Source organism: Streptomyces sp. NPDC002276 (assembly GCF_053891435.1).
Genome location: NZ_JBSFCQ010000012.1, coordinates 171,910 through 227,661 on the forward strand (window position 1 = coordinate 171,910; position 55,752 = coordinate 227,661).

The window sequence follows — 55,752 nt, forward strand, 5'->3', positions numbered from 1 at the left end:
GCGCGCTCCGGCAGTTCATCGGCAGTCGGGCTTGCCCATAGAAACCGATCGGTTTACTGTGGTCGACATGAGGAAACCGATCGGTTTCCATCTTGCGTCGGGTGCTCCACGGCATCCCCTCACCCCGGAGATCTCCATGACCGACATCGAAGGTTCCGTCGTCCTCGTCACCGGCGGCAGCCGTGGCATCGGCCGCGCACTGGTGGAGGCCCTGTACGAGCGGGGTGCCAAGAAGGTGTACGCCACCGCCCGCGACCCGAAGACCATCACCCACCCGGACGCCGTACCGCTGGCACTGGAGGTCAGCGACCCCGCCTCCGTCGCGGCGGCGGCCGAGCAGGCCCAGGACGTCACGATCCTGATCAACAACGCGGGCGCGGCCGTGAACGCGAACTTCCTGGACTCGCCGATCGAGGACATCCGCCGCGAGTTCGAGACCAACTTCTACGGCCCGCTGCTGGTCACCCGCGCCTTCGTGCCGATCATCGAGCGCAACGGCGGCGGTCACATCCTGAACTTCCACTCCGTGCTGTCCTGGGTCGGCATCGCCGGCTCCTACAGCGCCTCCAAGGCCGCCTTCTGGTCGCAGACCAACTCCCTGCGCCTGGACCTGAAGCCGCGCGGCATCGAGGTCACCGGACTGCACGTCGGCTACGTCGACACGGACATGGCCGCACATGTCGACGGGCCCAAGTCCACTCCCGAGAGCGTGGCGGCCCAGGCCCTCGACGGCATCGAGGCCGGCGCCTTCGAGGTGCTGGCCGACGACCTCACCCGGCAGGTCAAGGCAGGCCTGTCCGCGGAAGGCGGCGCGCTCTACCCGCAGTTGACCGCCGTCTAGTTCAGATCGGCAGCAACCGCCCGACCAGCGCGCTGAGTTGCTTCGCGTTCCGGCACTCGTGCATCTCGACCAGTTCCGCGTAGCCGGGCGCGGCCGAGTCGCCGGTGCCCCACTGGGAGCGCTGCTCGGGGTTCAACCAGTAGACACGGCGGGCCCGTTGGGCGATCTGCCGGACGGCCGGAAGATTCGGGTCGCTCATGTTGGTGCGGGCGTCACCGAGCACGAACACGGTCGTGCGCGGACCGACCGCGTCGCCGTAGCGCTCGGCGAACTCGCCCAGGGCGACGCCGTAGTCGCTGCTTCCGTGCCAGCCGGTGAGGGTGGCCTCGGCGCGGATGCGGGCGCCGAGCCCCTCGGGGTCGGCGCTGCCGTGCGCGAGCAGCCCGGTCACCTCGTCGAGGCGGTTGACGAAGGCGAACACACGGACCTTGCTGAACTGGTCGTGCAGCGCCTGCACCAGCAGCATCGTGAAGTCGGAGAAGCCGGACACCGAGCCCGACACATCGCACAGCAGCACCAGTTCGGGCCGGACCGGCCGACGCCTGCGCAGCACCGGCCGCATCGGCACCCCGCCCGTGGACAGCGAACCGCGCAGGGTGCGCCGCAGATCGATCGTGCCCCGGGAAGCGCGGCGCCGACGGGCGGCGAGACGGGTGGCCAGCTTCCGGGCCAGCGGCTGAACAGCCCTGCGCAGCTCGGCCAGTTGGGCCCGGCCCGCGAACAGGAAGTCGACGCGGTCGGCCGTCGGCGCCACCGCCCGGCGGGCGATCTCGTCCCGGCCGCGCCGCTCGGCGACCCGGCGCCGCGCCTCCGCGGCGACCTGCCGCCGGAAACCCTCGATGCGCTGCCGGATCTCGTCGTCCAGCAGCCGGTCGGTGAACCCGGCGTCGCCGCCCCGCTCCCGGATGCTCGTCCGCACCCGGGCCAGCAGCGTCTGCGGGCGCAGCCACTCCAGGGTCTGGTGCGACGACCAGCCGTCCGTGGTGGGGGAGTTGCCGTAGCCGCCGAAACCGTCGACGGCCTCCGCCGCCAACTGCCCCATCAACGCCCGGTCGTTGGCGGCCAGCGCCGCCGCGAGCCGGTCGCGCAGGTCGTCCCGGCCGGTGGGCTCGCCCCGCGGTGCTCCGATGCCGCGCGGGAAGTAGAGGTCGAAGACCGGGTCGAACACCGGGCGTTGGGATGTGCCGTGCAGCAGCGTCGCGGCCAGTCCCTCACGCAGCAGCTCGCGGTCCGCGAACCCCAGCGCCTCCATCGCCAGCGCCGCGTCCACGGTCTCGCCGGTCCCGATCCGCAGACCGTGCGCGCGCAGCGCCGCGACCAGGCCCGTCAGCCGCTCGGCGACACCGGTGACCTCGGTGGCGGTCACACCGCGTCCAGGTCGAGCTTCGCCGCCGCCCTGAGGATGTCGTCCTGATGCTTGAGGAGCACGCCCAGGGTGTCCCGTACGACCGTCTCGTCGAGCGTGTCGGCGCCGAGGGCCAGGAGGGTGCGGGCCCAGTCGATGGTCTCGGCCACCGACGGCACCTTCCGCAGCTCCATCCCCCGCAGCGCCCCGACCACCCGGACCACCGACTCGGCCAGCGCCTCACTGAGCCCCGGCACCTTCAGCCGTACGATCCGGCGCTCCAACTCCTCGTCGGGGAAGCCGATATGGAGAAACAGACAACGGCGGCGCAGTGCCTCGGAGAGCTCACGGCTCGCGTTCGATGTGAGGACCACGAAGGGGCGGTGGGTCGCGGTGATGGTCCCCAACTCCGGGACGGTGACCTGGAAGTCGCTGAGCACCTCCAGCAGCAGGCCCTCCACCTCGACGTCCGCCTTGTCGGTCTCGTCGATCAGCAGGACCTTCGGGGCGTCGCCCCGGATCGCCGTAAGCAACGGACGGGGGAGCAGGAACTCCTCGCTGAAGATGTCGGTGCGGGTCTCGTCCCAGCTCTCGTCGCGGCCCGCGCTGATGCGCAGCAGCTGCTTGGCGTGGTTCCACTCGTACAGCGCGCGGGACTCGTCGACGCCCTCGTAGCACTGGAGCCGGACCAGTTCCGCCCCGGCGACCTCGGCGACGGCCTTGGCCAGCTCCGTCTTGCCGACGCCGGCCGGGCCCTCGACGAGGAGCGGCTTGCCGAGGCGGTCGGCGAGGAAGACGGTCGTGGCGACGGCGGGCGAGGCCAGATAGCCGGTCTCGGCGAGGCGCGCGGCGACTTCGTCGACGGAACGGAACACGGGGCCTCCGGCGGATCACGGGTGGTGTGTTGGTGCGCGGCATGTCCAAGCGCTTGCTCACCTTCACTGTCACCCGGGAGCGGGCCTTCGCGCAAGCGGGTACACCGATCGGTTTCCTCTTGGCTTGCGGCGCGGTAACCTCGCAGTATGGCCACGACAGACAAGGCGTCCCCCCGAGACCGGCTGCTCGACGCTGCGGCCGAGCTCTTCTACCGCGACGGCGTCTCCATCGGCGTCGAGGCGCTGTGCCGGTCCGCCGGAGTCTCGAAACGGTCGATGTACCAGCTCTTCGACAGCAAGGACCAGGTCCTCGCCGCGAGCCTGGAACGCCGTGCCCCCGGCTACGCGGCGCGGCTGATGCCCGGCCCGGACGACGCGAGCACGCCACGCGAACGCATCCTGTACGTCTTCGAGCAGGCGGAGAAGGCGTCGACCGAGCCCGCGTACATGGGCTGCCCCTTCCTTGCCGCGCTGGTCGAGCTGAAGGACCCCGAGCACCCGGCGAGCGTGGTCGCCCGCGCCGCGAAGGAGTCGTTGCAGGACGCCTTCCGTGCCCAGGCCGAGCTGGGCGGCGCACACGATCCCGCCCTGCTGGCCCGCCAGTTGATGCTGGTCTTCGACGGCGCGAGTGCCCGCGCCGGTGCCAAGGTGGAGACGCTGGAGGGGCTGACGACGGAGACCGTGACGATCCTGCTGGACGCGGCGGGCGTGAAGTAGACGTGCGGCAGGGGCAGCCACCGTAGCGACTGCCCCGAAACCGAATTCAAGAGAACCGAACCGGAACACCCCTTGTGCTCACGCCGCCAATCCCACCGACTCCACCGCCGGAGTCCGCAGCACCCGCCGTGCCGTAAGCAGACTCGTCCCCAGTGTCACCGTCGCCGCCACCGCGACGACCGCCAGCCAGATCCCGAGCCCCTGGTGCGGCAGCGCCGAGTCAGTCCGGACCATGGTGAACGGGATGATCCCCGCCAGCGCGGCCACCGTGCCGGACAGGACTCCGGTCACCGTGAGGATCGCCGTCTCGGTGCCCACCGTGCGCAGCACCTGCCCCGGAGTCGCGCCCGCCAGGCGCTGTCCGCCGAACTCCCGGGCGCGGTAAGTCGTCGCCGCGTAGAGGGAGTTGACGAGCATCACGCAGACGAAGACCGCGATGATGCCGACGACCGTGAAGTTGAGCGTCTCCAGGTTCTTCGCGTCCACCGACTTCGTCAGCCCCGAGGCCTTCACCGCGTCGCTCTCCACCGCCTGCATGTAGAGCGTCGCCGTGGACACCGCCGTGAACAGGATCAGCGACATCAGGATCCCGGCCAGCTGGTCGGCCCGCTCGCGGAGATTGCGGACGGCCAACCAGCCGCTCGCGCCCGCCAGTTCGAGGTGGTCGAGCAGCGACTTCAGCAGCCGGGGCGCCAGTAGAGCCAGTCCCACCGAGAGCAGGATCGCCCCGTAGGCCGGTGCCGCCATCAGCGCCGCGTCCGTCGCGGAGAACGCGAAGGTCGACGACACCGACGCCACACCCGCGACCAGCGCGCCGTACGCGAGCAACGTCCTTGCCCGGCCCGGCTGTTGGCGTCCGCGCGTCGCCCGTCGTACGGCCAGGAACGCGGCGCCCGCCGAGGCGAGCAGGGTGATGCCGAGGCCGGACTGGAGGGCGTAGGGACCGAAGGAGTAGTCGACGGACCGTGCCACCTGGCCGCTGTCCTGGAACACCCCGAGCAGCGCCCGTCCGCCGAGCATCGCCGGACCGACGGCGAGGACCGCGCCCAGCAGGGCGACGGCCACCGCCTCACCCACGACCATCCGCTTGAGCTGCGCCGGGGTCGCCCCCGAGCAGCGCAGCGTCTCCAACTCCCTTGTGCGTTGCCGCACGTTGACGGTCAGCGTCGAGGCCACGGCGAAAAACACCAGCAGGGTGCCGTAACCGCCGACGACACTCGCCGACGTGGACAGCGTCTCGGCGCTGACCGGGTCGATGCCGTGCTGTGCCGCCGTGTCGTGCAGCGAGTCGAACGTCATGATGATCGCCGCGCCGAGGAACGCGGCCAGCAGTGTCGCCAGGAACCGGCCCGGCCGCCGCCGGATCGAACGCATCGCCAGTACGAACATCGCTCACACCCCCACCGTCACGTCGTCGCCCAGGTGCGCCAGCCGCTCGGCGACCGCGTCGACGGTCGGCGCGTGCATCCGGCCGGCGAGCCTGCCATCCGCGAGGAACACCACCGAGTCGGCGTACGAGGCCGCGACCGGGTCGTGCGTCACCATCACCACGGTCCGCCCGTGCACCCGCACCGCCTCCCGCAACAGCAGCAGCACGTCCCGCGCGCTGCGCGTGTCCAGGGCGCCGGTCGGCTCGTCCGCGAAGATCACCCGGGGCTCGGTGACCAGCGCGCGGGCGATCGCGACCCGCTGCCGCTGACCGCCGGAGAGCTGGTCGGGGCGGTGGCCGAGCCGGTCCCCGAGACCGACCGCCGTCAGCACCTCCCGGACCCGCTCCCGGTCGACGCGCCGGCCGGCCAGCTTCAGCGGCAGCACGGTGTTCTGCGCCACGGTGAGCGTGTCGAGGAGGTTGTACTGCTGGAACACGAACCCGATCCGCCCCCGCCGGAACCTCGTCAGCTCCGCCTCGCTCCCGCCCGTCAGCTCCGCGCCGTCCACCATCACGATCCCGCTGTCCGGCCGGTCGAGCCCCGCCGCGCACTGCAACAGCGTCGACTTGCCGGACCCCGAAGGCCCCATCACCGCGGTGAACGTGCCGCGCTCCAGGCTCAGCGTGACCCCGTCCAGCGCGGTCACCGCGCTGTCGTCGTGGCCGTAGGTCCTGCTGACCTTGACCAGCCGCAGCGCCTCAGCGGCGGGTCCCTTGTCGTGCGTCCGTCGTGCGGTGCGAAACATCGCCATCACCCTCCGTGCGGCACGCCCTGTGCCTCGCCGACGACGCTACGGAGCGCGCGCAGTACGCACATTGGGCGCAGAACCCGTATCGAGGGGTGTACTCAGCGACACCCCCGGGGTCGGGTGAGCGGGACCTGGTGTGACAGGGCTGTGACCGGAGGTATGGCTTCCGCCACGGCGGTTCCGGGCCGATCTCGATCGACTCCGCGGATGCCGAGAAGCGCGTACGACACCGTCCTGGTCACGGTGGTGGGGCTCCTCGTCGGGTCCGTCATCTGGACGGTCTCAGCAGTGGCCTACGACGATCCCGCCGCCGGACGGTCGACGTCGGGCCAGATCTGCCCGGAGGAGGGCATCCGGGTCACCGCCGGACCGGTGGACCCCGCGCTGGGCCTGCGCGCCATGGACCTCACCCTGGTGAACCGCGGCACCCGCGCCTACCGCGTCGAGGGCTACCCCGAGATCCGGCTGTTCGACCGGGACCAGCAGCGCGTCACCGGCGTGACGGTGGTCCACGGCAGCGGCGGCATCGCCACGGTGACCGGATGCGACGACCCGCCGAGCCCGGTGACGCCGGCACCCGGCGAGACCGCCTCCGCCGGCCTGCTGTGGCGCAACACGGCCACCGGCCTCGACGGCTCGGCCTCCGTGCCGTGTCTGACGGTCGCGGCGCGACCCGGTTCGCCGCCGCTCCTCCTGACGCCGGCCGGCGGCCTCGACCTCGGGACCACCGGCAGACTCGGCGTCGGACCGTGGCGCACCACCGGAGGCACCCGATGATGGACCAGGGCATCCCCGTCGACCGCTTCCCACAACGCGTCCTGCGCCGCCCGCCCGGACACCGGCGGGCCGACGCCGTCGCGTGCGCGCTGCTCGTCGGCCTCGACGTCCTCTGCCGCGTCGAGGCCGTGACCGTCGCCCTGGCGATCGCCTGCCGCCTCTGGATCACGGCCGCCGCCCAACTCGTGGTCCTCACCTCTGCGGCGGTCTTCGTCGCCTCCCTCGCCACCTACTGGAACCCCTGACCGACGCCCGTACGGGTCACCAGAACGAGCCGACCCGGGGGCCCACCGGATGCAATGGTGAGGTGACCGCGCCCCCGGACGACTGCCTCGCCCGCAACGAGTGGATCTGCGGCGAGTATCTGAGCACCCGCCGCCACATCCTCCTCGACGCGGTCGGCCAGCACCTCCAGCTCACCGCGATCTCGGTGCTCATCGGCCTGGCCGTCGCCCTGCCCCTCGCGGTCGTGGCCCGCCGCTGGGGCTGGGCCGCGGGACCCGTGCTCGCCGTGACGACGATCCTCTACACGATCCCGTCCCTGGCGATGTTCTCGCTCCTGCTTCCCGTCTACGGGCTCTCGGCCACCCTCGTCGTCGCCGGACTGGTCCTCTACTCCCTTACCCTGCTCGTCCGCAACATCCTCGCGGGCCTGCGCGCCGTACCCGAGGAGACCCGACAGGCCGCACGCGGCATGGGCTACGGCCCGATCCGCCTCCTCCTCACCGTGGAACTGCCCCTCGCCCTCCCCGCCGCGATGGCCGGCCTGCGCATCGCCACCGTCTCGGCGGTCTCGCTGGTCACGGTCGGCGCGATCGTCGGCTTCGGCGGACTCGGCAACCTCATCTACGCGGGCATGAACACCTACTTCAAGGCACAGGTGCTCACCGCGTCCGTGCTGTGCGTGGTGATCGCGATCGTCGCCGACCTGCTCCTGCTGCTCGTGCAACGGCTCATCACCCCCTGGACGAGGGCGGTGCGCGGATGAACACCCTGACCGACGCCTGGCACTGGCTCACCGACTCCGCCCACTGGTCGGGCGACGACGGCATCTGGCACCGGCTCGCGCAACACCTCGTCCTCACGGTCGTCTGCCTGGTCATCAGCTGCCTGATCGCGCTCCCGGTCGCCCTCGTCCTCGGCCACCTCGGCAAGGGCGGCGCGCTCGCCGTCAACATCTCCAACATCGGCCGCGCGGTGCCCACCTTCGCCGTCCTGGTCCTGCTGCTCCTCACCCCGATCGGCGACTGGGGCGAGGGACCGACGGTCGTCGCCCTCGTCCTGTTCGCCGTACCGCCGCTGCTCACCAACGCGTACGTCGGCATGCGCGAGGTCGACCGCGATGTGGTGCGGGCCGCGCGCGGCATGGGGATGACAGGCCGTCAGATGCTGTTCCGCGTCGAACTTCCGCTCTCGCTGCCGCTGTTGATGAACGGCGTACGGATCGCCGCCGTCCAACTCGTCGCGACCGCCACCATCGCCGCACTGGCGGGCGGCGGCGGACTCGGCCGCATCATCACCGCCGGCTTCAACCTCGCCAACACCGCGCAGGTGGTCGCCGGAGCCGTCCTCGTCGCCGTGTTCGCACTGCTCGTCGAGGGCGTCTTCGAGGTCGCCGAGCGACTGTCGCCCCGCTGGGCGAGGGGAGCGCGATGAGGCGGCACACGGTCGCGGCCGTACTGCTCCTGGCGGCCACCGGCTGCTCGACCGGACCCTCCCTGGAGAACCAGAGCGCCGTCACCGCACCACCCGGCGACAGTCACCACCTCACCATCGGCTCGGCCGGATTCACCGAGAGCGACCTGCTCGCCCAGATGTACTCGCTGCTCCTGAAGCAGGCCGGATACAAGACGTCCCTGCTCACCGTCGCCAACCGCGAACTCTACGAACCCGCCCTGGAATCAGGGCAGATCGACGTCGTACCCGAGTACGCGGCCACCTTCGCCGACTGGCTCAACGCCAAGACCAACGGACCCGACGCCCCGGCCGTCGGCTCACCCGACCTCGTCACCACCATGAAGGCACTGCGCCGACTCGCCACACCCCGGGGCCTCACGGTCCTCGACCCCGGGAAGGCCGTCGACCAGAACGCCTTCGCCGTGGCCCGCTCCTACGCCCGCGAGCACCACCTCAAGACCCTCAGTGACCTCGGCGCCTCGGGACTCGAGGTGCGGCTCGCGGCGGGCGACGAATGCGTCCAACGGCCGTACTGTGAACCGGGGTTGAAGAAGACCTACGGCATCGACATCACCGCTGTCGACCCGAAGGGCGTCGGCACGACCCAGGCCAAGAGCGCGGTGCGGAGCGGTCAGGACCAGATGGTGCTGACCACGACCACCGACGCCACCCTCGACGACTTCGGCCTCGTCCTCCTCGCCGACGACAAGCACCTCCAGAACGCCGACTACGTCGTCCCGGTCGTCAACCGCTCCCGTGCGGGGAGTCCCGGAGTGACCAAGGCGCTGGGGAAGCTCAACGACGTCCTCACCACGGCCGACCTGGCATCGATGAATCAACAGGTCGACAGCTGGCGGCGGTTGGCGCAGGACGTGGCTCGGACGTATCTGAAGGACAAGGGTCTGTTGAGGTGAGGTTCGGGCCGTTGTCAGTGGCGGGTTGTAGCTTTCGGGCATGGGCGTATACCTGGTTGATGTCGGTGCGGAGGAATGGCTGAGTGAGGACATCGGGGAAGGGGGGATGGGCGCGATCGCCAAGGGGCTCGACGCGGAACTGGTCCGGCGCGGGCTGCCGCCGTACACGGCCGTGCCCGAGCGGGACTCCGGGTCGGCGTTCGAGGAGAAGCTGAGCCCGTCCATGTTCGGGTTCGACGCCCTGTGCCGCAGCCAACTGACGTCGGCGGAGCGTGACTTGATCGGCGACTGGTCGGTGCTGGTGCCGGTCTCGCTCGACGAGGAGATACGGCTGCCGATCAGCTCCGCGTACACGGACGAGACGGTGATCGCGGGCGCACCGCAGATCCTCGCCCTCGCCGAGCGGCTGGCCGCGGCCCTGGAACTGCCCGTCGAGATACCGGAGGTGACCGAAAACCTCGCGCTCACGTTCTGGTTCCTGGAGGGCGAGGCGGAGGAGTTCGCCGCCGCCCGGCCGGGGCGGTGGGCCGAGGACCTGGACACCGCCTTCTACGTGGCCCTGTACCTGCGCGCGGCCCAGCACTCCCTGCGGCGAGGCTGCCCCCTCACCTTCAGCTGAGCCGCCGGGCGACCCTCACGCGTCCGCCACCGAGTCGAAGTCCACCTGCCCGCGCGGCACTCCGAGGGCATCCGCGTCCACGGACCGCCGCAACGCCTCGTGCAGCTTCGCCGGAGTGAGGACACCGAGGAAGCGCGCACCGTCCAGCACGGCGACCCACCCGGCGTCGTGCTGGAGCATCACACCGAACGCCTGCTTCAGCGGGGCGCCCACCGGCACCCACGCGTTCATCCGGTGCGCGCGTTCCCCGACCGTGCCGCCGGCCGTCAGCTCGTCGGCCTTGACCCACCCCTGTAGTTCACCCCGCGCGTCGAGGACCACGGCCCACCGCGCGCCGTCGACCCGCAGCCGCTCGGCCGCCGACTGCGCGGGCTCGTCCACCCGGGCGACCGGCGGCTGCTCCAGGTCGTCGGGCTCGATCGCGGTGACCGACAGCCGTTTCAGACCCCGGTCCGCGCCGACGAACGACGCGACGTACGGCGTCGCCGGCTTGCCGAGCACCGCACCCGGGGTGTCGTACTGCTCGATCCGCCCCTGCCCGTACACGGCGATACGGTCACCGAGCCGTACCGCCTCCTCGATGTCGTGCGTCACCAGCAGCACCGTCTTGCGCACAGTGGCCTGCATCCGCAGGAACTCGTCCTGCAACTGCTCCCGCACCACGGGGTCGACGGCACCGAACGGCTCGTCCATCAGCAGCACCGGCGGATCGGCGGCCAGCGCCCGCGCCACCCCGACCCGCTGCCGCTGCCCGCCCGACAACTGCTCCGGATAGCGTGATCCGTAGGTCTTCGGGTCGAGCCCCACCAGATCGAGCAGTTCGGCGGCCCGCGCCCGCGCCTTGGCCCGCTTCCAGCCGACCAGGGACGGCACGGTCGCCGTGTTGTCGAGCACCGTGCGGTGCGGGAAGAGGCCCACCTGCTGGATGACGTATCCGATACGGCGGCGCAGCTGCACCGGGTCGACGGAGGCGATGTCCTCGCCGTTCACGAGGATCCGGCCGGAGGTCGGCTCGATCAGCCGGTTGACCATCATCATGGTCGTCGTCTTGCCGCAGCCGGACGGGCCCACGAGCGTGACGAGTTCACCCTCGGACACCTCGAAGGAGAGCCCGTCCACGGCCGTCGTACCGTCCGGATACCGCTTGCTGACCTGCTCGAACCGGATCATGACCTCACGCTAACGGCGCCGGTCCGACACCGCCCATCAGCGGGGGCCTACTGGCTGGTGAGGTCCTCGTTCCGGTTTTGAAATGTTTCAAATTCTGTGCTGTCCAGGAGGTGGACACACATCTATAACCCCACTATTTTCGACCAACGAGCCGACTGAACCGATACAACTCCACCGCTCGGCGGGCCGAAGGGACAGGGCATGAACGACGGAGTCGCCGTTTCCGGCACCACGGTGTCGGGCCTCACGGTGGAGCACCGCACCGACCCGCTCGGCGTGGACGCGGAGCACCCGAGGTTCGGGTGGCGCACGACGTCCGACGCGCGTGGCCGCCGCCAGACCGCCTACCGCATCCAGGTCGCCTCCTCACCCGCGCAGCCGACCGACGACCGGGCCGACGTCTGGGACACCGGTCGCGTCGACTCGGCGGACTCGGTCGCGATCCGCTACGCGGGTCCCGAACTCCACCCTTCGACCCGCTACCACTGGACGGTGACGGTGTGGGACGAGAACGGCGGGGCCACCTCCGCCACCGCCCACTTCGAGACCGGTCTTCTCAGCACCGACGGAGTCACCGGCTGGGACGGCGCGCGGTGGATCGGCATGGCCGGCAAGCGCCCGAACAGCGCGGGCGCGCCCCTCCTGCGCCGCCAGACCGCGCTGACCGGCGAGCGGGTGAGCGAGGCCCGGCTGTATGTGTCCGCACTCGGTGTGTACGAGGCCCATGTCAACGGCCGACGGGTCGCGGTGCCGCACGGCGACGGCACGACCGACGAACTCCTGACCCCCGGCTGGACCAACTACGAGACCACGGTCGACTACTTCACCTACGACGTCACCGACCTGCTGACGGACCCGTCACAGGACCCGTCGCGCGACCCGTCGCAGGTCACCCTCGCTGCCGTGCTCGGCAACGGCTGGTACAACAGCCGCATCTCCGAGGGCAGCCCCTACTACGCGGTCGACGGCAACTCCCTTGCCCTGAAGGCGAAACTGCTCATCCGCTACGCCGACGGCTCGACCCAGACGATCGTCACCGCACCCGACGAGGACTGGCGAGCCACCGACACCGGCCCCTACCGCGCCGACGACATCTACGACGGCCAGACCTACGACGCCCGCCAGGAACTCCCGGGCTGGACGGCCAACGGCTACGACACCAGCACCTGGTCCGCCGTCGAGGAGGTCAACTACCCCTTCCCCGAAGCCCGGTTGGTGGCCCATTCCGGTGAGAGCGCCCGCCTGGTGCCGAGTTGGGACCGCGAGCCGTGCTCGGTCACCGTCTGCACCGGTGTGACCGACCAGGAGGGCAGCGCGAACGGCAGGGGCCGGATCGTCGTCGACCCCGCCCGCACGGTCACCGACCCCGCCCTGGCGGCGACCGCCTCCGTCACCCTGCGCCCCGGCGACACCGCCGTCATCGACCTCGGCCAGAACCTCGTCGGCGTGCCCCGCTACACCGTGCGCGGCCCGGCGGGCGCCCAAGTCGTCTGCGCACCGGGGGAGTTCCTCAACGACGACAGCGCGGGCGCCGACGGACCAATCGGCTCCGTCTACCGCGCCAACCTGCGCACCGCCCGCGCCACCAGCACCTACATCCTCAGGGGCGACCCGGCCGGCGAGACCCACCAGGACTCGCTGACCTTCTACGGCTTCCGCTACGTCTCGGTCACCACGACCGACACGGTCACCCTCACCGGACTCACGGGCCGGGTCGCCACCTCCGCCCTCCGTGACATCGGCACGGTCACCACCGACGACACCGACGTCAACCAGCTGATCAGCAACGTCCGTTGGGGCCAGCGCGGCAACTACCTCTGGATCCCCACCGACTGCCCCCAGCGCGACGAACGCCTCGGCTGGACCGGCGACACCCAGCTCTTCGCCAACACCGGCCTCTACAACGCCGATTCGGTCACCTTCCTCAGCCACTTCCAGGACACCCTGATCGACTCACAGCGCCGCTACGGCGCGGACGGCGCCCAGTTCCCGTGGGTCGCCCCCAGCCACCGCTTCAGCTATCCGGTTCCGGCGAGCGGCTGGGCGGACTGCGGAGTGATCGTGCCGTGGACGGTGTGGCAGATGACCGGCGACACCACGATCATCGACCGCAGTTGGGCGGCGATGACCACGTACGTCGACTGGATTCGCGAGCACACCGGCTACGACTACGCCGGCCGGGGCGCGGTCTTCGGGGACTGGCTCGCCTTCCAGATCACCAGCACCCAGCTCATCAGCGACGCCTACTACGGCTACAGCGCCCGCCTGATGGCCGACATGGCCCACGCCACCGGCCGCACCGCCGAAGCCGCCGCCCACGAGGAACTCTTCACTCGCGTCAAGCGCGCCTTCATCACCAAGTACCTTGCCACCAACCCCGGTTCGGGCCGCATCACCGTCCGCTCCAGCCTCGGCGAACCACCGCCGTACACACCCGGCAACAGCGCGGGCAAGACCGAGGACGACACCCAGACCGCCCTGCTCTGGACCCTCAAACTCGGCTTCTACGACACGGAGGAGCAGCGCCGCCAACTGGTCGCCCTGCTAGCCGACAACATCGGCAACAGCGAGGCCTACAAGGCGGCCCACCCCGACAGCACCCGCGTCCAGTACGCCGAGAACACCCTCTCCGTGGGCTTCCTCGGCGTGAACGTCATCGCGCCCGTCCTCACCGACGAGGGCCGCGTCGACCTGGCGTACCGCCTCCTCCACCAGAACGCGATGCCGTCCTGGCTCTACTCGGTGGCGAACGGCGCCACCACCGTCTGGGAGCGCTGGAACTCGTACTCCAAGGAGGACGGCTTCGGCCCGGTCGACATGAACTCCTTCAACCACTACTCCTACGGCGCGATCGTGGAGTGGATGTACGAGAGCATGGCCGGCATCGCCAAGGACCCGGCCCACCCGGGCTTCCGCCACTTCTTCCTCCGGCCGCACCTCGACCCCACGGGGAGGATCACCCGGGTGACCGGATCGCACCTCTCGCCCTACGGCGAGATCGTCAGCGAATGGGCAGTGAGGGAAAGGGAGTTGACGTACAGGGTGGCCGTCCCCGCCAACAGCACGGCGACCCTGCGTATCCCCACCGCCGACCCGGCCACCGTCCGCGAGCACGGGACACCCCTGTCGGAGACACCGGGCGTCGAGTTCCTCGGCTTCACGGACGGCACCGCCTCCTTCGAACTCCCCTCAGGGCGCTACGAGTTGACCTCCGCGCTCGCCTGATCGCGCACGAGCACCACCTCCAGGGTGCGCGGACCATGCACCCCCTCGACGCGGTCCAACTCGATGTCACTGGTCGCCGACGGACCGGAGATCCACGTCAACGGGCGGGTGGGGTCCAGGCGTTGGAGAGCTTGGGGCACCGAGGAAACGACCTGCTCCGGCACCCGTACGACACAGATGTGATGGTCGGGGACGAGCGTGATCCGACGGCGGCCCTGGTCCGGGCCGCCGTCCAGGACGATGGTGCCGGTCTCGGCGGCGGCCACCGCGCACGCCGTGACCACACTGTCGACCCGGTCCAACTCGTACGGGGTGTTCTCGGCCCGGTCCGCGATCCGCTCGACGTCGGCCGCCGCGAGCCAGGAGGGCTCCAGACCCGGCGGTACGACGACCGTCCTGGAACCCCGGCCGGCGAGCAACCCGGCGATCGTGGCGCCGAGTTCGGCCTCCGTGCACCGGTGCACGAGGGCCCGATAGTCGGCCAGGTTCTCGGCCAACAAGTCAACCGTCTCCTCGACGGTCCGCTCCCCGTGCTCCCGCAGATAGTCCCGCCGAACCGCCTGCTCGTACGGCGTGTCGTCCTCGGGCACATCCGCGAGCGCGCGCTGCACGCGGCCCAGGATCCGTTCCCTGCTGCTCACTTGGCACCGTCCTTTCCACCGTGCGTGCGCTGCCACCAGTCGCGGAACGGCTCCGCGGGCACGGCCGGCAGCTCCCGGGTACCGCTCCACGCCTTGCCGGGGCCGGGAAGTGACCGGGGATGGAAACGGCGGGTGCGGGAGGCCAGCCGCTGACCGGCGCGCAGGGCGCCCGGGCGCGCGAACGTCCAGCGCGCCGCCCGCATGGCTGCCCGCTCAGCGGCATGCCCCTTCGCGGGGCGCAGGACCACCTTGTTGCCCTCACGGGTCACCGGCCCGCCCTCCACCACCCTCTCCCGCAGATGCACCAGCACCTCGGGGATGTCGATGGCGACCGGGCACACCTCGTAGCAGGCTCCGCACAGCGACGAGGCGTACGGCAGCGAGGCGTCGATCTCGCTTGCCGTGCCCCGGAGTTGGGGGCTGAGGATCGCGCCGATCGGGCCCGGGTAGACCGAACCGTAGGCATGGCCGCCGGCCCGCTCGTACACCGGGCAGACGTTGAGACAGGCCGAGCACCGGATACAGCGCAGGGCCTGGCGGCCGACCTCGTCGGCGAGGGTGTCGCTGCGGCCGTTGTCGAGCAGGACCAGATGGAAGACGCGCGGGCCGTCGCCTTCGGTCGTCCCCGTCCACGTGCTGGTGTACGGGTTCATGCGCTCGGCGGTCGAGGAGCGCGGGAGGGTCTGAAGGAACACCTCCAGGTCCTGCCAGGTGGGCACGATCTTCTCGATGCCCACGACCGAGATCAGCGTCTCGGGGAGGGTGAGGCACATCCGGCCGTTGCCCTCGGACTCGACGACGACGAGCGTGCCGGTGTCGGCGACCATGAAGTTGGCGCCGGAGACACCGACCTTGGCGCGCAGGAACTTCTCGCGGAGGTGCAGGCGGGCGGCCTCGGCGAGTTCCGCGGGCGTGTCCGTCAGACCCTCCGGTGCGGGGCGGCCCCACTCGCTCATCTCGCGGGTGAAGATCTCCCGGATCTCGCCGCGGTTGCGGTGGATCGCGGGGACCAGGATGTGCGAGGGCCGGTCCTTGCCCAACTGGACGATCAACTCGGCGAGATCGGTCTCATAGGCGCGGATGCCTTCCGCCTCCAAGGCCTCGTTGAGCCCGATCTCCTGCGTGGCCATCGACTTGACCTTGACGACCTCCGACTCGCCCGTCTCCTGCACCAGTTGGACGACGATCCGGTTGGCCTCCGCCGCGTCGGCGGCCCAGTGGACGACGCCCCCGGCCGCCGTCACCGACTCCTCCAACCGCACCAGATAGCGGTCGAGATGGCGGAGCGTGTGGTCCTTGATCTGCTTGCCGGCCTCGCGCAGTTCGGCCCAGTCCGACACCTCGGCGACGGCCTTGGCGCGTTTGGCGCGGATCGTGTGGGTGGCGTGCCGCAGATTTCCGCGCAGGGTCTGGTTGTTGACCGCCTCGTGCGCGGCCACAGGGAAGGCCGGGAACGCCGGGTGGGCGGGCGGGGGAAACGCAGGCATACCGACGAACGTGCCGCTCATGAGCGTGAGTCCTCTTCGCTGGAGGCTTCCGTGGCGGCCAGGATCTCGGCGATGTGCACGGGCCGCATATCGGTGTGGAGCCGGGCCATCGTGCCCCCGATGTGCATCAGACAGGAGTTGTCCGCGGCGCACAGCACGTCGGCGCCCGTCGACCGGGCGTTGCGCACCTTGTCGGCGCCCATCGCCGCCGAGACATCGGCGTTCTTCACGGCGAACGTCCCGCCGAAGCCGCAGCACTCGTCGGCTCCGGGCAGTTCGACCAACTCCAGCCCCTTGACGGCCTGGAGGAGCCTGAGCGGCCGGTCACCGAGTCCCAGACTGCGCAGCCCGTGGCAGGTGGGGTGATAGGTCACCTTGTGCGGGTAGCAGGCGCCCACATCCGTCACCCCGAGCACGTCCACGAGGAACTCGGTCAGTTCGTACGTCTTCGGCACGACCGGCGCCAGCGTGGCCGCGAGGGTGTCACCGCGCCCCTCCGCCCGGGCCCTTTCCCCCATCCGGGGATACAGTTCCCGCACCATCGCCCCGCACGACCCGGACGGCGTGACGATCGCCTCGTACTCCCCGAAGACATCGGAGAAATGCCGGGCGAGCGGTTCGGCCTCGTGGCGGTAACCGGTGTTGTAGTGCGCCTGTCCGCAGCAGGTCTGCGCCATCGGGAAGTCGACCTCGACGCCCAGTCTGGTCAGCAGTTTCACCACGGCGCGCCCGGTGTCCGGATACAGCGTGTCGTTGACGCAAGTCAGGAACAGGGCGACACGCATCGCGGCTCCTTAGTGGTCGATCATCGGATGGATGCAGCGTAGTCGGAGGTCACCGTCTGGGGGAGCCCCCGGCTCGGCGCGCACGGCGAGCCGGAGGCCATTGTCCTGGGATCCCCGGTTCACCGAGCGGCGAGCCGGGCCTCCGCGGCCCGCCAGCGGGCGGTGTCGCCCTGCGGTTCGTACCGGGTCGACGGCTGGGTACGGGCAAGCAGCCCCCGCATCCCGGCCAGGTCACCGACCAGCCCGTGGGCCCGCGACTGAACGAGCACATTGCCCAGGGCCGCCGCCTCCGTGGGCCCGGCCACCACCGGCAACCCGCAGGCGTCGGCGGTCAGTTGGCACAGCAGCGCGTTGCGCGTACCGCCCCCGACGATGTGCACGACGTCGACCGGATGATCGGCGAGGACCTGGGCGTCGTCGACCGCCCGCCGATGGGCGAGCGCGAGCGAGTCGAGGATGCAGCGCGTGATCTCGGCCCGGGACTCCGGCACCGGCTGCCCGGACCCACGGCACGCGTCCGCGATCCGCTCCGGCATCCGCCCGGGCGCCAGAAACACCGAGTCACCCGCGTCGACCACCGACCGCAGCGCCGGCACCCTGGCCGCCCCGCGCAGCAGCTCGCCCAACTCCGGCTCGCCCCAGGCCCGTACACACTCCTGAAGCAGCCACAGCCCCATGATGTTGCGCAGATAGCGGACCGTGCCGTCGAGCCCCAGTTCGTTGGTGAAGTTGGCGGCCCGACTCGCCTCACTGAGCACGGGCGCGTCGAGTTCCAGCCCGGCCAGGGACCAAGTCCCGGTACAGATATAGGCGAACCGCTCCTCGACGGCCGGAACAGCGGCCACAGCGGAAGCCGTGTCGTGCGACCCCACCGCCGTCACCGCCACCGGCCCCCGAAGCCCCGTCTCCTCCAGCACCTCGGCCCGCAGCACCCCCGCCGGATCCCCCGGCTGCCGCAGCGGCGCGAACAGCCCGAGGGCGATACCGAGCCGCGAGGCGATGTCGTACGACCAGTCGCGCGTCCGGGGATCGACGAGTTGGGTCGTGGAGGCATTGGTCAGCTCGGTGCCCTGCTCCCCGGTGAGCCAGTACGACAGCAGATCGGGGATGAGCAACAACCGCTCGGCGTGCGCCAGTTGAGCCGAGTCACGGGCCGCCGTCAGCTGGTACAGGGTGTTGAAGGGCGCGTACTGCAACCCGGTCGACGCGTACAACTCACCCGCAGGCACGGTCGCCCACACCTTCTCGGCGACCCCCTCCGTGCGGGCGTCCCGGTAGTGCACGGGGTTGCCCAGCAGGGCCCCGTCCGCGTCCAACAAGCCGTAGTCCACGGCCCAGCTGTCGATGCCGACGGAATCGACAGCCGGACCCGCCGCCCGGAGCCCGTCGAGGACCCCCGCGTAGAGCGCGAGGATGTCCCAGCGCAGCCCCTCCGGAGTCCGGACGGGCCGATTGGGAAAACGGTGGGCCTCCGCCAACTCCAGGGAGTCCGGCCCGACACGGCCGACCATGACCCGCCCACTGGACGCGCCGAGATCGACCGCGGCGTACGCCTTCACGTCGGCGCTCACCGAAGGAAGGCTGCCGCAACGCCGGCGTCGACCGGGACATGCAGTCCGGTGGTGTGCGTCAAGTCCCCACCCGTGAGGGCGAAGACGGCGTTGGCGACATGCTCCGGCAGCACCTCCCGCTTGAGGATGGTGCGTTGGGCGTAGAACTCGCCGAGCTTCTCCTCCTCGATCCCGTACGTCGCCGCCCGCTGCGCACCCCAACCACCCGCGAAGATGCCCGAGCCACGCACGACACCGTCCGGGTTGATGCCATTGACCCGGATCCCGTGCTCACCCAACTCGGCTGCCAGCAGCCGTACTTGGTGTGCCTGATCGGCCTTTGTGGCGGAGTAGGCGATGTTGTTGGGCCCGGCGAACACGGCGTTCTTGGACGCGATGTAGAGGATGTCGCCCCCGAGCCCCTGCGCGATCATCGCCCGCGCGGCCTCACGCGAGACGAGGAACGACCCACGGGCCATGATGTCGTGCTGGAGGTCCCAGTCCCGCGCCGAAGTCTCCAACAGGGGCTTGGAGATGGAGATCCCCGCGTTGTTGACGACGAGATCGACACCGCCGAAGGCGAGCAGGGCGGCTTTGAAGGCGTCGACGATCTGCCCTTCGTCCGTCACGTCAACGGTGACGGCAACGGCCTTGTCGGGCCCACCCAACTCCTCCGAAACGGCCTGCGCGCTCTCGGAGTTGAGATCCGCGACGACAACACAAGCTCCCTCGTCAACCAGCCGCCGAGCGATCGCCTTCCCGATCCCACTCCCCGCCCCCGTGACGAGCGCGACCCGAGTGGCGAGCGGCTTGGGCTTCGGCATCCGCTGCAACTTGGCCTCTTCCAGGGCCCAGTACTCGATGCGGAACTTCTCCGACTCCTCGATCGGCGCGTACGACGACACGGCCTCGGCCCCGCGCATCACGTTGATGGCGTTGACGTAGAACTCGCCGGCCACGCGCGCGGTCTGCTTGTCCTTGCCGAAGGAGAACATACCCACGCCCGGGACCAGCACGATCGCCGGATCGGCGCCACGCATGGCAGGCGAGTCGGGCACGGCATGCCGCCGGTAGTAGGCGGCGTACTCCTCGCGATAGACGGCGTGCAGCTCCTTCAGCCGCGCGATCGCCTCGTCCAGCGGAGCGTTGGGCGGCAGATCGAGAACGAGCGGCCTGACCTTGGTCCGCAGAAAGTGGTCGGGGCACGAGGTACCGAGCGCGGCGAGCCGGGGATGCTCGGCCCGCGCCAGAAAATCAAGAACAACATCGGAGTCGGTGAAGTGCCCCACCTGCGGCCGGTCTTGAGAGGCCACGGCACGAACATACGGCGCGATCGCGGCGGCCCGCTCCCGCCGCTCACCGTCGCCGAGCGGACCGTACCCCTCGACGACGGGCCCGAATGGCTCGGGCCTCCCGCGCTCGACGAGGAACGCCTCGGCGGTACGGATGATGTGCAACGAGTTCCGCTCGCACTCCTCCGAACTCGCACCCCAAGCGGTGATCCCATGCCCCCCGAGCACACACCCGATGGCCTGCGGATTGGCCTCCTTGACGGCCGCGATGTCCAGCCCCAGCTGAAACCCGGGCCGCCGCCAAGGCACCCACACGACCGTGTCCCCGAAACACTCGGCGGTCAGCTTCTCCCCGTCGGCGGCGCAAGCGAGCGCGATCCCGGAATCGGGATGCAGATGATCGACATGAGCCGCGTCCACGAGCCCGTGCATGGCGGTATCGATGGAGGGCGCCGCACCCCCCTTCCCGTGCAGGCAGTAGTCGAACGCGGCGACCATCTCGTCCTCGCGGTCCACCCCCGGGTAGACGTCGACGAGCGCGCGCATCCGGTCCAGCCGCAACACGGCGAGCCCCGCCTCGGTGAGTGTCCCAAGATCACCCCCGGACCCCTTCACCCACATCAACTCGACATCACCCCCGGTGACGGGGTCCGTGTCCACACCCTTGGCGGACGCGTTCCCGCCGGCGTAGTTGGTGTTACGAGGATCAGCGCCAAGCCGATGAGAACGGGCGATGAGGTCGGCGGCTTCGTGGTGCGGTGCCATGAACTCGGGTCCTTACATGAGAGAGGGGACTTTCAGGGGCGCGGGGAACTGCGCGACCAGCCACAACGGACCCGCACCCGCAAACAACGAACTCCCGGCAGACGCTTAGGCGCCCCAACCGGCCTGCTGCCCCCCAACCCGCTCAGCAACAATCCGCTCCTGCCACCCACTAGCCCGATAAGCCACGATCGGGTCAGGGGCAAGCCCCTGCTCCTCCCGCAACTCCCGAAGCAACGGCCGCACATCCGTGTTGTACGCGTCCATCACCACGGCATTGGCTTCCAGCACATCCCCAGCCCGCTGCGCGGCACCCAACGCATCCCGATCCACGAGCAACGCCTTCGCCGTGGCTTCCTGCACGTTCATCACCGACCGAATGATCGCCGGAATCTTCGCCTCGATGTTGTGGCACTGATCGAGCATGAACGCCACATCGGCCGTGAACCCTCCACCCCGAATCACCTCGTACATGATCCGGAACAACTGGAAGGGATCCGCCGCCCCCACCATCAGATCGTCGTCCGCATAGAACCGCGAGTTGAAGTCGAACGCCCCGAGCTTCCCCTCCCGGAGCAGTGTCGCCACGATGAACTCGATGTTCGTGCCGGGTGCGTGATGCCCGGTGTCGACCACGACCTGCGCCTTCGGCCCGAGCTTCAGACAGTGCGCATACGCCGTCCCCCAGTCAGGAACATCGGTCGCATAGAACGCCGGCTCGAAGAACTTGTACTCCAGCAGCATCCGCTGCCCGTCCCCGAGCCGCGCGTACACCGCCGCGAGCGCCTCCGCCAGCCGATCCTGGCGCGCGCTCAGATCGTCCTGCCCGGGATAGTTCGTACCGTCCGCGAACCACAGCTTCAGGTCGGCGGACCCCGTCGCGTCCATGATGTCGACGCACTCCAGCAGATGGTCCAGCGCCTTGCGCCGCACCGCCGCGTCGGGATGGCAGACGCTGCCGAGCCGGTAGTCGTCGTCCTGGAACGTGTTGGAGTTGATCGCGCCGAGCTTCAGCCCGTGGTCGTCCGCGAACTTGGCCAGCGCCCCGAAGTCGTCCACCCGGTCCCAGGGAATGTGCAGGGCCACCGTCGGCGCCACGCCGGTGAACTCGTGGACCTTGGCCGCGTCCTCCAGTTTCTCCTGCGGGGTACGCGGCACCCCTTCCTGGGCGAACACCTTGAACCGGGTCCCCGAGTTCCCGTACGCCCACGACGGCGTCTCGACTGCCTGGGTCCTGAGCGCGGCCTTCACCGCGGCGAGATCGGTCACTTGTGGGCTCCTGTGACATGCGACGAAACGATGTATGTATGAAACGATTCAGAGAGCGAAGTTATGAGCCTCCCGAAGGGGTGTCAAGCCCTACGGCCAAGCCTGTGCTCCGTGACTCCAATGTGACCTTTGGCTATCGAAAGTTTTTCGATGCGGACCCATTGACGTGACAAGGCTGGCGAGCCTAACGTCCCGGCAACCAAGTTGAAACCTTTCACGACGTCGTGACGGCTCACCGCCGACGTCGTCGAGGAGCCCCTCATGACCCACCCGTCAGACGCGGGTCCGGCCCCGGTGCTCGCGCTCAAGGGCATCTCCAAGTCCTTCGGCGCGGTACGCGCCCTGCGGGACGTGTCCCTCGAACTGTTCCCCGGTGAGGTGCACGCACTCGCCGGTGAGAACGGCGCGGGCAAGTCCACTCTCATCAAGACCCTCGCCGGTGTGCACCGGCCCGACGCCGGCCAGGTGCTGCTCGACGGCGAACCCGTCCTCTTCCACGGCCCCGGCGACGCCCGCGACGCGGGAATCGCCGTGATCTACCAGGAACCGACCCTTTTCCCCGACCTGTCGATCGCCGAGAACATCTTCATGGGCCGCCAGCCCCGCCGTGCGCTGGGCCGTATCGACCACAAGGCCACCCACGCGGCGACCGCCGACCTGATGAAGCGGCTGGGCGTCGAGCTGGACCCCGAGCGTCCGGCGCGCGGCCTGTCCATCGCCGACCAGCAGATCGTGGAGATCGCCAAGGCGCTCTCCTTCGACGCCCGCGTCCTCATCATGGACGAGCCGACGGCCGCCCTCACCGGCAGCGAGGTGGCCCGCCTCTTCGGCGTCGTCCGCACCCTGCGCGAACAGGGCGCCGCCGTCCTCTTCATCTCGCACCGCCTGGAGGAGATCTTCCAGATCTGCCAGCAGGTCACCACCCTCCGCGACGGCGCGTGGATCTCCAGCGAGCCGGTCGAGGGCATGACCGAGGACGATCTCGTACGACGCATGGTGGGCCGCGATCTCGACGAGCTGTATCCGAAGCAGGACGTCGAACCGGGCGAAGTCGCCCTCAGCGTCAAGCGGTTGACCCGCGAGGGCGTCTTCACCGATGTTTCTTTCGATGTACGGCGCGGAGAAATCGTCGGTCTCGCCGGGCTCGTCGGCGCCGGCCGTACCGAGGTGGCGCGAGCCGTCTTCGGCATCGACCGGTGGGACGCCGGCGGGGTCGAGGTCGACGGCAAGTCGCTGACGAACGGCGCCCCTTCGACCGCGATGGCCGCGGGCCTCGCCCTGGTCCCCGAGGACCGGCGGGCCCAGGGCCTGGTGATGGACATGTCGATCGAGCGCAACATCGGTCTGACCGGCCTGCGTACGACGGTCAGGGCCGGTCTCGTCGACCGGGGCGCCGAGCGCAGCCGTTCGCTCGACTGGGCGGTGAAGCTGCACGTGAAGTACGCGCGGATCGGCGACACCGTCAACACCCTCTCCGGCGGCAACCAGCAGAAGGTCGTCCTCGCCAAGTGGCTCGCCACCGGGCCCAAGGTACTGATCGTCGACGAGCCGACCCGTGGCATCGATGTCGGGACCAAGGCCGAAGTACACCGGCTGCTCAGCGAGTTGGCCGCCGACGGCGTCGCCGTTCTGATGATCTCCTCCGATCTGCCCGAGATCCTCGGCATGGCCGACCGCGTGCTGGTGATGCACGAGGGCCGGCTCACCGCGGAGATCCCCCGTTCCGAAGCCACCGAGGAATCCGTGATGGCCGCAGCCACCGGGAGGACCGCCGCATGAGCCCGGCCTTCATGACGATCGAGTCCTTCGGGAGGGCCGCCGTATGACGGTCACCGCGCCCAACCCCGCGCCCGCCGCCGAGGCCCCCGAGTCGAGCGGCACCCGGCTGGTCGACCGGGTCTTCAAGATGCGCGAACTCGCCATCCTGGCCGTCTTCCTGGTGATGATCGGCATCACCCAGGCGGGCAACAGCGAGTTCCTGTCCGAGCAGGGCATCAAGGACCTGCTCCTCAACGCGACCATCCTCGTCCTGGTCGCCACCGGCCAGTCACTGGTCGTCATCACCCGCAACGTCGACCTGTCGGTCGGCTCGACCCTCGGCATCACCGCCTTCGCTACCGGCGACTACCTCCACAGCGGCGGCAACGCTGTCATCGCGATCCTGCTGGCAGTGCTCCTCGGTGTCGGACTCGGCCTGGTCAACGGGCTGTTGGTGAGTCTCGGGCAGGTGCCCGCCCTGGTCGTCACGCTCGGCACGCTCTACATCATCCGGGGCGTCGACTCCATCTGGGTCGGCTCCCGGCAGATCACGGCCGCCGATCTCCCGGGCGGATTCGTGGACTTCGGCTCCGGCGGCCTGTCGGCGGTGCCCTGGCTGGCACTGATCGCGCTCGCCGTACTGATCGTCACCGCCTACTACCTCAAACACTTCGGCAGCGGACGGGAGTTGTACGCCCTGGGCTCCAACCCCGAGGCCGCGCGGCTCGCCGGGATCCCCGTCCGCAAGCGGATCCTCGCCGCGTACACCTTCTGCGGCGGGCTCGCCGGACTCGCCGGCGCGATGTACCTGGCCCGCTTCGGCAATGTCGACTCCGGCACCGGTACCGGCTACGAACTCACCGTAGTGAGTGCGGTGGTTGTCGGTGGCGTGGTCTTCACCGGCGGCTCCGGCAGCGTCTACGGCGCGGCCCTCGGCGCCCTTCTGCTGACCTCCATCAACAGTGTGCTGCCCGCCCTCGGCGTCAGCTCCGTCTGGGTGCTCGCGATCAACGGCATCCTGCTCATCCTCGCCATCGCCGTCGACCGGATCGTCGCCCTGCGCGTGGCCACCGCACTGAAGAAGAGGAACGCCCGCCATGCCTGAGTCGTTGACGCGCGCGATCCGCTGGGACACGGTCGTCGGCGCCCTCCTCGTCGTCCTGCTGCTGTTCTCCTTCACCTCCGTGGACGGCTTCGGCAACGCGCTGAACCTGTCGTTCCTGATCGGCAACACCCTGCCCATCGCCCTGATCGCGCTCCCGATGACCCTGTTGGTCGTCGCCGGCGAGATCGATCTGTCGGTGGCCTCCACGGCCGGTCTGTCGGGCGCGGTGATGGGCAAGCTGTGGAACGACGGCATGGCGATCGAGACGATCATCCCGATCTGCCTGCTCCTTGGCCTGGTCTGCGGACTGGTCAACGGGCTGCTCGTCACCCGGCTCGGACTGCCCTCCCTCGCCGTCACGATCGGCACGCTGGCCGCGTACCGGGGTATCGCGCAGATCGTGCTCGGTTCCGACGCGGTCACCGATTTCCCCACGCAGTACCTGGACTTCGCGGCGGGACGGCTCGGCGACACGTTCCTTCCGCGGGCCTTCCTGCCCTTCCTGGTGCTGCTCGCCATCGCCGTCGTAGCCCTCCATGCCACGCCGTTCGGGCGGTCGTTGTTCGCGATCGGGGCGAACGAGGAGGCGGCGCGGTTCGCCGGTATCCGGGTCAAGCGGCAGAAGTTGATCCTGTTCACGGTGACCGGGTTGATGGCCTCACTCACCGGGATCTTCTGGGCGCTGCACTACGCCAGCGCTCGCTATGACAACGCGACCGGGCTCGAACTGTCCGTGGTGGCCGCGGTGTTGCTCGGTGGGATCGACTTCGACGGCGGGAAGGGGACGTTGGGAGGCGCGATCGCGGGTGTCTTTCTGCTCGGGGCGTTGCAGAACGTGATGAGCCTTCTCAATGTTTCCGCGCAGTCGCAGATCGTCGTGACCGGTGTGTTGCTTGTTGTTTCGGTGCTTGGGCCTCGGGTAGCTCGGCAAGTTGCTGTTGCCAGGGCCGCGGCTCGTTCCACTGGATAGGTCGTATTGCGTCTGCGGGCCCGTTGTGGCTGGTCGCGCAGTTCCCCGCGCCCCTGGAGGGGCGCTTCCGCTCACCCTCGTATCAAAGGACCCCATGCCATGCGCAAAGCATCCCTTCGTCGTGCCTGTGCGGCGCTCGTCGCCGTCACTTCTCTCACGCTCGTCGCCACCGCCTGCGGTGGTACCACCAAGAAGGACGTGAAGGACGAGAACACCGGGGCGGCCGTCACCGGCGGCAAGGCGGACCCGAACGCCGCGCTCAAGAAGGGGCTCACCGTCGGGTTCCTGCCCAAGCAGGTCAACAACCCGTACTTCACCACGTCCGACAAGGGCGGCGAGAAGGCCCTCACCGAACTGGGCGAGAAGTACAAGGAGGTGGGCCCGAGCAGCGCCACCGACACGGCGGGACAGGTGAGTTACGTCAACACGCTCACCCAGCAGCAGGTGAACGCGATCGCCGTCTCCGCGCAGGACCCGGGCGCCCTGTGCACCGCGCTCAAGCAGGCGATGAGCAACAAGATCAAGGTCGTCACCTACGACTCCGACACCAACCCCGAGTGCCGCAACGCCTTCGTCTCGCAGGCCAGCGCCGAGGACCTCGGCCGCACCCAGGTGCAGTTGCTCGCGCAGCAGATCGGCTACAAGGGCGAGATCGCGATCCTGTCCGCCGCGCAGACCGCGACGAACCAGAACACCTGGATCGGCTTCATGAAGGACGAGTTGAAGGACCCCAAGTACAAGGACATCAAGCTGGTCAAGGTCGCCTACGGCAACGACGACGCCCAGCAGTCCTTCCAGCAGACCCAGGGCCTTCTCCAGGAGTACCCGGACCTGAAGGGGATCATCTCCCCGACCACCGTCGGCATCAAGGCGGCCGCCCAGTACCTGGCCGGCTCCAAGTACAAGGGCAAGGTCAAGCTGACCGGCCTCGGCACCCCCAACGACATGCGCAAGTACGTCAAGAACGGCACCGTCGACGGCTTCGAGCTGTGGGACCCGGCGAAGCTCGGCGCGCTGGCCGCGCAGACGGCGGTGGCGCTGGTGTCCGGGCAGATCACCGGCAAGGAGGGCGAGACCTTCAAGGCCGGCGGGACCTCGTACACCATCGGCAAGGACGGCGTGATCAACCTCGGCAAGCCGACCGTCTTCGACGCGAAGAACATCGACCAGTTCAACTTCTAGTCCCCGAAGTCCCTTTAGTCCAAGGGGTGTTGATGCAACGCGTGTGCTTTCTGCTGAAGGTCAGGGCGGACCGCCTCGACGAGTACCGTGAGAGGCACGCCGCCGTGTGGCCCGAGATGCTCGACGCGCTCTCGGCCACCGGCTGGCACAACTACTCGCTCTTCCTGCGCGAAGACGGCCTCCTGGTCGGCTACTTGGAGACCGAGGACTTCGCCGCCGCCCAGGCCGGTATGGAAGCCACCGACATCAACTCCCGCTGGCAGGCGGAGATGGCGCCGTTCTTCGAGTCCCTGGACGGCGCCCGTCCCGACGAAGCGATGAAGCCCCTCACCGAGGTCTTCCACCTCGCGTGATCCCCCCACAGGAGCCGCCCACATGAGAAGACGCGCCGTGCTCACCACCGCCATACTCGCGGCCGTGGCAACACCGGGCATCGCACGGGCGGCCGACCCCGGCCCGTCCGTCACCAAGAAGAGCACCACCCAACTCGACGCCCAGGCCGTCTACTTCGTCTCGTACGACGGCCTGGTCAACAACAACTCGTTCCAGAAGAACGGGCTGTTGACCTACAAGGGCTATCAGTACGCGGCCTGGTACACGTCCACCAAGTACGCCGTCGTCGCCCGGCGAGTTCTCGGCAGTACCACCTGGTCGACCATCACCCTCTCCCATCAGCTCAAGAGCGACGACTCCCACAACGTCATCTCCATGGGCGTGTCCAAGGTCGACGGCCGGCTCCACCTCAACATGGACTCCCACAGCGACGGCTTCTTCTACGTCAAGTCCGTCGCCGGTCTCCTCGACAACCCGGCGTCCACCGCCTGGACTTCGGCCGTTCTCGGCGCCGTAGGGACCTCGCTGGACGGTGTCGCCCTCACCTCGCAGTTCACCTACCCCCAGTTCATCGCCACACCCGAGGGCAAGTTGCAGCTCAGCTATCGGGTCGGGATCTCCGGGAACGGACGCAACGCCCTCGCGGAGTACGACGGTTCGGCCTGGACCGCACTGGGGGAGTGGAGCGCCTCGACCGGTACCTACACCAGCACGCACGGCTCCAGCACCGCCCGCAACATGTACCTCCACGGCATCGACTACGACGTCAACGGCCGACTGCACGCCTTCTTCACCTGGCGCGAGCAGTCCGCCGCCGTGATGTGCAACAGCGGCGGCATCACCAACCACGACACCGGCTACGTCTACTCGACCGACCAAGGCCGCAGTTGGCGCAACGACGCCGGAACTGTCGTAGGAACAACGGGTAGTTCGGACACCGTGGCCGTCACGGACGGCGGGCTCGTCGTCGACTCCCTCAACCCCGACCACTCCCTGATGAACCAGGAGAGCCAGGCCACCGACTCCGCGGGGCTCCCGCACGCGATCATCAGCTACGTCCCCGGCCGCTTCGGCCAGTGCACCACCAACTACGTCACCGACCGCACGACCAACGGCCGCGCCTTCCACGTCCGCAAGAACTCCGCCGGGACCTGGCAGAAGACCGAGATCCCGATCGCCCTGAACTCCAGCCAGCGCACCAGGCTGGTCCTGGACAAGTACGACAACGCCTACGCGGTCCTGCCCTACGGCCGTATCGCCGCCGCCTCGAAGGCCTCCGGGTACTCCGACTGGACGCTGCTGTACGACGCGAGCGACCTGAACGCGTTCGGCGAGGTCGTCGTCGACGAGTTGCGGGTGAAGGCCGACAACGTGCTGTCGGTCATGTACCAGGAGAAGTCGAGCGGTACGACCCCCTCGGCGCTTCACGTCGTCGACTTCGCCCTGCCCGCGTGACCGGGGCGGCCGCCGGAGTCGGCAAAGGTCATGACGGTAATGTGAAGGCTCTCCCGCCGCCCCACATCACCCTGGAGGTCTCCGCCTGATGGCCCAGCCGGTGGGTATCAAGGACGTCGCCCGTGCCGCCGGAGTCTCCGTCGGCACGGTCTCGAACGTCATCAACCGCCCGGACACCGTCGCCACGGAGACCCGGGCCCGGGTGCTGTCCGCGATCGACCGCCTCGGGTATGTGCGGAGCGAGTCGGCTCGTCAGCTGCGCGCGGGGCGCAGCCGGATCATGGGGCTGCTCGTCCTCGACATGGGCAACCCCTTCTTCGTGGACGTCGCTCGTGGCGCCGAGCGGGCCGCGCGCGAGTCGGGGCTCGGGGTGATGGTCTGCAACAGCGCGCAGAGCCCCGGCGAGGAGGCCGAGTATCTGTCGCTCTTCGCCGAACAGCGGGTGCGGGGCGTGCTGTTGACCCCGGCCGACGCGACCGGACGCAACATCGAGTCGTTCCGCCGGCACGGCATTCCCTTCGTGCTCGTCGACCGTGTCGCCGAGGGCACCACCGAGTGCTCGGTCTCCGTGGACGACGTCGCCGGCGGCGCGCTCGCCGTGCGGCACCTGATCGACGCCGGTCACCGTTCCATCGCTTACGTCAGCGGCCCGCCCGGCTTCAACCAGGTGCGGGACCGCCGTACGGGCGCCAAGAACGCGCTCGCGGAGGCCGGTCTCGACCCGGGCACGCTGCGCGAGCTGCCCACCGACCGGCTCGACGTGGCGTCGGGGCGTGATGCGGGCGCCCGGCTGCTCGGCCTCGCCGACCGGCCCACCGCCGTCTTCTGCGCCAACGACCTGCTCGCCCTCGGTGTGCTCCAGGCCGTGTTCGCGGCCGGGGTCGGCGTCCCGGACGACCTCGCGATCGTCGGCTACGACGACATCGAGTTCGCCGCGGCGGCCGCCGTACCGCTCACCTCGGTCCGGCAGCCCGCCGTCACCATGGGTGCCCTGGCCGCCGAACTGCTCCTGGAGGAGACCGAGGCGGAGACGGACCCGACGGCCCGCCCGCACGAGCACCGGCGGGTCGTGCTCCAGCCGGAACTGGTGGTGCGCCGCTCCAGCCTCGCCGCCCGCTGATCGGCCGGTCAGTAGGATTTCATGATCCAGGGGGTCGGATATCGGACGCACATGTGCTGGACTATGACGCGGCCCGTCATTCGTCCGTACCAGGAGTCCCGTTGTCCGTCAGCTACCGCCAACCCGGCGTCGTCCTCACCGACCGCCGCTTCACCGTGCCCCTCGACCACGAGGACCCCACGGGCGAGACCATCGAGCTCTACGCCCGTGAGGTCGTCGCGAGTGACAAGGCGGACCGGAAGGACCTGCCGTGGCTGCTCTATCTCCAGGGCGGACCCGGATTCGGGGCGAATCGTTTCGTCGGCAGGCAGGCCTGGCTCGACCGCGCGCTCGACGAGTACCGCGTGCTCCTTCTCGACCAGCGCGGCACCGGCCACTCCACCCCGCTCAACCGCCAGACCCTCCCGCTGCGCGGCGGCCCCGCCGAGCAGGCCGAGCACCTCACGCACTTCCGCGCCGACTCGATCGTCCGGGACTGCGAGACCATCCGCCCGGCCCTCACCGGCGGCGCGCCCTGGACCGTCCTCGGCCAGAGCTTCGGCGGCTTCTGCGCGGTGAACTACCTGTCCACCGCCCCGGAAGGCGTGCGCACCGCGCTCCTCACCGGCGGCCTGCCGTCCCTCGACGCGCACGCCGACGACATCTACCGGGCCGCATACCCGCGCATCGAGCGCAAGGTCGCCGCCCACTACGACCGCTACCCGCAGGACGTGGAGCGTGCCCGCCGCATCGCCGAGTACCTGCTGAGCCACGAGCCGGTCCTCCCGAACGGCTACCGGCTCACCGCCGAGGCCTTCCAAACCCTCGGCATCATGCTCGGCGGCAGCGACGGCAGCCACCGCCTCCACTTCCTCCTCGAAAACGCCTTCGTCCGCACCCCGCAGGGCCACGAACTCTCCGACGCCTTCCAGGAAGAGGTCCAGAACTCCCTGTCGTACGCCGGACACCCCCTCTACGCCCTCGTCCACGAGGCGTGCTACGCCCAGGACGCCCGCCCCACCGCCTGGTCGGCCGAACGCGTCCGCGGCGAGTTCCCGCAGTTCGACGCGGCCAAGACCCTCGCGGGCGACGGCCCCCTCCTCTTCACCGGCGAGACCATGCACCCCTGGATGTTCGACTGCGACCCTGCGCTGCGCCCGCTCCGCGAGACCGCCGAACTCCTTGCCGCCCGCACCGACTGGCAGCCGCTCTACGACCCGGCGCGCCTCGCCGCCAACGAGGTCCCGGTCGCCGCCGCCGTCTACCACGACGACATGTACGTCGACGCGACCCACTCGCTCCGGACCGCCCGCTCCATCCGGGGCCTGCGCACCTGGGTGACCGACGAGTTCGAGCACGACGGCGTACGGGCCGGTGGCACGCGGGTCCTGGACCGGCTGCTGGCCCTCACCCGCGACGAGGTCTGAGTCCGCCGACGGGAGGCGGGCCCGGCGACGAGATGTGACTCGGGAATTTCCGGCATAAGGTTCATTTCGATGAATACCAAGTCACTCCGCCGGGCCCGCCCGGCCGCCCTGGTCCTCGCCGTCGTCGCGGCGAGCACGGTCGCGCTGGTCTCCTGCGGCGACGACAACAACAGCTCCGGCAGCGGCTCGGGGACCCCGACCCCGGACAAGGCCTCCTTCTCCGGCATGACACCGTCGGCCCTGAAGTCGGCCGCGTCCTCGGCGGTCGCGTCGGCCCAGGCCAGGGCCTCCGCCGCCGCGTCCTCCGCCTCGGCCGCCGCGTCCTCCTTCGAGGCCTCCGTGTCGGCCGAGGTCGCCCGCGCGAGCAAGGACGCCCAGAACGAACTCAAGAACGTCACGGGCCAGGGCAACGCGACGTCGGAGGTCGCCATGACCGGCAAACCGCGCGCCCAGACCGGCGGGCTGCTCGCGGTCGTCGTCAACATCACCAACAAGACCGACAAGAAGGCGTCCTACGCCGTCCAGGTCGACTTCCTCGACTCCTCGGGGAAGGTGGTGGAGACGCGCTACGTCGGCGCCGAGAACCTCGCCCCCGGTGCGAAGGCCCAGCCGGTCGCCATCAGCACCAAGCCGCCGGAGCCGGTGCTGACCCCCAAGTTGGCCAAGGCACAGCGCTATTGAGCACGTTCGTCGGCAACGGGCGCTTCAGCGCTCGGAGTTGAGCGCGTCCACCGCCCCGCCCGCGTCCCCGATCGTCGCGTAGTCCACGGCGACGAAGTTCACCGGCCGACCGCGTTCCCGCTCGCAGCGGTGGACGCGGTCGAGCACGAATGGGCGGGCGTTGACCTCACCCGCGTCCAGACGGCTGCCGCCGTCGATGGTGATGAAGTGGTTGAGCAGGAACAGCCGTTTGTCGGTGCCACCGCGATGCGGTACGCAACTCATCGCGTCCGGCGTGCGGAACGCGAACGGCGTCTCCATGCCGTAGTCGTAGAAGTTGCGGTACCAGGGCGCCGGACCGTCGGCCTGCTCGGCGAAGACGACGAGTCGGCGTCCGCTGTCGATCAGGTCGCCCAGGGTCGGCCACGGCTCCGCGGGATCGGGGTCGGGGGTGTGCACGAGGTCACTCAACCCGGCCTGCGCGAAGGCCTGTTGGGTGTCCTCGCCGCTGATCGCGTCCTGCACGATCAGGGTGATCACCTCGGTCGGGTGGGCGCGCATCCAGTCACCGATCTCGCGCAGCGCGGGCACCAGCGCGATCGCCCCCGCCCGGCACACCGAGTGGCACAGCCACAGCCCCTCGCGCGGCGGGTTGACCTTGTTGACGGCCGCGGCGACGAACTTCCGCTGTTCCGGGGTGAAGTCGGACTCGGAGAGCCGCGCGGTGATCTCGTCCGGGCGCTCCCACCGGTAGGTGTCGATCTGTAGGGCGCGCACCCCGTCGTCCAACTGGGCGGTGATTCCCGGGTCTTGGAGCGGGCCGATGAACCGGTCGACGGTGGTGGACATCGCGTTGTGCGAGGTGAGGTAGGCGACCTCGTCGTAGGACCGGTCGCACAGCTCCGCGCTGCCCTCGCAGGTGCGGGACGCGGTGGGCGTGACGGCGTACGGGATCAGCAGGACGCCCGTGACGGCGGCGCCGCCCGCGGCCAGGACCAGCCACCGGAGGCGGGGGAGGGCGGGGCCGTGCGGCCGGACCTGGAGGGCCCAGCCCACGCCGGTCAGCAGGGCACCGGCCAGGACGGGGACCAGGGCGGTCGTCAGGGCGGTGGCCGTGAGCCGGTCCAGGGCGGTGCGCTGTACGTCGTCGACCAGCCGGGCCAGGCTCGGCGGCCAGGAACCCGGCGGATCGATCACCCGCCCGCCGCTGGCCAGCCGGAAGAGGACGGCGACGAGCCCGGCGAGTACTCCACCGGCCGCGAGCGACCAGCCGAGAGGGAGGAGTCGGCGGCCCGTCGGCGCCGAGCCGCCGCCGATCCACAGCACCGCGAGCGCGATGACGAGGAGCGCCGAGGACAAGGCTTCCGTGAGGCCGAGGCCGACCGCCGTGTAGGCGCGGGCGCGGTGGAGCGGGGCCAGGTCGAGGGTGTCCGTGAAGTTCCAGGTGCCGCCATCCACGCTCGCCCGCAGCCGGTCGGCGGCCGCACGGGTGCGGTCCGACACGGCGGCGGGGGCCACGGTGGCGAGCGCGGTCGCGACATCGCCGTCCCGCAGCGCGGCCTCGACCGCCGGGCGCAGGGCGTCCCGGTCCGCGACGGGCAGTCCGCTCACCAGCGTCCCGGCCGCCTGCTCCGCCTGTGCCTCGGTCAGCGGGAGCGAGGGCAGCCCGTTCGGGATGTGCCCCGCGGTCACGGCTCCCAGTGCGGTGGAGAGGTCCGCGGAGAAGCGGTCGAAGTCCGGCTCGGGCCGGTTCTGGACCGAGGCGACGAGATCGCCGAAGTAGATCTGGGCGAGGTCGTTGAGGTTGGCCAGCACCGGCCGCAGATCGACCTTGAGGACCAGGGAGTCGCGCTCGCCGCCGAGATAGCCCACTACGGCGTTGATCTGCTGCTGGGTGAGATCGCGGACCGTCTCCGGCGGCAGCACCAGCTTGAGGTTGGAGGTGACCTGGGCCTCCGGCACGGGCAGCCGGGCGAGCAGCCCCCGGGTGACCGCGGCGGTCCGCGGATCCACCAGCACCTGGCTGTAGAGCCGGTCGTAGGCCTTCTGCTCGTCGAGCGCGGACCGGTAGAAACCCGGTGAGACCACGGTGGAGCGGGCCGTGGCCGCGAGGGTGAGGACCGCCGTCGCGAGGACGGCCAGGACCAGAGCCGCGACACGCGGCAGTCTGCGGGACGCGATGCCGACCGGGTCCATGATTCCCCATCGTCGTCCCGCCCCACTCGCCCCGCAAACGGACACGGGACGCCGAAAATGACATGCCTGTGGAGGGGGCGGACGTGTTGGGTGGACGGTATGGACGACACGGAACTCCTGGCGGACCGCTTCGAGGAACACCGGGGCCGGCTGCGCGCGGTGGCCTACCGCATGCTCGGCTCGCTGCCCGAGGCGGAGGACGCCGTCCAGGAGACCTGGCTGAAGCTGAGCCGGACCGACGCGGACGACATCAGGAACCTCGGCGGCTGGCTCACCACGGTCGTCGGCCGGGTCTGCCTCGACCTGCTGCGCACCCGCACCGCGCGCCGCGAGGACCCCATCGACGAGACCTTCGTCCCGGACCCGCTGCTCAGACCCCTGACGGACCTGGACCCCGAGGAGGAAGTGCTCCAGGCCGACTCGGTGGGCCTCGCCCTCCTCGTCGTCCTGGAGACCCTGGAGCCCGCCGAACGGCTCGCGTTCGTGCTGCACGACCTGTTCGCGGTGCCCTTCGACGACATCGCCCCGATCGTGGAACGCAGCTCCGCCGCGACCCGCCAACTGGCCAGCAGGGCCCGCCGCAGAGTCCAGGGCGCCGCCCCTTCCACCGACCCGGACCTCGGGCGGCAGCGCGAGATCGTCGAGGCGTTCCTCGCCGCCGCACGCGAGGGCGACTTCGACGCCCTCGTCGCACTTCTGCACCCGGACGTGGCACTGCGCGCCGACTCCGGCGCCCTGGTCCGGGGCGCGGCGGCCTCCAAGGCGCTGCGCGGAGCACGCCCGATCGCCGAACAGGCCCTGATGTTCGCCCCGTTCGCCCGCCTCGCCCAACTCGCCCTGGTCAACGGCACGGTGGGCGTCGTCAACGCAACCGAAGGACAGCTCCTCTCCGTCATGGGCGTCACGATCGCCGACGGCCTGATCACCGGGATGTACATCCTGTCCGACCCGGACCGGCTGGCCCGCCTCGACATCGGCGGCCCGGCAAAGTGATGCCCGTCAGGGGTGATGCCTGTCAGGGGTGAGTGACCGCCTCGTGCAGGGATGCGAGCAGGTCCCCCGCGCCCGCGTGGCCGAAGGCGTCCGGTGGCGGGCCGAACAGGCCCAGTTCCGTGCGGAGTTCGAGACCGGCGCCGTACGCCATCGGAGTGCCCCACAGTGGGGCCACGCCCCGGCGCAGTTCCCGCCGCCCGAGCAGCACGGTCCGCTCGTCGAGTACCCGGACACCGTCCAGCTCGCCGCCCCGGGCGAGGAGCGCGTAGAAGCGGGCCATCGAACGGGCCGTCACATGGGCTCCCACGGCAGGGAGTTGAGCCCGGCGGAAGGCGGCGGAGTTCCACAGGGCGGGCGCGTCGGGAGCCAATAGGCCGCGAGGAGCCCCGCCATGTGCTCCGGGTCCAGCAACTCCTCGGTCGCGACGGGCTGTTGGACGCCCGGCAGCCGTGCCTGGTCGGAGAAGATCTCGGCGACCGTGATCCGTTCCTTGCCCGCGGCGGCGAACTCCGGCCAGTAGCGCGCCGCCGGAGCGTCCAGGCTCAGCAGGCCGCGCTCGACCGGCAGCACACACGCGGTCGTCAGGCCCTTGGCTCCGGAGAACACGAGTTGCGGCGTGTCCGCCCGCCAGGGGCGCTCTGTCGCGGGGTCGGTCACTCCGGCCCACAGGTCCACGACGGGTCCGCCGTTCCGGTACGCGGCGAAGACGTCCGCGACCTTCTCGAAGCCCGCTGCCGTGCGGTCCTGGACGTCCATCACGCCCCCTGTGCGGACAGCAGGGCGAGAGCCGCCTGTCTGGCGTCCTCGGCGGCCCGGCCCTCCGGGTCGTGGTGGTCGGCCACGACCGTGGCGCTCTCCAGAAGGATCAGCAACTGCCGTCCCAGGAGGGCGGGTTCGGGGGCGCCCGCCCGTTCGGCGATGCCGGTGACCAGCGCGCGGTAGGGGCCAGATGGCGTTCCGCCAGGGTGCTGGCGGGCGGAGTGTGGCGCTGCGTCGCCGCGTTGACGATCGCGCGGCCCCGGAAGCCGGGTTGCCGGTACCAGGCTCCCAACACCTCGAAGAGCGCGGTGAGTTGGGCGGCCGGGTCGGGGCCCGCCGTCTCCACCGCCTCCGTCAGCCAGTGCACCACCCGGTCGCTCCGCGCCTCAAGTACCGCCTCGACCAGGCCGTCCTTCGAGCCGAAGTGGCGGTACAGCGTCGCCTTGGAAGCGCCGACTGCCCGGCACGGCTCGGCCACACCGACGCCGTCCAGGGTGTGGGCGTCGGATCAGTAGGCTGGAGGCCATGGAAGATCACATAGCGGACCTGACCGATCTGCGTGGTGACTGCGAGCGGTGTTTCGGGCTGTGCTGTGTCGCGCTGCCCTTCACCGCCGCGACGGACTTCGCGATCGACAAGGCCGCGGGGACACCGTGCCCGAACCTCCGGGGTGATCACCGCTGCGGAATCCACGCGAAACTCCGGCGGACCGGCTTCACCGGCTGCACGGTCTACGACTGCTTCGGCGCCGGGCAGAAAGTCTCGCAGGTCACCTTCGGCGGGCGGGACTGGCGCACGGTTCCTCAGGCGGAGTCCCGCCGGATGTTCGATGTCTTCCCCGTCGTACGGCAGCTGCATGAACTGCTGTGGTACCTGACCGAGGCGCTCACCCTGCCGGCCGCGCTGCCGGTCCACGCCGAGTTGCGCGAGGCGCTGCGCGCGACCGACGCGCTCACACGCGGCACGGCCGAAGAGCTCGGCGCGCTCGATGTGGGCGCCCACCGGCAGGCGGTCAATGTGCTGCTGCTGCGGACCAGTGAGCTGATGCGGGCCGGGGCGAAGGGGAAGAAGAAGGACCGGCGCGGTGCCGATCTCATGGGCGCCCGGCTCAAGGGTGCCGATCTCAGCCGGGCCAACCTGCGCGGCGCCTACCTCATCGCCGCCGATCTCACCGGGGCCGACCTGCGCGGCGCGGATCTGATCGGCGCCGACCTGCGGGACGCCGATCTCACGGACGCCGACCTGACCGGCGCGTTCTTCCTCACCCAGCCCCAGGTCAACGCGGCCCGCGGCAGTGCGGGCACCAGACTGCCGGGGTCAGTCGTCCGACCGGTGCACTGGGCAGCGGGCGTCTGAGGGGACCTCGCCCGGGACCGTGACCGGCGCGGTCGCCGGCCTGGACGGGGTGCGGCGGTCGAGGTGGAGCCGTAGACCTTCCGGCATCAGCGTCAGGCGTTCGGCCACGCGCAGTTGGTAGGCGGGGTCGGGGCGCAGTTCGTAGCGGCGCAGCAGCAGGCCCAGGACGAGCATCGACTCGTGCAGGGCGAACTGGCGGCCGATGCACGCCCGCGCCCCCGTCCCGAACGGTTTGAAGGTGTGCGGGGCGCGGGAGCGGACGGCCTTCGCGTCGAAGCGGTCCGGGTCGAACTCCTCGGCGTCCGCGCCCCACACCTCGGGGTCGCGGTGCAGCATCGGCGTGAGGATCAGCGCCCAGGCGCCCCGCCGTACCGGGTGGACTCCGGAGACCTCGGTGTCAACGGTGGCCTCGCGGGCGTAGGCGGGCGCCGTCGGCCACAGCCGTAGCGACTCGTCGAGCACCCGGCGGACGTAGCGCAGCTTGGCGATCTGCTCGTAGCCCGGTACCTCGGCGTCGCCCCAGACCTGGTCGATCTCGGCGCGGGCGCGGGCCGCGACCTCGGGGTGGCGGGCGAGGTAGTGCAGGGCGAAGGACAGCGAACCCGAGGTCGTCTCGTGGCCGGCGACCAGGAAGGTGATGACCTGGCGGCGGACGTTCTCGGCGGAGAGCCGCTCGCCGGTCTCCGGGTGGGTCGTCTCCAGCATCCGGTCGAGCAGGTCGCCGTCACCAGCGCCCGTCGTACGGCGGGTGCGGACCATGTCGTCGACCGTGCGGTTGAGGTAGGCGATGTCGGCCTCGTTGCGCCGGGTCGCGGTGCGCAGCAGCAGCGGGGCCAGCGGTGCGGGCACGGAGTTGAGGCGTTGCGCGTAGCTGAGCGTGCCCACCATCGAGGTGACGAAGGGGTGCGGGCGGTCGCGTTCGAAAGAGCCGAAGTCGTGGCCGAAGCCGGTGCGCGAGATCGTCTCCAGGGTCAGCTTGGTCATGTCGCCGGGCACGTCCACCGAGCGTCCGGCGGCCAGTTCGCGGTCCCAGTGGTCCGTGAGGCGCTCGGCGACGGCCAGCATCATCGGGTGGTAGCCCGCCATCGCCTCGCGGCTGAAGCCGGGGGCCAGGACGTCGTGCGCCAGCTGCCAGTTGGGCTCGTGGTTGTACGCCGTGAACAGTCCGTCCCCGGCGACCGGCCGCAGGTTGGCGATGCCGAGGCCGACGTGTTTCGCGAACCGCGACTCGTCCGCCATGTCGGCCACCAGGTCGGCGCCCCACACGAACACGAACTCCTTGCCGAAGGCCTTCCGGCGGAAGATCGGGCCCAACTGGCGGGCGTAGCGCAGCGAGTCCTGGACGGGGGTGCGGCGGTCGGCGCCGATGATGTCGCCGAGGAACGGGATCCGGCGCGGGGGATGCGGGATGCGGTCGAGCCCGGGCCAGCCCTGCTCGGCGCCCCGGAAGCCCTTCGGCAGTGCGGTCGGCGTCACCGTCGTCGTCTCCGCCATGACGCGATCTCCCTTGATCCACCCGCGGGTTCAGCCTGTTGTACGTGGGTTCAATAGCGTGTTCCAGTGTGATCCCGCTGTTGAACCGACGTCAAGTAAAGTGCGGGAATGGCCGCCGATCGAGGAGAGCGCAGGGGAGAGAGCACGCGCCGCCGGCTCAGCACCGGCGAGCGTCGGGAGCAACTCCTCACGGTGGGCGCGCGGTTGTTCTCCGAGAGCCCCTACGACGAGGTGTGGATCGAGCAGGTCGCCGAGATCGCAGGGGTCTCCCGGGGGCTGCTCTACCACTACTTCCCGACCAAGCGCGACTTCTTCGCGGCCGTCGTCGAGCGCGAGAGCGAGCGGATGCTGCGGATGACGGCGGCCGTACCGGGCGTACCGGCCCGCGAACAGCTCGCCGCCGCCCTCGACACGTACCTGGAGTACGTGCACACCCACGCGCACGGCTACCGCGCCTTCCACCGCGCCGACGCGGCCGGGGACCAGACCGTACGACGCGTTTACCAGCGGGCGCTGGCGGCGCAGGAGCGGCAGATCCTGGCCGCGCTCGCCGCCGATCCCGAGTTCGGGTCTGCCGTGGAGGAGCGGCCCGACACGAAGCTCGCGGTGCGCGGGTGGCTGGCGTTCACGACCGCCGTCTGTCTGGAGTGGCTGCGCGGACCGGAGTTGAGCCGGGAGCAGGTGCGCGATCTGTGCGCTCGGGCGCTGTTGGGCGTCATCGCGTCCTGAAGTGCTGTCCTGGAATTTACGTGGCGTGGTTGGCGCGCGCCCCGATCTTCGGTAAGTTAGGCAAGGCTTACCTAAGGAGGTTCAGGGATGGGTGACAGCCAATCGTGGACGGCCGTGCCTGCCGCGGCCGAGCGGGCCCGCTCGGTGCTCGCCGCCGCATGGTCCTGCGCGGTGACCGCGGAGGGCGGTCGCGAGGAGTTCGTCGGCGCGCACAGCGTCGACGACGACGGCCGGGTACTCCTTCAAGTGCCCGAGGACAGCGCCCTGTTGGCCGCCGCGATCTGCGCGCCGCGCGGTGAGCCGTCCGCGGTGCTTGAGTTCGCGGACGTCGCGCCCGTCCCCGTGCGCAACCGTATCCGGGCCCGGGTGTGGCTCGCCGGCTGGTTCGTCCCCGAGGAGGACCGACTGGCGTTCAGCCCCACGCGCGTGGTGCTGCGACCGGCGACCGGCGCGGTGGTCATCGACCTCGACGAGTTCGCCGCCGCCGAACCCGACCCGCTGGCCCTCGCCGAGGCCCAGCTGCTGACCCACCTCGCCGACTGCCACTCCGACGCGGTCGAACGGCTCACCCGACTCGTCGAGCCCGACAGCCTGCACGGCGCGGTCCGCGTCCAGCCCCTCGCCGTCGACCGGCACGGACTGACCCTGCGCATCGAGCGCGCCCGCGCCCACGGCGACGTACGACTGCCGTTTCACGCGCCCGCCGACACGGTCGCCCACCTCACCGAACGGATGCATGTGCTGCTCACCCAGGCCAGCGCCGCGTCCTGCCCGCGTCCGCTACAGCGGCAGCGCACAGACGGCGACCGGTGACGCGAACGGCGCGCCCGCGAGCCGCAGTTGGCCGGTTGCGCTGTCCACGAGGAACACACTCACCGTGCCCGACCTCTGGTTCGCGGTGAACAGCAGCGTCCCGTCCGGCGAGAAGGCGATCTGCCGGGGGAAGTCACCGCTGACCGGCACGGTGTCGAGCAGCCTGAGCCGGGCGCCGTCCGCCTCGACGGCGTACCGCGCCAGGGTGTTGTCGCCCCGGTTGGCGAGATAGGCGTACGACCCGTTCGGCGTCACCAGGATCTGTGCCGGGTAGTTGGTGGCGCCGCCCGTGCTTCCGCTGGACTGCGGGTCACCGATCGACAGGGCGCCCGTGGCCTGGTCGTAGGCGCAGACCGCGACGGTGTCGTCGACCTCGTTGGCCAGGTAGGCGTACCGGCCGCCGGGGTGGAACGTGAGGTGGCGCGGGCCCGCACCCGCGCGGGTGTGCGCCTGGGAGACCTCGGTGAGCGTGCCCTTCGTGGTGTCCAGGCGGTAGGTGTAGACCGTGTCGGTGCCCAGGTCGACGGCGAGGACATGGCCGCCGTCGGGACTGGTCACGAACTGGTGCGCGTGCGGGCCGTCCTGGCCCGGGCCCGGCCGCGGACTGGAGTGCTTGACCAGCGCGGTGCGTTCGCCGAGCGCGCCGGAGGTGCCGATGGGGTGCACGGCCACACTGCCGGACGTGTAGTTGGCGCTGAGCAGCCAGCGCCCGGTCGGATGCACCGACAGATGGCAGGGGCCCGCGCCGCCGGTGCTCCGCGAGCCGAGGATCGTACGGTCAGCCAGCCGTACGGCGGTCACCGCGCCGGACGTCTGCTCGTCGACCGCGTACAGCGTGCGGCCGTCGGGGTGCACGGCGAGGTACGACGGGTCGGCGACTCCGGTGAGCGTTCCGGCGCCGGTGATCCCGCCGGTCGCCGGATCGTAGGTGGCCAGGCCGATGCCCGTGCCGCCGCCGTCGACCGAGGTGTAGGTGCCGAGGTAGAGGGGGCGGGGGCCGGCGGCCTTGCCGGTGCGGTGAGTGCTGGGGGCCGGTGCCGGTACCGGGGTCGCCGCGGGAGTGGATACGGGGTCGGCCGGGGCCGAGGCCGGTGCGGGGACCGCGACCACGGCCGCGGTTCCGCCCAGGGCGCCGAGGAAACGGCGCCGACTCCAGCCGCCCTGTGACGCGTCCGCACCACTGCCCATGCCCACACCCTCAGGTCGTCGCTTTCCCCGGTCGTCACAGCAACCTTGGCGTGGACGGCCCGTCGAGCGCAAGACCGGCAACGCGCGTTGCGGAGGATGCAATAAATGAGTGGGCCTACCAGTCTCCGTCCTCCACCGGCTTGCCCTTGGCGTCCTTGAGGGGCTGCACCTGGCCGGGAGTGGGCTGCTGCCAGGGTTCGTGATCGTCGCCCAGCCAGTCGCCCACCGGCTTCACGGCCTCCAGAGTGTCGGTGGGGGCGAGATCCTCCGCGTCCTGGTCGTAGTAGTCGAACCAGGGCAGTCCCGCCTGGGTGTACGCGGCGCGGTCCACCGGCGACGGCGGCGGCTCCTCGCCGGTGATGCGGCGCCACTCCGGGGGTGTCACGAGGTGCACGAAGACCCGCCCGGCCGGCTCCCCGGCCCAGGCCTTGAGCGGGCGGTCGTCCTCGTAGACCTCCTGGCGCATCGAACCGCCGACACCGAGCCCCATCCGGGGAGACGCCCCCGGAGCGCTGCGCATGGGAGCGGCCGACGCGGCCATCGGCATGGGGGGCGCGCCGTAGCCCCCGGACGGCATGGTGATCGCGCGCGCCCGCTCGGACTGGCGCCGCTCGTCCTCGCGCCACTTGGTCAACTCCCGCTCGGTGAGCGGGAAGGACTGCAACTGGACGCCGCCCCACACCTCCTCGCCCGTGACCTGGCCCTCGACCGTCGCGCCCAGGCCCAGCGGGACCGCCACGAACTGGCGGACCGTGCCCTTGCCGGAGTTGATGCCGTCGAGCCAGGGCTGACGCGGAAGGACGAGGTAGTTCTGCGGGTCGCGGGACAGCCGGTCCGTCCACGGCTTCCCGGAGACCGCGCACACCTTGCCGACGCCGACCTGGAGGGCGGCGGGCTCGGCCGTGCCCGCGAAGCTCAGCCACATCGCCTCACGCAGATACACCGGCAGCATCACCCCGCCCCGCGCCCGCCACTCCGCGGGAGTCGTGTCCGGGAAGTCCGCGACCCGGCGGACCGGGAACTCGCCGAGCCCCGGCGGCAGCGGATGCGTGCCCGTCTCGGGCAGGCGCAGCGTGCGGATGAACCGCACCGCCACGCCACCGGGCAGCCGCAAGGTGTTCCCGTCGATCCGTACCGTGCTGTCGGTCATGCGTCCGCCCCCATCGCCGCGCTGCCGGAGGCGACCCGCCCCCATGGCTGTGCTGTGTCCGGGGACGGTCCGCCCCCAGGTGACTCCGTCACCTAGAACGTTCGGCGCCCGTGTCCCGGTTCCTGCGCAGCCGCTCCGGCACACCCACCCGCTCCCGCAGCCAGATCAGCCACGGCAGGCGCTCGCGCTGCTCACCGGCGCACCGGTCGAGTTCCTCCAGCAGCCGGCGCGAGCGGTGCTCGGTGTCCAGCTCGTCCAGCATGCGGTTGACCTCGGTCAGCATGGCTCCCAGCAACTGCCACTGGGCCGCGTCGCGTTGGACCTCCTCCAGGAGCAGCTGCGCCAGCTTGTCGCGGGTCGCGGCGGCCGTGTGCAGCTCGGCGGTGAGCCGCGACTCCGCCGACTCGGCGCTCACGCTCACATCGGTGGTCACCAGCACCGCGAAACTGACCACGGCGTCCCCGATCTCGGACAGCAGCTGTTCTACGGCCGCGCCCGTCGGCGGCGCGAACAACGGCTCGGGGTCGCGCTGTTTCGCCAGGTCGGTGAAGGTGCGGGCGAGAACCCGCAGCACGACCGTGCAGATCTCCAGGGTGTCCAGACCGGTCCGCAGCACGATCCGGTGCAGCAGCCCCTCCCGGACGCGCGGATTGAGCCGCAGGCTGTCCTCGGCCTGCCGCAGGGCCGCGTCCACCTCGACGATGTCGTGGTCGAGGCGGCGCGCCTCGTGCAGCCGCGCGGTGGCGTGGTCCACGGGGGTACGGCCCGCCGCCTCCTCGCCCATGCGACGCATCAGCCGCCGCAGCCGACGGGCCAGGTCCTCGATGGACTCGCCGGCCTCGTCCACCCACACCGGGGGAGCCAGCAGCAGATTGCAGCCGAAGCCCACGACCGCGCCGATCAGCGTCTCCACCACCCGTGCCCAGGCCGTGTTCCCGACCGTGGTGACACCGAGGACCAGCATCGCGCTGATCGCCACCTCGGGCACGTACTCGTCGACCTTCACCAGTCGCCCGACGACCAGTGAGGCCACGATCAGCAGCGCCAGGCTCCACCAGGTCAGCCCGACCAGCAGACTGAACGCGATGGCGACGAGCACGCCCGCGACCACGGCGTTCACCCGGCGGATGCCGTTGGTGAGGGTGGCGTAGAGCGTGACCTGGACGACGAGGAGCGCGGTCAGGGGAGCGGTCAGCGGCGCGGGCTCCGGGCTCAGGCGCAGCGCGACGACATACGCGATCGTCGCCGCGGTCGCCGACCGCAGCGTCTGGACGAGCACCGGGTCCCGGTGCCGCCCCACGAACCGCACCAGTGGCGCGGTCCACTCCCGGACATCTCGCATCCTTGGCCTATTCCCTCCTCACGGATGCGCTGAACGTACCCATTGCGGACCGGAACTGTCCGCATGGCCTCCTAGATTGTCCTCACCGGACGGGACGAAGGTGAGGGGAACGTTCATGACGAACATCCAGGGCATCGAGGTACTGACCCGCTCGCACGACTATCTGCGCGAGGTGATCGCCGCCGTGCCCGGGAGCGCGTGGTCGGCCCCCACGCCGTGCGGCGAGTGGACGGTACGCCAGGTCCTCAACCACGCCCGCGTCGACCAGCAGGCCTACGGCCTCGTCCTCACCGGCGACCGACCCGACGCGGACCCCTTCCATCCCGAGGACACCCTCGCCGGGGACCCGGTCGCCGAACTCGACAAGGTGCTCCGCGCGGTGGCCGACGGCTATGCCGCACTGCCCGCTGACGCGGACGAGGTGCCGACCCCGCTGGGCCCCATGCCCCTCCCGTTCGCCGCGGCGACGGCCGCCATGGACGCGGCCGTACACGCCTGGGACATCGCGGTCGCCACCGGCCAGAACCGGCCACTGGCGGCGGACCTGGCGGAAGGGATCTGGCCGGCCGCGGACCGACTCGTCGACCAACTCCGCGACGCCTACCGGGTGTTCGCACCCGCACGTGAGGTGACGGCCGACTACGACCGGGCCGAGACACTCCTCGCCTTCCTCGGCCGCGACCCGCACTGGACGCCCGCCGCGCCCTGAGGAGAACCCCACCCCGGAACGGAGGATCACCGCATGGCCTCCGTTCCCGGAGCGCGCGACCCTCGGACGATGACACGGCATCGGACCGGACTGATCCTGACCCTGCTCATCGGCCTCGGCGCCGTGGCGGCCGGCACCCCGGACGCCACGGCGGCACCTCCGACCCCCTCGGCCTCGCCCGTCGTCGCGGCCCTCGACCGCTCCGCCCACCCCCTGCGGACCGTCGAACCGGGCGGCGACACCGGCGACCTGCGCCCGCTCGACCGCATGATCGGCGGCGCCACGGTCGTCGGCCTCGGCGAGGCCACCCACAGCTCGCACGACTTCTTCGCCCTCAAGGACCGCGTCTTCCGCCACCTCGTCGAGAAGAAGGGCTTCCGCACCTTCGCCCTGGAGGGCGCCTGGAGCACCAGCCTGCGGCTCAACGACTATGTCCTGTACGGCAAAGGGGACCCGCGGCGCATCATGCGCGAGGAGTTCCAGCGCGACTACCTGTGGTGGAACAACACCGACTATCTGCGGCTCGTCGAGTGGATGCGCGCGTACAACGTCCGGCACCCCGGCGACCCGGTCCGCTTCATGGGCGACGACATCGCCTGGGCCGGACCCGAACTCTACGACTCGGTCACCGCCCAAGTGGCCCGTACCCACCCGGAGTTGAGCGCCCGCCTCGCCGAGCTGTACCGAGGGCTGCGGCCCACGGTCGCGGCCGGTACGTACATCCAGCAGTACCTGGACAAGCCGTACGCCGAACGGAAGGAGATGGCCGAACGCACCGGCCGGGCACTGGAGTTGCTGAGGCGGCAGGCACCGGGCAAGGACCGTGACGCCTACGACTGGGCCGTGCGGAACGCGGCCGTCGTCGACCAGGTGGCCCGGCAGTACGACTTCGACTTCGACCGGCCCGCGCAGATCGCCGCCGCCATGCGGTACCGCGACGAGACGATGGCGGCCAACGTCGTCTGGTGGCAACGGCACACCGGCACCAAGGTGCTGCTGTCCGCGCACGACGCCCACATCGGCTATGTGCCGTCCGACCCGGTCAACTACCCCAAGATGCAAGGGGCGTTCCTCCGCGACACCCTCGGCTCCGGGTATTTCAACGTGGGTCTGACCTTCGACCGGGGCTCGTTCAACGCCACCGGCCCCGACGACGCGATCCACCGCTGGACGCTGGGACCGGCCGGCCCCGGCAGCAACGAACAGACCCTGGACCAGGTGCGGTTCACCGACTACATGGTCGATCTGCGGACGGTCGGATCACCGGCCCGCGCATGGCTCAAGGAGGCGCGGCCGACCCGCAGCATCGGCACCGCCTACCCGGAGGACCCCGAGAACATCGCACTGGCCCGCAGCTACGACGTCCTGGTCCACCTTCACCGCGTCACGGCCGCCCGGCTGCGCGACCGATAGCCCGCGATCTTCGCGAGGTTGCCGCAGCGGTCCATCGAGCACCAACGGCGGCGGCGGGCCTGGGAGTCGTCCAGGAACAGCAGCGAACACTCCGGGTTCTCGCACTCCTTGACCCGCTCCAGCAGCGGACCGCCCACCAGCAGGACCCCGTCCCGGGCCACCGTCGCCAGCGCCGCGCGCGCCGGACGCTCCGACTTCCAGCGCCGCTCGCCCAGTTGGGGCGCGAGATCCGGGCGCGCGGCGGCCTCGTTGACCCGCTCGACATCGGCCGCCGCCGGTTCCCGCCCGGCCATCGCGTCCCGTACGACCCGGTACAGCGCCTCGCGCAGGGTGCGCGCGTCGGTCAGCTCCCGGGCCGTGACCCGTAGCGGTTCGGTGTCCGTCGACAGCTCCGCCTCCGTGATCCAGGCGGCCAGGGCGGCCGGATCGGGGAGCCGTTCGACGGGCGTGGCGTGCCGTTTGCCGAGCGTCGCCACGAAGTTCAGGCACGGGCGTCCGCCGATGAACGGGAAGACGGGCGGAGTGGTCATGGCAATGAGCCTACCTCGTGCACACCGGTTCATGCGGTGTGCACGAGGATCGTCGGCCGGCCTTGACACCGGTTCGTGCGGTGTCGCATGGTGACACCAGTTCAAAGGGTGTCGGCCGGGTCCGGTGGCCGCGACAGGAAGTGGGTGCGGTTTATGCGTGCGATACGGATCGACGAGTTCGGTGGGCCCGAGGTGTTGGTGCCGGTCGAGGTGCCCGACCCGGTCGCGGGTCCGGGGCAGGTCCTGGTGCGGGTCGCCGCGGCGGGCGTGAACCGCGCGGACGCCCTGATCAGGTCCGGGAACTACCACAGGGCCGGACGCCCGCCGCTGATCCCGGGAGTGGAAGGCGCCGGTACCGTCGCCGCGTTGGGCGAGGGCGTCACCGGATTCTCCGTCGGCCAGCGGGTCGTGGCCCTCGACGGTGTGAACTCGCCAGGTTTCTATGCCGAGTTGGCGGCCGTACCCGCGACCCGGGTGACCGCCCTGCCCGATGGCATCGACCTCACGCACGCCGCCGCGCTGCCCGTCGCCTGGCTGTCGGCCTGGTACTGCCTGCGACACCTCGCCCGGGTCACCAAGGAGGACACGGTGCTCGTGAAGGCCGCCGCGAGCGGGGTCGGCAGCGCGGCCGTACAGATCGCTGCCGAGACCGGCGCCCGGGTCGTCGCACTCGCCGGATCACCCGAAAAGGCAGCCTGGGCAGGGGAGTTCGGCGCCCACGCGACCATCGACACCTCGGCGCACCCGGACGACGCCGAGGTCGACGAGGTACTGCGCCTCACCGACGGGCGTGGCGCGGACGTCGTCCTCGACACCGTCGGTGGCCGGGCCTTCGGGCGCAGCCTGCGCGAGATCGGACACGGCGGCCGGGTCGTCGCCCTCGCCAATGTCGCCCTGGAACCGAGCACCGTCGACACCCGCGACTTCTACCCGAAGAACGCCTCGGTCCTCGGCTTCCAGCTCACCAACCTCCAGGTCCACGGCGGCTACGACCCCCGCCCGGACCTGCGTGAACTGGCCGAGCGGGTCGCCGCCGGCGCCTACCGCGTGCCGATCGAGACCGTCGTACCGCTCGCCGAGGCGCGGGCCGCCCACGAGCGGCTGGAGCAGCGCGACAACCGGGGCAAGATCGTCATCGCGGTGCCGGGCGACTGACGTCAGACGTACAGCTTGTCGAGGAAGGCGGTCAGATTGCCCACCGTCCGCTCGATCTGCTGCTCCACGGTGAGGCTCTCCTCGATACGGATGCCCGACTCGGGGATCTTCCTGCCGCGCACATAGAGGGAGCAGGCGAGGTCGGTGCACATGTACAGGCCGACCGAGTTGCCCTCGCGGCCCGCCGGGCCCGCCTTGCGCGCGGTCATCAAGGAGACCCCGCCGCCCGGATGGGTCGTCACGCACAGCGAACACATGCTCCGGTGCAGAAAGCCGCGCTGCGCGGACGGGAACCGCAGGGTGACCCCGACCGGCCCGTCCGCGCGCTCGGTGACGAGGTAACTGCGGTCCGGCGCCCCCGGATCCCGCCAGCCCAGGAAGTCCAGGTCGCCCCACGGGCGGCTGTCGAGATCACGGGGGACCGCCAGCCGCTTCGCCTCGCCCTTCGAGCAGTTGACGAATGAGTCGCGGATGTCCTGCTCGGTGAGTGATCTCATGGGGGAGTCTCCTGGGGTGGCGTCCGTCTCCGAAACCTAGGGGGTCTAGGTTTCGGTCCAGGGTAGTGAGGTCAGCGGTGGGGGAGCCAATGGATTTCGAGGACGTCGGGGCCCGCCGGCGGCGGGCGCTGCGTCATGTCGCGGCCCGGTCGTCGGGCCCGGCCGTCGAACCGCGACTGCGCATCACCCTCAACTTCCACCCCGACCGTACGGCGGCCGGACGCCCGATCCTCGACGCGCTGGCCCAGGACGGCACGTACCACTCGCAGTTCGTGACCGGCACCAGCAACGGCGGCCTCACCGCGCACCCCGGCGGCGACCGCTGGCGCTGGGAGGCCCGGATCTTCGCCGGGGCCTACGACGGGGCGCCCGCCGTCGAGCGACCGGTGTACGGCGCGCTGAACTTCCGGCGCCAACTGGTCGGCGCCGCCCCGCGGTTCGGCTCCTCGCACCTTCGGCTGACCGGCGCGGCTCTCGCCCGTGCGACCTTCTGCTACCCCGACAGCGCGGCCGAGCCGACCGACTTCGGCGTCGCCGCGGGCATGTCCCTGATCGCGCTCGCCGAGGCCGACGAGCGGGACGCCCTCAACGACTACATCGAGACCCAGGTGCACGGCGGAGTCGACCTCGCCCGGGACACCGAGGCCCTCGTTCTGGACGCGAGTTACCGCGGTACCCCGGTCGAGACCGCGGCCCGGCGCCTGCCCTGCCCGGTCGAATGGCACCCCGGATACCGGCTCACCGTGGGCGAGTTGAGGCGGCACGCGGACTATCGAGGGCAGGAGTACGCCGATCTCGGCGCCCGTATCGCCGAGCGCGGTGTCGTCGACCCCAGGATCATCGGCGACGCGGCCCGCACCGGCCGTTACGAACTCCAGGACCTGAAGATGGTCTGGCACACCCTCGCCCGCTTCGGGGCACCGGCGGGAGCGGGTACCGCGCTCTCAACTGGTCCTGGTTGACAAGGAGTTCAGGCTCCGAGCCGTGCGGTCAGGAAGCGTCCCGCCCGGTTCAGGGCGGTGCCGGCCTCGTCGAGGATCGGGCCGTAGGCCTGGAAGACGTGCGGTACTCCGGGGGTGACGTCGAGGACGACCTCGACATCCGCGGCGGCGGCGCGTCCGGCGAGGCGTACGGCGTCGTCGAGGAGGACCTCGTGGCTGCCGACCTGGATGAGCAGGGGCGGCAGGCCGGACAGGTCGGCGAAGACGGGGCTGATCAGGCCGAGAGCGGGGTCCTGTCCCGCCGTGTAGCCGGCGACGAGGGGTTCGAGGAGTTCCCGGGAGAACAGCGGATCGGCCGCTTCCTTGGTGTCGATGGACGCCCCGGCGAGGGTGAGGTCGACGTACGGCGACATGACGAAGGCGGCGGCCGGGAGGGGCAGCCCGTGGTCGCGGGCGTTGACCAGGGTGGCGACGGCGAGTCCACCACCCGCGGACTCGCCCGCGAGGACGATGTCCGAGGGCCTGACACCGTCGGCCAGCAGGGCCTCGTAGACCGCCAACGCGTCGTCCACCGCCGCCGGATAGGGGTGTTCGGGGGCGAGCCGGTACTCGACGGAGTAGGCCTTGGCGGCGGTCCGTCCGCCGATCTGCGCGGCCAGGCCCGCGGAGCTGAGGGCGTCTCCCAGGAGGTAGACACCGCCGTGGAAGTACAGGACGACGTGCTCGGGTTCGACTCCGTCGACCGTGACCTCGACGGTGGGGACACCGCCCAGCGTGACCGGCACCGCCTTCACCTCGGGAGGCAGCGGCAGTGCCGACGTCGCCGCGTGCAGCAGCCGCCGTAGCTCCTCGACATCGCCGTCGAGAGGGAAGGGGGACTGACGCAGGAACGCGTCGATGGTCTGTTGCTGCTCGGTGCTCACGGAACATCTCCGTTCGACGGGGGCGGTTCGGTCGGCACATTCGGCTGGGGCGGCGCGGGTCGTACCCTGCGGACTTCGAGGAGATCGAGTCCCAGCGCCTCGATTCCGGCGAGGACACCGAAGAGCGCGGCGCTGTCCGGCAGCAGCCCGGTGAGCAGCGTCTCGGTGCCCTGGTGCTCCGGCTCGAACGCGGGGAACGCCGTCAGCAGGGTCGGGCCGAGGTGGCCGCCGACCCGGATCTGGTACAGGACGGGTTCATCACCCATGCGCCGATCGTCGTCGGTGGTCGGGTGAACCCGCGTCACCGGAATCCGGTGAATGTGCGGCGCTCACCCGCGGCCGTTGGACAGCAGCCGCAGTTCGCGGCCGCGGTGCACCGCCGAGGAGCGGTCCCCGGCGCCGAGCTTGGCGTAGATCCGCCGTATGTGGGTGTTGACGGTGTTGAGCGAGACGGACAGTTCGGCGGCGATCTCGGGGCGGGTGAGGTTCGTCGGCAGATAGCGCAGGACGCGCAGTTCGCTGGGGCTGAGGTCTTCGGCAGGGCCCGGGGTCGACCGGTCCGTGCTGTCGCCGCGGACGGTGTCGAGGATGTCGGAGACCAGCGCGGCGTGCGAGGTCTTGCGCGGCAGGGCGTCGAGGAGCTCCCAGGCGCCGGTCATCACGAACGGCAGGATCATCCGGTCCGGTTCGGCGAGGTTCAGGGCCTCCTCCACGGCCGCTCCCGCCGCGTGCTCGTCTCCGAGGTCACGGCAGGCGAGCGCGTCCAGGAGCCGGGCCTCGATCGGGGTGAGGAAGGAGGTGACGGGGGCGGTGCCGTCCAGGACCGGCCGGAGGGCGCGGCGGGCGGCGGCGGGGTCCCGCTCGGCGAGGTGGAGCACCGCCGCCGCGTTGCGGATCTCGGCTACGGCGGACTGCCGGTCGTCGAGGGCGGCGAGGTCCGCCCGTGCGCGGTCGACCGTCCCGAGGCGGGCGCGGGTGGCGATCGTCCAGGCGGTCACCCGGGACGACAGTCCGTGCCGGCTCACCATGTGTGCCTGGGCCTGCTCGGCGGCCGTCAACTCGGCCAGCGTCTCGGGGTGTTGGCCGCGTGCGGCGGCCAGCATCGCGGAGGTCAGCCGCACCAGTAAACGCACGCCGGGCTCGCCCTCGGACCGGGTGGCGCGCCGGGCGCGGTCGAGCCACTGCTCGCCCCGGTCGAACTCGCCCGTGCAGATCAGCGTCCCGGCCAGGGAGACCTGGGCGGGCGCGATCACCGCCTGGGCGTCCCATCCGTAGCGGGCGGCCAGTGCCACGGCCTCCTCGCAGCGTTCCCGGACGAGCGCGAAGGAACGGTTGCCGGAGGCGAACCCCAGATGGGCGCGGCAGGCGACCTCCAGATAGGGGCGGCCGATGTCGTGGGCGAGCGCGGCGCCCTCCAGGAGGTGCCGTTCGCTGGCGTCGAGCCGCAGCGACCAGGCCTCGGCGACCCCCAGGTTCAGCAGCGCGAGGGCCCGGAGGTCGCTGGCGAGCGCGATCTCGGTGTTGGAGCGGCCCTCGGCGGGCGAGGGCAGCGCGTCGGCCTGCTCGAACACGGCGTCGAAGTGCCCGCGCAACCGGGCCAGCAGCAGGTTCAGGGACGCGATCGCCGTCCGCAGCCGGGACCGCCGGTCGGGCGCTGTCGTATCGGCGTACGCCCCGGCGATATCGAGGTGGGCCCGGGCCTCCTCCAGCCGGTGCTGGTGCAGATCGGCGTTGGCGTACACCAGGGCCAGTTCCGGGGATTCCTCGCCGACGCAGGCCGGGAACGCGCGCAGCAGCGCCACCGCGCTCCCGGCGTGCCCGTCGAGCGTGAGGCTGACGGTGTGGTCGGTGAGCAGCCGCGCCGCCTCGGACCAGTCCCCGGCGGCCTGAAGATGTCGTACGGCGTCCACGGCCTGGGCGTGTTCGGCGAACCAGCGCGCGGCCAGCCGGTGCAGTTCCGGGATGGCCTCCGGGGTGGTGCGGCGCAGTTCCAGCCGGAGCAGGTCGGCGAACATGTGGTGGTAGCGGAACCAGGTGCGCTCGGGGTCGAGCGACACGACGAACGCGTTGGCGTCCTCCAGTTCCAGCAGGACGCGCTCCGAACCGGTCGCGCCGGTGAGCAGATCGGCCAGTTCGCCGGTGATCCGGTCGGGCAGGGACGTGCGCAGCAACAACCGCTGTACATGGGGTGGTTGACGCCCCAGCATCTCGGCCATCAGGTATTCGGCGACTGTACGGTGACTGCCGGAGAACTCGGCGACGAACCGCTCGGGATCCGGGTGCCCGGCCAGCGAGAGCACGGCGAGCCGCAGTCCGGCGGCCCAGCCCTCGGCCCGCTGGTGCAGCAGCCTGACCACGTCGTCGGGCAGCGCGACTCCGGAGGCGGCGAGGAGGTCACGGGTCTCGGCCTCGCTGAAGCGCAGCTGCGCGGCGCGGATCTCGGCCAACTCCCCCGTCAGGCGCAGCCGGTGGAGATGCAGCGGCGGGTCGTGCCGGGTCGCGACGATCGCGTGGACGCCCCGGGGGAGCGCCGTCAGCAGGGCCGTCAGCTGTTCGGCGGCCTCCGCGGAACCGAGTTCGTGCAAGTCGTCGATGACGAGGTAGAAGGTGCCGTCGGACGTGGTGATCTCGGACAGCACCTTGTCCACCATGGCGCCGCCGTCGAAACCGGGCGCTGTGGGAAGCGGCTCGGTGGCGCCCGTCGCGCCGCGGACCGCCGCCAGCAGGGCGAGCCAGAACAACTGGGCGTCCTGCTGACCCGGTCGTACCGACATGAACGCGATACGACGGTTCCGTCCCGGCCGGTCGGCCCACGCGTGCAGCAGGGAGGTCTTTCCGCTGCCGGCGGGCGCGGAGATCATCGTCACCCGCTGCTCGGACGCGCGGTCCAGGGCGGCGATCAGGTCGCGGCGGTCGATGAGACCCGGGCGGCCCCGGCCCGGTACACGGACGGCGCCCGCGGTGGCCGGCAGGTCGGGCGTGACGCCATGTCCTCTGGTCACGCGGTCAGCGTAGTCGATGCGAATCACCGCATCCCGGCGACGACCGGTCACCTCCATGGGGGTGATCCTGGCCAGGCGCTCGAAGGGCGAGTCACGTGGGTGAGCGGACAGGAGACGGTGTGAGAGAGCGGCTGGGCGGGATCTTCCCCTTGGGACCGAGACGGGTGCACCGGGTCGGCTACGGCGCGATGCAGCTCTCCGGCGACGGGGTCTTCGGGCCGGCGCGGGACCGTGACGAGGCGCTGCGGGTGCTGCGCGCGGTGGTCGACGCCGGGGTGGACCACATCGACACCGCGCAGTTCTACGGAGCGGGCACGGTGAACGAACTCGTCCGGGAGGCGCTGCACCCCTATCCGGACGGACTGGCGATCGTGAGCAAGGTCGGCGCCCGCAGCAGTGACCGGCCGTCTCTGCTCCGGCAGGGCGTCGAGGAGAACCTGACCGCGCTCGGCGTGGGCCGCCTGGCGGCGGTCAACCTGCGGATGGTGGACCCGACCGAGACACCGGACGGCCGGTTCGACGCCCAGCTGGCGACACTGGTCCAGGCCCGCGAGGAAGGGCTCGTCGAGGGCGTCGGCCTCAGCAACGTCTCCCTGGGACAGCTGCTGAGAGCCGTCGCGCAGACGGACATCGTCTGTGTGCAGAACCTCTTCAACCTGGCGGACCAGCACTCCATGGATGTGCTGCGGGAGTGCGCGCGGCGGGGCATCGCCTTCGTTCCATACTGTCCGCTGGGCCTGCCCGGGGAGGCGCGGCACCGGATCCTCACGCACCCCGCCGTCGTCGCACAGGCCACCCGGCTCGGCGTCACCCCGGCCCGGATCGCCCTCCGTTGGCTCCTCGACCTCGCCCCGAACGTCCTGCTCATCCCCGGCACCCGCACCCGCGCGCACCTGGCCGAGAACCTCGCCGCCGCCGACGTCGGTCTCGACGAGACGGCCCGCGCGGAGTTGAGACGGCACTTTCCCGACACCGACCAGCACAAGCCCGAGGAGGAATCGGCATGAACAACGAAGAGATCGTCCGGAAGGCCTACCAGACAGCCGAGGTCAAGGACATCGAGGGCTGGCTCGACGCCTTCACCGAGGACGGGACGTTCACCGACGAGTCGGTCGGCGTCACCTACCGCGGCCGGGACCGTGCCTTCCCCGTGGAGAACTACGGGCGCGCCTTCCCCGACATGCACCGCGAGCTGTACCAGGTCTATGTGAGCGGCGATGTCGTCGTCGTACAGCTGGCGCTCCAGGGCACCCACGACGGCCCGCTGAGCCTGGGCGACGGGACGCTCCAGCCGACCGGGAACCGGATGGACGCCCCCTGCTGCGATGTGTTCGAGCTGGTGGACGGGAAGATCAAACGCTTCGACTGCTATCCGTCGGGCACCGTGATCCTCGCCCAACTCGGCGTCCTCGGCGCACTGGACGCGGCCCTGCACTCCTGAACCCGGGCCCGACCCGCGCGGCCCGCCGCCGTTTCCGGGGCGGGCCGCGCGGGATCACTCACGCATGGACGTCCGAGCCCACGCCGAGGTCGAGGCGGAGGGATTCGAGGATGATGAACGTCGTGCTGGCCGTGTACACGTCGGCGGCGGCGAGGACGCCGGTGTACTTCTTGATGACCGGCGCGGAGGCGTAGGCGACCTGCGCGGCCTGGTACTCCTTCACCGCGGCCCACGAGTTGTTCCCGTACTTCACGAAGAACGGCGTCGGGTCGACCGCCGTGAGCGCCTTCTTGACGTTGGTGATGATGTCGTCCACGTACTGCTGGTACACGACCATGTCCTGACGGGTGCCGAGCCTGCCGATGTGGCCGCCGACGAAGTGCTTCCACGGGTAGCTCATGGCCTTGGCGGGGGCGGCGATGGAGCCGGGGACGTCCTCGTTGAGGTTGAAGCTGTCGAAGGGGACCCAGCCGGGCAGCAGGACGTCGACGAGCATCAGGGTCCTGTGGTCGGGGAGATGGATGTAGACGTTGTCGGGGGTGTGGTTCGTGCCGTGCCAGGCCAGTTCGACGCGCTCGCCGCCGACCCGCAGCGTGTGGCTCTTCTCGAAGGTGACGTCCGGCACCGGCCGGGTCGGGTCGTTGTCACGGGCCAGCAGCTTCCTGGTCTCGGCGTGGCCGATCCGCACCACGTTCTTGCCGAACAGCGACGAGGCGCCGAGGTGGTCGGCGTGGTGGTGGGAGTAGACCAGGTGGGTCACTCTGTTGGAGACGCCGTTGGCGGCGGCGATCTCGTCGATCGCGCGCTGGAGGTTGTGCCCGATGGTCGGCGGCGCGTCGAAGAGCACGACGCCCTCACGGGTCGTCAGGAACGCCGACTGGTAGGTGCCGTCGGTCACCCAGTACAGGTTCCTCTCGATCCGACCGACGTAGTAGCCCTGGGAGTTGACGGCGGGGCCGAGCGCGGACGCCGGGACGGGCGCGTAGTCCGGCAGTGTCGCGGACGGGG

53 protein-coding genes (1 of these 53 only partly in view) are annotated in these 55,752 nt (G+C 70.6%); 28 read left to right on the forward strand and 25 right to left on the reverse strand.

Going from position 1 to position 55,752, the window contains the following annotated elements:
• Positions 1 to 136: 136 nt before the first annotated feature.
• Positions 137 to 841 (forward strand): SDR family oxidoreductase, encoded by a 705-nt coding sequence (locus tag ACWIHT_RS28730; RefSeq protein WP_456171186.1) that lies wholly within the window; start codon positions 137 to 139, stop codon positions 839 to 841.
• A gap of 1 nt (position 842) precedes the next feature.
• On the opposite strand, the gene ACWIHT_RS28735 is transcribed toward ACWIHT_RS28730, so the two are convergent.
• The gene (locus ACWIHT_RS28735; RefSeq protein ID WP_456171187.1) at positions 843 to 2,207 is read right to left on the reverse strand and encodes a vWA domain-containing protein; all 1,365 of its coding nucleotides are present in this window, start codon (positions 2,205 to 2,207) and stop codon (positions 843 to 845) included.
• Positions 2,204 to 3,061: an AAA family ATPase gene (locus ACWIHT_RS28740; RefSeq protein ID WP_456171188.1), complete on the reverse strand. Its 858-nt coding sequence runs from the start codon at positions 3,059 to 3,061 to the stop codon at positions 2,204 to 2,206. Before ACWIHT_RS28740 ends, ACWIHT_RS28735 begins: the two co-directional genes overlap by 4 nt.
• 147 nt (positions 3,062 to 3,208) lie before the next feature.
• Between ACWIHT_RS28740 and ACWIHT_RS28745 the strand changes: the two genes are divergently transcribed.
• Positions 3,209 to 3,778, forward strand: coding sequence for a TetR/AcrR family transcriptional regulator (locus tag ACWIHT_RS28745; RefSeq protein ID WP_456171189.1), 570 nt, complete (start codon positions 3,209 to 3,211; stop codon positions 3,776 to 3,778).
• A 78-nt stretch (positions 3,779 to 3,856) separates the two neighbouring features.
• Here the strand turns inward: ACWIHT_RS28745 and ACWIHT_RS28750 are convergent, their stop codons facing one another.
• Positions 3,857 to 5,167: an FtsX-like permease family protein gene (locus ACWIHT_RS28750; RefSeq protein ID WP_456171190.1), complete on the reverse strand. Its 1,311-nt coding sequence runs from the start codon at positions 5,165 to 5,167 to the stop codon at positions 3,857 to 3,859.
• Between the two features lie 3 nt (positions 5,168 to 5,170).
• Positions 5,171 to 5,953, reverse strand: coding sequence for an ABC transporter ATP-binding protein (locus ACWIHT_RS28755; RefSeq protein ID WP_456171191.1), 783 nt, complete (start codon positions 5,951 to 5,953; stop codon positions 5,171 to 5,173).
• Positions 5,954 to 6,163: 210 nt separating this feature from the next.
• On the opposite strand from ACWIHT_RS28755, the gene ACWIHT_RS28760 reads away from it, so the two are divergent.
• The 6 genes from ACWIHT_RS28760 to ACWIHT_RS28785 all read left to right on the forward strand — a co-directional run bounded on the left by ACWIHT_RS28760 (position 6,164) and on the right by ACWIHT_RS28785 (position 9,943).
• Entirely contained in the window at positions 6,164 to 6,733 is a 570-nt protein-coding gene (locus ACWIHT_RS28760; RefSeq protein WP_456171192.1) for a DUF4232 domain-containing protein, read from the forward strand.
• Positions 6,730 to 6,978 (forward strand): hypothetical protein, encoded by a 249-nt coding sequence (locus ACWIHT_RS28765; RefSeq protein ID WP_456171193.1) that lies wholly within the window; start codon positions 6,730 to 6,732, stop codon positions 6,976 to 6,978. Before ACWIHT_RS28760 ends, ACWIHT_RS28765 begins: the two co-directional genes overlap by 4 nt.
• A 62-nt stretch (positions 6,979 to 7,040) precedes the next feature.
• Positions 7,041 to 7,721, forward strand: a complete 681-nt coding sequence (locus ACWIHT_RS28770) for an ABC transporter permease (protein WP_019068454.1) — start codon at positions 7,041 to 7,043, stop codon at positions 7,719 to 7,721.
• Positions 7,718 to 8,389, forward strand: coding sequence for an ABC transporter permease (locus tag ACWIHT_RS28775; protein ID WP_200710105.1), 672 nt, complete (start codon positions 7,718 to 7,720; stop codon positions 8,387 to 8,389). Before ACWIHT_RS28770 ends, ACWIHT_RS28775 begins: the two co-directional genes overlap by 4 nt.
• Entirely contained in the window at positions 8,386 to 9,324 is a 939-nt protein-coding gene (locus tag ACWIHT_RS28780; RefSeq protein ID WP_456171194.1) for an ABC transporter substrate-binding protein, read from the forward strand. Before ACWIHT_RS28775 ends, ACWIHT_RS28780 begins: the two co-directional genes overlap by 4 nt.
• Before the next feature lie 40 nt (positions 9,325 to 9,364).
• Complete coding sequence (locus ACWIHT_RS28785; RefSeq protein ID WP_456171195.1) at positions 9,365 to 9,943, forward strand: hypothetical protein; 579 nt, start codon at positions 9,365 to 9,367, stop codon at positions 9,941 to 9,943.
• A 15-nt stretch (positions 9,944 to 9,958) separates the two neighbouring features.
• Here ACWIHT_RS28785 and ACWIHT_RS28790 read toward each other — a convergent pair whose 3' ends face one another.
• Positions 9,959 to 11,113, reverse strand: coding sequence for an ABC transporter ATP-binding protein (locus tag ACWIHT_RS28790; RefSeq protein ID WP_456171196.1), 1,155 nt, complete (start codon positions 11,111 to 11,113; stop codon positions 9,959 to 9,961).
• Between the two features lie 201 nt (positions 11,114 to 11,314).
• On the opposite strand from ACWIHT_RS28790, the gene ACWIHT_RS28795 reads away from it, so the two are divergent.
• Positions 11,315 to 14,338: a family 78 glycoside hydrolase catalytic domain gene (locus ACWIHT_RS28795; protein WP_456171197.1), complete on the forward strand. Its 3,024-nt coding sequence runs from the start codon at positions 11,315 to 11,317 to the stop codon at positions 14,336 to 14,338.
• Here ACWIHT_RS28795 and ACWIHT_RS28800 read toward each other — a convergent pair.
• The 6 genes from ACWIHT_RS28800 to rhaI all read right to left on the reverse strand — a co-directional run bounded on the left by ACWIHT_RS28800 (position 14,311) and on the right by rhaI (position 22,124).
• Positions 14,311 to 14,979 (reverse strand): LutC/YkgG family protein, encoded by a 669-nt coding sequence (locus tag ACWIHT_RS28800; protein WP_456171198.1) that lies wholly within the window; start codon positions 14,977 to 14,979, stop codon positions 14,311 to 14,313. The genes ACWIHT_RS28795 and ACWIHT_RS28800 overlap by 28 nt on opposite strands.
• Entirely contained in the window at positions 14,976 to 16,487 is a 1,512-nt protein-coding gene (locus ACWIHT_RS28805; protein WP_456171199.1) for a LutB/LldF family L-lactate oxidation iron-sulfur protein, read from the reverse strand. Before ACWIHT_RS28805 ends, ACWIHT_RS28800 begins: the two co-directional genes overlap by 4 nt.
• Positions 16,484 to 17,251: a (Fe-S)-binding protein gene (locus ACWIHT_RS28810; protein ID WP_456171200.1), complete on the reverse strand. Its 768-nt coding sequence runs from the start codon at positions 17,249 to 17,251 to the stop codon at positions 16,484 to 16,486. The genes ACWIHT_RS28805 and ACWIHT_RS28810 overlap by 4 nt, the downstream gene beginning before the upstream one ends.
• Before the next feature lie 119 nt (positions 17,252 to 17,370).
• Positions 17,371 to 18,822: a rhamnulokinase gene (locus ACWIHT_RS28815; RefSeq protein ID WP_456171201.1), complete on the reverse strand. Its 1,452-nt coding sequence runs from the start codon at positions 18,820 to 18,822 to the stop codon at positions 17,371 to 17,373.
• Positions 18,819 to 20,858, reverse strand: a complete 2,040-nt coding sequence (locus ACWIHT_RS28820) for a bifunctional aldolase/short-chain dehydrogenase (protein ID WP_456171202.1) — start codon at positions 20,856 to 20,858, stop codon at positions 18,819 to 18,821. The genes ACWIHT_RS28815 and ACWIHT_RS28820 overlap by 4 nt, the downstream gene beginning before the upstream one ends.
• A 105-nt stretch (positions 20,859 to 20,963) precedes the next feature.
• Entirely contained in the window at positions 20,964 to 22,124 is a 1,161-nt protein-coding gene (gene rhaI / locus ACWIHT_RS28825) for an L-rhamnose isomerase (protein WP_456171203.1), read from the reverse strand.
• Between the two features lie 261 nt (positions 22,125 to 22,385).
• On the opposite strand from rhaI, the gene ACWIHT_RS28830 reads away from it, so the two are divergent.
• The 9 genes from ACWIHT_RS28830 (at position 22,386) to ACWIHT_RS28870 (ending at position 32,134) form a co-directional block, all read left to right on the forward strand.
• A complete protein-coding gene (locus tag ACWIHT_RS28830) occupies positions 22,386 to 23,903 on the forward strand; it encodes a sugar ABC transporter ATP-binding protein (protein WP_456171204.1) in 1,518 nt (505 codons plus the stop codon).
• A 43-nt stretch (positions 23,904 to 23,946) separates the two neighbouring features.
• Positions 23,947 to 24,987 carry an ABC transporter permease gene (locus tag ACWIHT_RS28835; RefSeq protein ID WP_456171205.1) on the forward strand — a complete coding sequence of 347 codons (1,041 nt, stop codon included), beginning with the start codon at positions 23,947 to 23,949 and terminating at the stop codon, positions 24,985 to 24,987.
• The gene (locus ACWIHT_RS28840) at positions 24,980 to 25,957 is read left to right on the forward strand and encodes an ABC transporter permease (protein WP_456171206.1); all 978 of its coding nucleotides are present in this window, start codon (positions 24,980 to 24,982) and stop codon (positions 25,955 to 25,957) included. The genes ACWIHT_RS28835 and ACWIHT_RS28840 overlap by 8 nt, the downstream gene beginning before the upstream one ends.
• A 99-nt stretch (positions 25,958 to 26,056) precedes the next feature.
• Entirely contained in the window at positions 26,057 to 27,139 is a 1,083-nt protein-coding gene (gene rhaS / locus ACWIHT_RS28845; protein ID WP_456171207.1) for a rhamnose ABC transporter substrate-binding protein, read from the forward strand.
• Positions 27,140 to 27,171: 32 nt separating this feature from the next.
• Entirely contained in the window at positions 27,172 to 27,492 is a 321-nt protein-coding gene (locus ACWIHT_RS28850) for an L-rhamnose mutarotase (RefSeq protein WP_033278944.1), read from the forward strand.
• A gap of 22 nt (positions 27,493 to 27,514) precedes the next feature.
• Positions 27,515 to 28,927 carry a BNR repeat-containing protein gene (locus tag ACWIHT_RS28855; RefSeq protein WP_456171208.1) on the forward strand — a complete coding sequence of 471 codons (1,413 nt, stop codon included), beginning with the start codon at positions 27,515 to 27,517 and terminating at the stop codon, positions 28,925 to 28,927.
• Between the two features lie 88 nt (positions 28,928 to 29,015).
• Complete coding sequence (locus ACWIHT_RS28860; protein WP_456171209.1) at positions 29,016 to 30,047, forward strand: LacI family DNA-binding transcriptional regulator; 1,032 nt, start codon at positions 29,016 to 29,018, stop codon at positions 30,045 to 30,047.
• A gap of 101 nt (positions 30,048 to 30,148) precedes the next feature.
• The gene (locus ACWIHT_RS28865) at positions 30,149 to 31,453 is read left to right on the forward strand and encodes an alpha/beta fold hydrolase (RefSeq protein WP_456171210.1); all 1,305 of its coding nucleotides are present in this window, start codon (positions 30,149 to 30,151) and stop codon (positions 31,451 to 31,453) included.
• Positions 31,454 to 31,522: 69 nt separating this feature from the next.
• A complete protein-coding gene (locus ACWIHT_RS28870; RefSeq protein WP_456171211.1) occupies positions 31,523 to 32,134 on the forward strand; it encodes an FxLYD domain-containing protein in 612 nt (203 codons plus the stop codon).
• A 24-nt stretch (positions 32,135 to 32,158) separates the two neighbouring features.
• Here ACWIHT_RS28870 and ACWIHT_RS28875 read toward each other — a convergent pair whose 3' ends face one another.
• Entirely contained in the window at positions 32,159 to 34,309 is a 2,151-nt protein-coding gene (locus tag ACWIHT_RS28875; RefSeq protein ID WP_456171212.1) for a hypothetical protein, read from the reverse strand.
• A 99-nt stretch (positions 34,310 to 34,408) separates the two neighbouring features.
• Here ACWIHT_RS28875 and sigJ point away from each other — a divergent pair, with 99 nt between their 5' ends.
• Positions 34,409 to 35,302, forward strand: coding sequence for an RNA polymerase sigma factor SigJ (sigJ, locus tag ACWIHT_RS28880; RefSeq protein WP_456171213.1), 894 nt, complete (start codon positions 34,409 to 34,411; stop codon positions 35,300 to 35,302).
• A 22-nt stretch (positions 35,303 to 35,324) separates the two neighbouring features.
• Here sigJ and ACWIHT_RS28885 read toward each other — a convergent pair whose 3' ends face one another.
• From ACWIHT_RS28885 to ACWIHT_RS28895, 3 genes are all read right to left on the reverse strand, one after another.
• Entirely contained in the window at positions 35,325 to 35,597 is a 273-nt protein-coding gene (locus ACWIHT_RS28885) for a hypothetical protein (RefSeq protein ID WP_456171214.1), read from the reverse strand.
• The gene (locus ACWIHT_RS28890) at positions 35,594 to 36,058 is read right to left on the reverse strand and encodes a serine hydrolase domain-containing protein (RefSeq protein ID WP_456171215.1); all 465 of its coding nucleotides are present in this window, start codon (positions 36,056 to 36,058) and stop codon (positions 35,594 to 35,596) included. The genes ACWIHT_RS28885 and ACWIHT_RS28890 overlap by 4 nt, the downstream gene beginning before the upstream one ends.
• Positions 36,059 to 36,167: 109 nt before the next feature.
• Entirely contained in the window at positions 36,168 to 36,539 is a 372-nt protein-coding gene (locus ACWIHT_RS28895) for a TetR/AcrR family transcriptional regulator (RefSeq protein WP_456171216.1), read from the reverse strand.
• A gap of 47 nt (positions 36,540 to 36,586) precedes the next feature.
• Between ACWIHT_RS28895 and ACWIHT_RS28900 the strand changes: the two genes are divergently transcribed.
• Entirely contained in the window at positions 36,587 to 37,417 is an 831-nt protein-coding gene (locus ACWIHT_RS28900; protein WP_456171217.1) for a pentapeptide repeat-containing protein, read from the forward strand.
• On the opposite strand, the gene ACWIHT_RS28905 is transcribed toward ACWIHT_RS28900, so the two are convergent.
• Positions 37,379 to 38,911 (reverse strand): cytochrome P450, encoded by a 1,533-nt coding sequence (locus ACWIHT_RS28905; RefSeq protein WP_456171218.1) that lies wholly within the window; start codon positions 38,909 to 38,911, stop codon positions 37,379 to 37,381. The two genes, ACWIHT_RS28900 and ACWIHT_RS28905, sit on opposite strands and share 39 nt — an antisense overlap.
• A 108-nt stretch (positions 38,912 to 39,019) precedes the next feature.
• Here ACWIHT_RS28905 and ACWIHT_RS28910 point away from each other — a divergent pair, with 108 nt between their 5' ends.
• Together ACWIHT_RS28910 and ACWIHT_RS28915 are read left to right on the forward strand one after the other, a co-directional pair.
• Positions 39,020 to 39,640, forward strand: coding sequence for a TetR/AcrR family transcriptional regulator (locus ACWIHT_RS28910; RefSeq protein WP_456171219.1), 621 nt, complete (start codon positions 39,020 to 39,022; stop codon positions 39,638 to 39,640).
• 87 nt (positions 39,641 to 39,727) lie between these two features.
• A complete protein-coding gene (locus ACWIHT_RS28915) occupies positions 39,728 to 40,453 on the forward strand; it encodes a DUF2470 domain-containing protein (RefSeq protein ID WP_456171220.1) in 726 nt (241 codons plus the stop codon).
• Here the strand turns inward: ACWIHT_RS28915 and ACWIHT_RS28920 are convergent.
• The 3 genes from ACWIHT_RS28920 to ACWIHT_RS28930 form a co-directional block, all read right to left on the reverse strand.
• Positions 40,421 to 41,641: a lactonase family protein gene (locus ACWIHT_RS28920; RefSeq protein WP_456171221.1), complete on the reverse strand. Its 1,221-nt coding sequence runs from the start codon at positions 41,639 to 41,641 to the stop codon at positions 40,421 to 40,423. The two genes, ACWIHT_RS28915 and ACWIHT_RS28920, sit on opposite strands and share 33 nt — an antisense overlap.
• A 115-nt stretch (positions 41,642 to 41,756) precedes the next feature.
• Positions 41,757 to 42,791, reverse strand: coding sequence for a hypothetical protein (locus tag ACWIHT_RS28925; RefSeq protein WP_456171222.1), 1,035 nt, complete (start codon positions 42,789 to 42,791; stop codon positions 41,757 to 41,759).
• An 88-nt stretch (positions 42,792 to 42,879) separates the two neighbouring features.
• The gene (locus ACWIHT_RS28930) at positions 42,880 to 44,133 is read right to left on the reverse strand and encodes an FUSC family protein (RefSeq protein ID WP_456171223.1); all 1,254 of its coding nucleotides are present in this window, start codon (positions 44,131 to 44,133) and stop codon (positions 42,880 to 42,882) included.
• Between the two features lie 115 nt (positions 44,134 to 44,248).
• On the opposite strand from ACWIHT_RS28930, the gene ACWIHT_RS28935 reads away from it, so the two are divergent.
• A complete protein-coding gene (locus tag ACWIHT_RS28935) occupies positions 44,249 to 44,842 on the forward strand; it encodes a TIGR03086 family metal-binding protein (protein WP_456171224.1) in 594 nt (197 codons plus the stop codon).
• Positions 44,843 to 44,911: 69 nt separating this feature from the next.
• Positions 44,912 to 46,255, forward strand: coding sequence for an erythromycin esterase family protein (locus tag ACWIHT_RS28940; protein ID WP_456171225.1), 1,344 nt, complete (start codon positions 44,912 to 44,914; stop codon positions 46,253 to 46,255).
• On the opposite strand, the gene ACWIHT_RS28945 is transcribed toward ACWIHT_RS28940, so the two are convergent.
• Positions 46,219 to 46,785, reverse strand: coding sequence for a CGNR zinc finger domain-containing protein (locus tag ACWIHT_RS28945; protein WP_456171226.1), 567 nt, complete (start codon positions 46,783 to 46,785; stop codon positions 46,219 to 46,221). The genes ACWIHT_RS28940 and ACWIHT_RS28945 overlap by 37 nt on opposite strands.
• A 153-nt stretch (positions 46,786 to 46,938) precedes the next feature.
• Between ACWIHT_RS28945 and ACWIHT_RS28950 the strand changes: the two genes are divergently transcribed.
• Positions 46,939 to 47,940, forward strand: a complete 1,002-nt coding sequence (locus ACWIHT_RS28950; protein ID WP_456171227.1) for a quinone oxidoreductase family protein — start codon at positions 46,939 to 46,941, stop codon at positions 47,938 to 47,940.
• A gap of 2 nt (positions 47,941 to 47,942) precedes the next feature.
• Here ACWIHT_RS28950 and ACWIHT_RS28955 read toward each other — a convergent pair whose 3' ends face one another.
• On the reverse strand, positions 47,943 to 48,437 hold the full coding sequence (locus tag ACWIHT_RS28955; protein WP_456171228.1) for an FBP domain-containing protein: 495 nt from the start codon (positions 48,435 to 48,437) through the stop codon (positions 47,943 to 47,945).
• An 89-nt stretch (positions 48,438 to 48,526) separates the two neighbouring features.
• On the opposite strand from ACWIHT_RS28955, the gene ACWIHT_RS28960 reads away from it, so the two are divergent.
• A complete protein-coding gene (locus ACWIHT_RS28960) occupies positions 48,527 to 49,399 on the forward strand; it encodes a DUF3626 domain-containing protein (protein WP_456171229.1) in 873 nt (290 codons plus the stop codon).
• 8 nt (positions 49,400 to 49,407) lie between these two features.
• Here the strand turns inward: ACWIHT_RS28960 and ACWIHT_RS28965 are convergent, their stop codons facing one another.
• The 3 genes from ACWIHT_RS28965 to ACWIHT_RS28975 form a co-directional block, all read right to left on the reverse strand.
• On the reverse strand, positions 49,408 to 50,301 hold the full coding sequence (locus ACWIHT_RS28965; RefSeq protein ID WP_456171230.1) for an alpha/beta hydrolase: 894 nt from the start codon (positions 50,299 to 50,301) through the stop codon (positions 49,408 to 49,410).
• Entirely contained in the window at positions 50,298 to 50,567 is a 270-nt protein-coding gene (locus ACWIHT_RS28970; protein WP_456171231.1) for a hypothetical protein, read from the reverse strand. Before ACWIHT_RS28970 ends, ACWIHT_RS28965 begins: the two co-directional genes overlap by 4 nt.
• A 63-nt stretch (positions 50,568 to 50,630) precedes the next feature.
• The gene (locus ACWIHT_RS28975; protein ID WP_456171232.1) at positions 50,631 to 53,303 is read right to left on the reverse strand and encodes a LuxR C-terminal-related transcriptional regulator; all 2,673 of its coding nucleotides are present in this window, start codon (positions 53,301 to 53,303) and stop codon (positions 50,631 to 50,633) included.
• Between the two features lie 119 nt (positions 53,304 to 53,422).
• Here ACWIHT_RS28975 and ACWIHT_RS28980 point away from each other — a divergent pair, with 119 nt between their 5' ends.
• Together ACWIHT_RS28980 and ACWIHT_RS28985 are read left to right on the forward strand one after the other, a co-directional pair.
• Positions 53,423 to 54,310 (forward strand): aldo/keto reductase, encoded by an 888-nt coding sequence (locus ACWIHT_RS28980; RefSeq protein WP_456171233.1) that lies wholly within the window; start codon positions 53,423 to 53,425, stop codon positions 54,308 to 54,310.
• A complete protein-coding gene (locus tag ACWIHT_RS28985; RefSeq protein ID WP_456171234.1) occupies positions 54,307 to 54,744 on the forward strand; it encodes a nuclear transport factor 2 family protein in 438 nt (145 codons plus the stop codon). Before ACWIHT_RS28980 ends, ACWIHT_RS28985 begins: the two co-directional genes overlap by 4 nt.
• A gap of 58 nt (positions 54,745 to 54,802) precedes the next feature.
• On the opposite strand, the gene ACWIHT_RS28990 is transcribed toward ACWIHT_RS28985, so the two are convergent.
• A protein-coding gene (locus tag ACWIHT_RS28990) for an MBL fold metallo-hydrolase (protein ID WP_456171235.1) crosses the window boundary here: on the reverse strand, positions 54,803 to 55,752 show its 3' portion. Its footprint extends 130 nt past the window's final position; only the last 950 of its 1,080 coding nucleotides appear in the window; its start codon lies beyond the right edge, outside the window — the gene reads right to left on this strand; its stop codon occupies positions 54,803 to 54,805.

What these genes read in the sequence shown, in the direction of transcription:
- ACWIHT_RS28955 (WP_456171228.1), bottom strand. Translation starts at nt 48,437, where the DNA reads ATGAGATCACTCACCGAGCAGGACATCCGCGACTCATTCGTCAACTGC.
- ACWIHT_RS28830 (WP_456171204.1), top strand. Translation starts at nt 22,386, where the DNA reads ATGACCCACCCGTCAGACGCGGGTCCGGCCCCGGTGCTCGCGCTCAAG.
- ACWIHT_RS28945 (WP_456171226.1), bottom strand. Translation starts at nt 46,785, where the DNA reads ATGACCACTCCGCCCGTCTTCCCGTTCATCGGCGGACGCCCGTGCCTG.
- ACWIHT_RS28935 (WP_456171224.1), top strand. Translation starts at nt 44,249, where the DNA reads ATGACGAACATCCAGGGCATCGAGGTACTGACCCGCTCGCACGACTAT.
- ACWIHT_RS28875 (WP_456171212.1), bottom strand. Translation starts at nt 34,309, where the DNA reads ATGGACCCGGTCGGCATCGCGTCCCGCAGACTGCCGCGTGTCGCGGCT.
- ACWIHT_RS28760 (WP_456171192.1), top strand. Translation starts at nt 6,164, where the DNA reads ATGCCGAGAAGCGCGTACGACACCGTCCTGGTCACGGTGGTGGGGCTC.
- ACWIHT_RS28755 (WP_456171191.1), bottom strand. Translation starts at nt 5,953, where the DNA reads ATGTTTCGCACCGCACGACGGACGCACGACAAGGGACCCGCCGCTGAG.
- ACWIHT_RS28775 (WP_200710105.1), top strand. Translation starts at nt 7,718, where the DNA reads ATGAACACCCTGACCGACGCCTGGCACTGGCTCACCGACTCCGCCCAC.
- ACWIHT_RS28970 (WP_456171231.1), bottom strand. Translation starts at nt 50,567, where the DNA reads ATGGGTGATGAACCCGTCCTGTACCAGATCCGGGTCGGCGGCCACCTC.
- ACWIHT_RS28910 (WP_456171219.1), top strand. Translation starts at nt 39,020, where the DNA reads ATGGCCGCCGATCGAGGAGAGCGCAGGGGAGAGAGCACGCGCCGCCGG.
- ACWIHT_RS28820 (WP_456171202.1), bottom strand. Translation starts at nt 20,858, where the DNA reads ATGGCACCGCACCACGAAGCCGCCGACCTCATCGCCCGTTCTCATCGG.
- ACWIHT_RS28840 (WP_456171206.1), top strand. Translation starts at nt 24,980, where the DNA reads ATGCCTGAGTCGTTGACGCGCGCGATCCGCTGGGACACGGTCGTCGGC.
- ACWIHT_RS28745 (WP_456171189.1), top strand. Translation starts at nt 3,209, where the DNA reads ATGGCCACGACAGACAAGGCGTCCCCCCGAGACCGGCTGCTCGACGCT.
- rhaS (WP_456171207.1), top strand. Translation starts at nt 26,057, where the DNA reads ATGCGCAAAGCATCCCTTCGTCGTGCCTGTGCGGCGCTCGTCGCCGTC.
- ACWIHT_RS28920 (WP_456171221.1), bottom strand. Translation starts at nt 41,641, where the DNA reads ATGGGCAGTGGTGCGGACGCGTCACAGGGCGGCTGGAGTCGGCGCCGT.
- ACWIHT_RS28950 (WP_456171227.1), top strand. Translation starts at nt 46,939, where the DNA reads ATGCGTGCGATACGGATCGACGAGTTCGGTGGGCCCGAGGTGTTGGTG.
- ACWIHT_RS28765 (WP_456171193.1), top strand. Translation starts at nt 6,730, where the DNA reads ATGATGGACCAGGGCATCCCCGTCGACCGCTTCCCACAACGCGTCCTG.
- ACWIHT_RS28960 (WP_456171229.1), top strand. Translation starts at nt 48,527, where the DNA reads ATGGATTTCGAGGACGTCGGGGCCCGCCGGCGGCGGGCGCTGCGTCAT.
- ACWIHT_RS28810 (WP_456171200.1), bottom strand. Translation starts at nt 17,251, where the DNA reads ATGCGTGTCGCCCTGTTCCTGACTTGCGTCAACGACACGCTGTATCCG.
- ACWIHT_RS28835 (WP_456171205.1), top strand. Translation starts at nt 23,947, where the DNA reads ATGACGGTCACCGCGCCCAACCCCGCGCCCGCCGCCGAGGCCCCCGAG.
- ACWIHT_RS28750 (WP_456171190.1), bottom strand. Translation starts at nt 5,167, where the DNA reads ATGTTCGTACTGGCGATGCGTTCGATCCGGCGGCGGCCGGGCCGGTTC.
- ACWIHT_RS28915 (WP_456171220.1), top strand. Translation starts at nt 39,728, where the DNA reads ATGGGTGACAGCCAATCGTGGACGGCCGTGCCTGCCGCGGCCGAGCGG.
- ACWIHT_RS28940 (WP_456171225.1), top strand. Translation starts at nt 44,912, where the DNA reads ATGACACGGCATCGGACCGGACTGATCCTGACCCTGCTCATCGGCCTC.
- ACWIHT_RS28905 (WP_456171218.1), bottom strand. Translation starts at nt 38,911, where the DNA reads ATGGCGGAGACGACGACGGTGACGCCGACCGCACTGCCGAAGGGCTTC.
- ACWIHT_RS28855 (WP_456171208.1), top strand. Translation starts at nt 27,515, where the DNA reads ATGAGAAGACGCGCCGTGCTCACCACCGCCATACTCGCGGCCGTGGCA.
- ACWIHT_RS28785 (WP_456171195.1), top strand. Translation starts at nt 9,365, where the DNA reads ATGGGCGTATACCTGGTTGATGTCGGTGCGGAGGAATGGCTGAGTGAG.
- sigJ (WP_456171213.1), top strand. Translation starts at nt 34,409, where the DNA reads ATGGACGACACGGAACTCCTGGCGGACCGCTTCGAGGAACACCGGGGC.
- ACWIHT_RS28890 (WP_456171215.1), bottom strand. Translation starts at nt 36,058, where the DNA reads ATGGACGTCCAGGACCGCACGGCAGCGGGCTTCGAGAAGGTCGCGGAC.
- ACWIHT_RS28930 (WP_456171223.1), bottom strand. Translation starts at nt 44,133, where the DNA reads ATGCGAGATGTCCGGGAGTGGACCGCGCCACTGGTGCGGTTCGTGGGG.
- ACWIHT_RS28795 (WP_456171197.1), top strand. Translation starts at nt 11,315, where the DNA reads ATGAACGACGGAGTCGCCGTTTCCGGCACCACGGTGTCGGGCCTCACG.
- ACWIHT_RS28790 (WP_456171196.1), bottom strand. Translation starts at nt 11,113, where the DNA reads ATGATCCGGTTCGAGCAGGTCAGCAAGCGGTATCCGGACGGTACGACG.
- ACWIHT_RS28850 (WP_033278944.1), top strand. Translation starts at nt 27,172, where the DNA reads ATGCAACGCGTGTGCTTTCTGCTGAAGGTCAGGGCGGACCGCCTCGAC.
- ACWIHT_RS28805 (WP_456171199.1), bottom strand. Translation starts at nt 16,487, where the DNA reads ATGAGCGGCACGTTCGTCGGTATGCCTGCGTTTCCCCCGCCCGCCCAC.
- ACWIHT_RS28780 (WP_456171194.1), top strand. Translation starts at nt 8,386, where the DNA reads ATGAGGCGGCACACGGTCGCGGCCGTACTGCTCCTGGCGGCCACCGGC.
- ACWIHT_RS28860 (WP_456171209.1), top strand. Translation starts at nt 29,016, where the DNA reads ATGGCCCAGCCGGTGGGTATCAAGGACGTCGCCCGTGCCGCCGGAGTC.
- ACWIHT_RS28925 (WP_456171222.1), bottom strand. Translation starts at nt 42,791, where the DNA reads ATGACCGACAGCACGGTACGGATCGACGGGAACACCTTGCGGCTGCCC.
- ACWIHT_RS28900 (WP_456171217.1), top strand. Translation starts at nt 36,587, where the DNA reads ATGGAAGATCACATAGCGGACCTGACCGATCTGCGTGGTGACTGCGAG.
- ACWIHT_RS28870 (WP_456171211.1), top strand. Translation starts at nt 31,523, where the DNA reads ATGAATACCAAGTCACTCCGCCGGGCCCGCCCGGCCGCCCTGGTCCTC.
- ACWIHT_RS28730 (WP_456171186.1), top strand. Translation starts at nt 137, where the DNA reads ATGACCGACATCGAAGGTTCCGTCGTCCTCGTCACCGGCGGCAGCCGT.
- ACWIHT_RS28985 (WP_456171234.1), top strand. Translation starts at nt 54,307, where the DNA reads ATGAACAACGAAGAGATCGTCCGGAAGGCCTACCAGACAGCCGAGGTC.